This window comes from Priestia sp. TRN 1309 (assembly GCF_050846875.1).
Classification (GTDB): Bacteria; Bacillota; Bacilli; order Bacillales; family Bacillaceae_H; genus Priestia; species Priestia zanthoxyli.
Map to the genome: position 1 here is coordinate 57,672 of NZ_JBOZGM010000006.1, position 57,671 is coordinate 115,342.

Consider the following 57,671-nt stretch of genomic DNA (forward strand, 5'->3'; position numbering starts at 1 on the left):
TTCAATAGCTAGCTTTAGCATTTGTAAACGATGATATGGCTCAATAGGCTCTTTGATTGTTTTATGAGGTGGAATATATGACGGCATGAACCATATCTCATCTAATTTCAAGGCATGCAAAACCTCATTTGCCATCATTAAATGCCCCAAATGAGGCGGATTGAACGTTCCACCTAAAATTCCAATACTCTTCAACAATCCCCGACTCCTTTAATTTACTTCATTTTTAAATAGAGCGGGTTTCCCCGCTCTATTTCATTTCACTTTTGGAAGCATTAACTGCTTATTTTCACGTGATTCTTTATATAACACAATTGTATTTCCAATCACTTGTACAAGCTCTGCTTTTGTTCCTTTTGTTAATCGAGCAGCAACCGTGTCACGATCTTCATCACAGTTTTGCAGAATGCTTACTTTTAATAATTCTCTTGCTTCTAATGCATCAGCAATTTGACCAATCATATTTTCATTGACTCCACCTTTTCCTACTTGGAAAATTGGATTTAAATGATGTGCTTTTGAACGTAAAAAACGTTTTTGTTTACCTGTTAACATAAAAACCTCCGTTGTATCTTATCTCTTAGTTAGTGTTGAAAGAACAATGTGTTCCATTGCCTCTTCGTCAGGACGGACCTTCGTCCATTTTTCAAATGCAAGTGCACCTTGCAGTACAAACATACCGACACCGTTATGAGTGCCTGCCCCTTTTGCTTCAGCCTCTTTCAAAAGCTTTGTTTTTAAAGGGTTGTAAATAATATCGCTGACTACCGCTTCTTTTTGCAATAAAGTAAGTGCTAAAGGCAGCTCATCAACGTTAGGATACATCCCCACCGAAGTGGTATTAATAATAATATCGAATGTATCTAGTTGTTTTTCCGCATCAGAAATAGACATCGCCGCCGTTTTCGTCGAAAAAGGCAGCTCGTTAGCTAGTAAAGCTGCTTTTTCGACGGTACGATTGCATATCGCAATTACATCGGGAGCGTGCTGAGCTGCAATTGTATAAAAAATAGCTTTTGCAGCTCCTCCAGCTCCAATAATTAAAATTCTTTTTTGGGATAAGCCGCCTTCTACTGCTTTGAGTAAAGAAGTCACATACCCCTCTCCGTCGGTATTGTATCCAATATAACGGCCATCTTGATTAACAACTGTATTTACAGCGCCAATTGCCTTTGCTAATGAATCGACTTCATCCAAATGATTCATAATATCAACTTTATACGGAATCGTGACATTAAATCCTTGAATGTTTTTATCTTTTAGCTCTCCAATAGCTGACTCAAAATGAACAGGTTCAATTGGAAAAGCCTCATAATGCGCATCCATGTTCAGACGTTTAAAGGCATCATTTTGCATCAATGGCGATAGTGAATGCCCAAGCGGATAACCAACTAGCCCATATAATGTACTCAAGATTTTTTCCCCTTTTTGTTTAAATTAAAGAATCGCGCACAAATACGCCGACTCCTTTTGGTGCATGCGCCACAACTTTTGAACCTGACTCATTAACCGTCACCCAGCCAAGCCCTGAAAAAACAATATCCGTCTTTTCATTTTTGATTGTAAATTCATGTGCAACAAGTTCAGGAAACTCACTCATTTGCTCTGGGCGCGGCGGCTGAAGCAGTTCACCTGCTTGCTTTTCATACAACTCATCTGCTTTTTCAAGCTTTGTACGATGGATATGCAAATCATTCGATACATAACATGTTAACGACTTGCGGCCTCCCTGTACATAATCTAAGCGCGCCAGTCCTCCAAAGTATAACGTTTGCCCTTCGTTTAGCTGATAAACCTTCGGCTTTATTTCTTTTTTAGGAGAAATTAACTTTAAGTCTCGTTTATCTACATAGTGAGCCATTTGATGATGATTAATAATGCCAGGCGTATCATATAAAGACGCGCCGTTATCAAGCGGGATATCAATCATATCAAGCGTTGTGCCCGGATATTGAGACGTAGTAATAATATCTTTTTCTCCCGTTACTTCTTTAATAATGGCATTAATAAATGTCGATTTACCAACGTTTGTACATCCAACAACATATACATCTTTACCTTCGCGATAATGTTCAATGGCTTCGGCAATTTCTCGAATTCCTTGTCCTTTTTGCGCGCTCATGAGGAACACATCCACTGATTTTAGGCCAAGCTCTTTCGCTTCTCGCTTCATCCAATGAATTAGTTTATTTTTCTTTATAGACTTCGGCAGTAAATCTGCTTTATTTCCCACTAAAAGAACCTTATTATTTCCAACAAATCGATGCAAACCAGGTAACCAGCTGCCGTTAAAGTCAAAGATATCTACAACTTTTACAACCAAACCGTCCGTTTGACCAATTCCATTTAAGATTTTTAAAAAATCATCGTCTGTTAAGGAAACATCTTGTACTTCATTATAATGCTTCAAGCGAAAGCATCGCTGGCAAATAATAGCTTCTTTTTCTAATGCTGATTTTGGAGCGTAGCCAAGTTCATTCGGTCGTTCTGTTTGAATCTCCACTCCGCATCCTACGCACTGTATTTTTTCTTCACTCACGTTTTAATCCTCCCAGTTAATCATACCTTTTCGTTTCATCCAACCTAAAATTCTTCGTTCCATTTTACGGTTAAATTTCGTTACAAATCCATCTGTTTGCGCAACTGGTACAACCAAAACCGTATATACGCCTAGGCGATTTCCTCCTAATACATCCGTTAAAAGCTGGTCGCCAATGACCACAACCTCATCTTTTTGCAGCTCCATATCACGAAGAGCTCTTCTAAATGCTTTACGCATCGGTTTGCGTGCTTTATATACAAATGGAAGTCCAACTGGATCTGAAAACAGCTTGACTCGTTTCTCCACATTATTCGATACAATCGTAATTTTAATTCCACTATCTTTCATTAACTGAAACCACTCAATTAATTCCGGAGTGGCATCAGGGCGATCCCATTCCACCAACGTGTTATCTAAGTCGGTAATAATTCCTTTTATCCCGCGCTCTTTCAAATCGTCTGGCTTAATTTGAAACACGTTTTTCACATGTTCATTTGGTAAAAAAAGTTTCAACACGTATCATGCACCTCGAATATATAGTTACATACTAAAATTAACGCCGTCTATCATTATAACGACTTCTTGTTATTTTCCAACCTAAAATTTTATTCTCTTCAAAAACAGGTCTTTTCTTAGTATAAAGGATATGCCTTGTGAATGCTTTAACTTTATACAGAAAGTTATTGACAAAAGGCAGTAAACCTCCATTTGTTCGTGAGCTTACGATATATTTACCCACTGCAAACTTAAAATAAAAAATAGTGCAGAAAACGTTTATTACTTATCAAATAGGGTAAGTGGTAAACAAATTCTGTTAAAAGTTTTCGACAAAAAATGATAACCCCAACTATGTGGATAAGGTTATACACATTATCCTCTGTTATAGTTCAGCAATTAATGGTAATTATAAACAACATACCCACATTTTATCCACCGAAAGCTGTGGATAACAGAACGATTGTTCCTTTATTTGATTCATGTTAGATTATAAATAAGGAATTTATTAGCATTTAAATATAACTTTTTAGGATATTTATTTTAGTAGGAGGTGGCGGCAATCTTATGAGAAAATTATCAGATGAGCTGCTTATTGAGTCATACAGCAAAGCAACCGAACTGCAATTAAGCCCTGATTTTATAAAATTAATTGAAGAGGAAATTGAAAGAAGATCATTAAAGATTAGCATACAAATTCCTTCTTAACGAATAAAAGAGCCTTCTTAATAAAAGAAAGCTGCATCTTCATTTATCTATCTACTCTTTTATTATATAGGCTCTATTTTTTCAAATGAGCAATTGGTTCTCCACATTTTACGTAAGAACCTGAGTGGACGTTAGAATCAAAAGTGATTGAGTTCTTCTCAAATAATAAAATGACAGTCGAGCCAAACGTGAAGTAAGCCATTTCTTCCCCTTTTTCGACTACTTCTTTTTTAGAAACCGCTTCAATGCTGTTTATAAACATGGCTCCTACTTTTACCATCAGCATGTGACCATTTTCAAATGTTAACTCCGTGAGCTTCCGGAAATTTTTCACAAGCGGTTCTTTCCCATACTTGATTCCTAATGAATTTACTGGATAAGACTTTTGTCCAACGGTCCACGTATTCCCTACTTGTGCTTTAAGAGGACTGTGAATGCGATGATAGTCTTTTGGACTAAGATAGAGGATGATAAACTGTCCTTCTATATATTTTTCAAGAATGAGATCATTTGAAACCATTTCCTGTATAGAATAAGGTTTGTTTTTTACAATCATTTCTTTTTGAGGCGTAATGACTCCATATGCTTCTATCTTTGCATCTACAGGACTGACAACGCTGTCTTTCTGCTGATCGACCGGACGGGCAGAAGGCTTCAAACGACGAATAAATAGCTCGTGTAAGTTTTGATAATGATGCAGAGGCTTGTCCATTTCTTCTTTATTTACTTTAAAAACTTTTGTATAGGAGGGTATAATAAACCGACTCCATTTAGAGAAAGTGAATTTTCGAATGAGCTTCGATGATCCCTGGTGATTCGTAAGCTCAATAAACGTTCGATACAGGTGCTGCAACAATAATTTTACCTCCACATACTGAATAGTTCTTTACTAGAATAAGGTTTGCGTCTACAATGAAATTACCATTATTTTTTACCTTTAGTTCATTCCATCCTTTAAAGGAGTGAGGAAATTGTTTTTATTAGACTATCTAGATCATACAATTAAAAAGCTGAGATCCCAAGCGGCAAACTCCTTAACGATTGTTAATTTAAGTTTAGGAAGCTTTGCTATTTTATTTGTCATGAAAAATGAATTGAACTTAAGTTTATTACTAATTTTTTTAGCAGCGTTAGCAGACCGATTCGACGGCATGGTAGCCAGAAAGCTGCAAATTGAATCTGAACTTGGAAAACAACTGGACTCCATGTGCGATATTATATCATTTGGCATCGCTCCAGCTCTACTACTTTATCAAAGTATTTTATCTCACTTTGGTGCTGCAGGTTCAATTGTTACCATCTGTTACATTGCTTGCGGAGCACTTCGTCTTGCCCGCTTTAACATCACAGAAAATACTGGGTATTTTACAGGGCTCCCTATTACCGCAGCAGGTTGTTTATTAACTCTTAGCTACTTGGGCGTCCCTTATTTGCCTTCACACTTTTATATGTTTTTAATTATCGTACTCGCTTGCTTGATGATTAGTACGTTCAAGCTAAAAAAAGTATAGAGCTCCATTTACTTTTACAAAGGAATATTATCATCTTGCTTCTTTTCTTAATTATAGAATAAATCATCTTCTTTAAGAAACAAAGCGAAAATTCCTTAAGAATTCTTAAAAATGAATGGTTCTATTCGGTAGGATATGTCATCTAAAAAAACTCATGCACATGCATGAGTTTTTTTTAACACCAGCAGCTAAAAAACCAATAGAAGCTTCCGAAAATTAATAACAGAACAAATAGAACAATCAACAATCCAAGTCCCCAGCCGAACCCTCCTCCGCATGGGTAAGCTGGATAATTAGGATAACAGCAGTCTCCGTAACCGTACATGCTCTCCCTCCTTACACTATGAACTACTACTAGCGTATGTACATACTTTTTCTCTGTATAGGCTAGTAACTATCTCTAAAGAAAAATCTGTGGACTTTTTCAAACTCTCTTGTCCCTGGGGGGAATTTTAAACGTACAGGCAAAGACATCCTTCTTTTTACATATAGTGTAATGTTAGTCTCTCACAGGTTGATATCCCCTTATGGAGGTGAAGAGATGTCTGCATTATTTACCGCACTAGGCTATTTCTTTAAAGAATTGGTTTTCCTTGTTTCCTACGTAAAAAACAATGCGTTTCCTCAACCCTTGTCTGCTGCTGAAGAAAAGAGATATTTATCTTTAATGGAACAAGGAGATCAAGAAGCGCGAAACCTTCTTATTGAACACAATCTCCGACTCGTTGCGCATATTGTTAAAAAGTTTGAAAACACGGGAGAGGATGCGGAAGATTTAATTTCAATTGGGACAATCGGTTTAATTAAAGCAATCGAAAGTTATTCGCAAGGAAAAGGAACAAAATTAGCTACTTATGCCGCACGCTGTATTGAAAATGAAATATTGATGCACTTGCGAGCGCTCAAAAAAACAAAAAAAGATGTGTCGCTGCATGATCCAATTGGCCAGGATAAAGAAGGAAATGAAATCAGTTTGATTGATGTATTAAAATCAGAATCAGACGATGTAATTGATATGATTCAACTAAATATGGAATTAGAAAAAATAAAAGAATATATCGATATCCTCGATGATCGAGAAAAAGAAGTAATTGTTGGCCGCTTCGGTTTGGATTTGCAGGATGAAAAAACCCAGCGAGAAATTGCAAAGGAATTAAATATTTCAAGAAGTTATGTTTCGCGAATTGAAAAGCGAGCGCTGATGAAAATGTTTCACGAATTTTACAGAGCCGAAAAAGAGAAAAAAAAGAGCGGAAAGAAGGAGAATTAATCCTTCTTTCCGCTCTTTTTTTAAAATAATTTCCAAATGATAATCCGCAGCAAACACATCATTACTCCCCCTACTAGTCATTTAGGTGGAATCTTTCTCCACAAGCAGCCATACAACGATATATCCTTTTTGATTAATCATCATTCATCCACTCCTTTCCACTATTCAAATTAGAAATGACGATAAAATTCATACTTGCGGTCTTTTATTTCTTCTTCTAATTGTCTTACATACTGTTCATGCTTAATTTCTTCCTCTGAGTATTGACGGGACTTTATGGTAATAGTTAAAAAGAAAATATTCAGTGTCATTCCAATCACCTCCTTATACAAAAAAAACCACAGTTATGCATAAGCATCCTGTGGCTGAAAAACAATAAAAACCACAGGGCTACTATTCGCACCTGTGGTGAATTAACGTGTTTTAACGATCAAGGTAAGAAAGTTACTTGATACAGGAACACGGCCGAATAGTATACATATATAGACGATTTTTGAACATAGCCCAAACTGAATGATCCATACCTGATAAACGTCTTAACATATGACTCGACCTCCTTTTAATAAAGTATTTTCCTTACAATGGTAATTATATCCACGAACTTATAAAAAGTAAACTGTTTTTTTGAAAAATAGGGAATTTTTTTATTTTTTTAACCCTCATAAAAAAAAGACGATGGATCATCGCCTTTTTGTATCTATTATTCTTTTTCTTTCATTAATTCTTTTTTTAGTTTTTTAGTTTGATAACTAAAATAAAAAGCAAGGGCGGTAAAAAGAATAACGATCGCTTCCATTATTCCAAGCTGCATATCACTTTTTTCACCTTGGCCAATCATAACACCAATATACAAGAATGTACTTACGGCTAGAAGGACGTAAATAAAGCGGCTGTAATCTTCAATTTTTGCTTTGATGTGTTGAGCTTTCATACAATCACCTTCTCAGTAGAATGTTATAACTCTACTCTATCATAGATCTATAGGTCTATAAAAATCCTATTTTTACCACCTTTATTCCAATGCTCTTTCTAAGTCTTCAATTAAATCTTCTACATCTTCAAGACCTACAGAAATACGAATTAATCCATCTGTAATTCCTAGCTCTTTACGTCGGTCGCTCGGTATAGAAGCATGAGTCATTTTAGAAGGAATGGAAATGAGGCTTTCGATGGCTCCTAAACTTTCTGCTAATGTAAAATACTTCACTTTGCTCAGTACTTCTTCCGCTTTCTCTTCGCTTCCCACATCAAACGAAACCATTCCCCCAAAACCTCTTGCTTGCTTTTTAGCAATGAGGTGGTTTGGGTGGGTTTTTAATCCTGGATAATATACTTTTGCCACAGCAGGATGGGCAAGTAAAAATTCTACTATTTTCCCCGTGTTGAATTCGTGTTCTTCCATTCGTATTCCTAATGTTTTAATCCCTCTCATTAAAAGCCAAGAATCCTGAGGTCCTAAAATGCCTCCAGTCGCATTTTGGATAAAATGAAGGTCTTCAGCTAATTTAGGCGAATTCACCACTGCTAGCCCTGCTACAACGTCACTGTGTCCCCCTAAATACTTAGTTGCACTGTGCAGAACAATATCTGCGCCTTTTTCGATAGGATTTTGCCAATACGGCGTACTGAATGTGTTGTCAACGATGGTAAGTAAATGGTGTTGTTTAGCTACTGAAGAAGCATGCGGCAAGTCAGTAATTTTTAGAAGAGGATTCGTTGGAGTTTCAATAAAAATGGCTTTTGTGTTAGGGCGAATTTCTTTCTCGATATTTTGGATATCGCTTGTATCAATAAAAGTAGCCTCAATGCCGATACGGCTTAGTACCTTTGTGATCACTCGATACGTTCCTCCGTATACGTCATCTGTAATTAACACATGATCTCCGCTGTTAAACAGCATGAACACGGCAGTAGTAGCGGCCATACCAGATCCAAACGCAAACCCAGCATATCCTCCTTCAATTTCTTTGATAAGTTCTTCTAGGGCATGACGTGTAGGGTTACCGGTTCTCGAATACTCATATCCCGTATGTTTTCCCGCTCCCTCTTGTTTATAAGTACTCACTTGATAAATAGGAACAGAGACAGCACCCGTCTGTTCATCGCCAACAATTCCACCATGAATCAACTGTGTTTTACGTTTCATCTTATCTTCCTCCACTGTAAATATTTTTACTTAAGTACCGTTCACTGCTATCCGGAAAAATCGTGACGATATGAGCCCCTTTTTCTGCATTTTTTGCTTCGATCAGGGCTGCTTCAAAGGCTGCTCCTGAAGAGCTACCTACTAGTAACCCCTCTTTTAAAGCCAGCTCTTTCACTCTTTGAAAAGCATAAACATCTTCAACAGTATGAATAGCATTAAAATAAGATCGCTCCATATAATCAGGGATGAACTCCATTCCAATTCCTTCAGTTAAGTGAGGACCGGATTTCCCCCCGTTTAAAATTGAACCTTCTGGCTCCACGATGACTGTTTTTAGAGAAGGATTTTTTTCTTTCAAAAATTTCGCTGTACCCATAAATGTCCCCCCTGTACCTGCTCCAGCTACAAACACGTCAACTTTTCCATCAAGCTGTTCATATATTTCTGGCCCTAAGGTTTTATAATAAGTCATAGGGTTGGCCGGATTAGCAAACTGTTGAGGACAATAAGAACCAGGGATTTCACGCAGCAGCTCTTGAGCTTTGTTTATAGCACCTTTCATACCAGCTTCAGTAGGCGTTTGAACCACCGTTGCCCCCAAAGCCTTCATAAGCTGCTGTTTTTCAATACTGAATTTTTCTGGAACACATAGTATGACGTTTATTTCGTACTGAAGAGCAGCTAAAGCCAGCCCGATCCCCGTATTCCCAGCAGTAGGCTCAACCAGCGTTCCGCCTCGCTTCAGTCTTCCAGAGCCAAGAGCTTCTTGCAGCAGTTCTTTTCCTAAACGATCTTTTACACTTCCTCCTGGATTAACATATTCCAGCTTGGCAAATATCCTGATTTCCCTAGGTAAATCAAATTGTGTAATCTCAATCATAGGTGTGTTTCCAATCAATTCATGAACGTTTTTGACTACCTTCATAATCTTGAACACCTCGCTATCGAAATAATATAACTTAACCTATAAATAAAGTCGGAATTAAGATAAAAATATAGTCTACACCCCATGTTATGACAAACGATGCAGAGTGTAGACGAAAACAAACTCTATATTTTATGAACAGCTTATTTTAATTTTGTAATAAAATTCAATACTAATTTCGTTGAATTAACAGCTGCTTTTTCTAAAAATTGCTCAAAAGAAACATTTGATTCTTTGCCGGCGATGTCAGAAAGAGCACGAAGAATAACAAACGGTACGCCAAATTGATAGCATACTTGAGCAACAGCCGCTGCTTCCATTTCAGCTGCATAAAGGTCTGGAAACTTAGAGCGAACAAACTCTACGCGCACAGGATCGTTCATGAACGAATCTCCTGTAGCAATTAATCCTTTTACAATTTTCATATCCGTTACTTCAAGAGCGCTTTCTTCAGCAAGGCGAACTAGTTTTTCATCTGCTTTAAAAGCTGCAGGCAAGTTTGGCACTTGACCGTATTCATAGTTGAATACCGTTACATCTACATCATGATGACGAACTTCTGTTGAAATAACCGCGTCCCCTACGTTTAACTCTGGATGGAAACCGCCTGCTGATCCTGTGTTAATAACGTAATCAGGTTTGAACTTCTCTAGTAAGATGGCTGTAGATAACGCCGCATTTACTTTTCCAATACCTGATTTTAATAATACAACCTCCACGCCGCTGATTGTTCCTGTTGAGTATTCACATCCTGCGATTACTGTTTCTTGACGATTCTCAATTTTATCGCGTAAAATCGTCACTTCTTCTTCCATTGCTCCAATGATTGCTACTTTCATTTTAAAACCTCTTTCTACTATTGTTTCGTTGCCTCCAATACCCACACAAAGTGATTAAATTGTGTAAAGGTTATGTGAAAACCATTGCTTTCAAAGATTTGCTTTAAGACAGGGATCGTTGTATAGTATTCCCTCTCTAGATCTTCTGCTAGTTGCGTATACCCTTTTTGTTTTGCCTGAACAATGGTATCAGCAAATGAATCCGCTGTTTCAAACATTGTATCGGCAAACACTATTTTACCACCGGTTTGAAGTAACTTTCCATAGTTTATCACAGCTTCTTCTTTTTCTTTATCTGTTAAATGATGAAATGCATACGTACTAACTAAGCTCTCTGCTGGAAACAACGATGTATCAAACTGTAAAAAGTCTCCCGGTGTGACTAAAACATCTGCTCCTAATTTCTGGTGTGCCAATTGTCTCATTGGCACTGACGGCTCAATTCCTACTACCGTAAGTTCTTTTTCTAAAAGTTTTTTTGTTAAGTTTCCAGTGCCTGTTCCAAATTCTATCACATGCCCTATTGAACGGTCTGCTACATATTCTAAGATTTCATTATAATTGCGAAACACTTCTCTATACTGTTCATCTTTCCCGCTTACCGATGCATCATACTCATTCGCCCACTTTTCAAAGATATCTAAAAACTCTAGCCCCATAAAAAACGCCTCCTCATAACTAATAATTCCTATGGATATAGTATGTTTTTAGCTATCGTTTGTTCTTCATTTACAAATATTTTAAGCTTTTAACTTTCTATTTGCTATACTATAGTAATGAGGTAAGGAGGCCGTAAGATGAATTTTGAATTTGAAATGATTGAAGATAAAATAGAATTTTTTGAAGCGCCTGATGTTAAAATACTTGAAAAACAAATTGCTGAAAAAATTGATCAAAATAAGGCGATTTTACTTGAGGTACATAGCGTATCTCATCAAATGTCTGTGGACTATGAACAAGGTAAAAAACTGTACTCTGCAGTTGTTCATTTCAAAATAAAAAAGCAGCGCTAGCGCGCTGCTTTTTTTATTGAAGCTTATCCACTACTGCGGGCTTCCAGCCTTCTCCATCTACCCATTCAATTTGAACGCGGTATTTTGTTGATGAGTTGCCTTTAGGACTAACCGTAGCTACAGCTTTACCTACGCCACCGTTATTACCTAGACGCCATACGGTCATATTGCTTGGGCTAATGCCTGACCCTTCGCCTACAGCTTTTAGCATTTCGTTCCAATCCGTTGATCCTTTTTTATATGTTGCTGCAGGAGCATCTTGTGATGTACCTACTGAATCCCATGAAGGATCTACCTTGCGTTCTGCCACGCCAGGCTCTGGATTTTTCTCTACTTCAGCCTGTGAATCTGAGTCGTTTGATTCTTCATCTGTTGCTTGATCATCTTCAGAGCTTTGGTCATCTTCAGAGCTTTGATCGTCCGTTGCTTGATCCTCTGTTGCTTGATCATCTTTCGAAGAATCATCGTCTTTTTTAGCCGTCTTGTCCGTTTTTTGGTCATTTGTTTGCGGATTGTTTTGAGTTGTTTCCGCTTGGTTATCCGATTTATCCTTGTTTCCAAGAATCATCGTACCACCGACAAATACAATTAAAACCGCTACGACAGCAATTAACAGATTATATAATCGGTTTACTTTTTTTTCTTTGTTTTCGTGTCTTGAAGAACGATTGTTATTCATTGCTACAATTTCCTCCAACTTTTATAATGCTTTATTCTAACATGTGTTTTCTTATACATGAAGCATCAAAATTTATTTGAAGTATATTTGTAATATTTTTTACAAATTCTTCTTGTTTTAATGTGTATTTAAGTCATACATCCCTTTAACAATATCATAAAATACGCTGTTTGTGGGAGATATCGCACTTTTTGTATTTAAATCCACTACTACCATTGCGTATTTTGGATCATCTGCCGGAAAGTAACCCGCAAACCATTTATTGACGATATCGGCCTTCACATTGATTTCAGCAGTTCCTGACTTTCCTGCCACTTCATAAGGAAGCGTTTGAAATCTTCTTCCTGTTCCTTTTTCGCTCTGTACGACGCCTTTTAAAAGCTGCTGCATAGAAGCAGCTGTGGCTTCATTAATCGTATCTCCTTTTAGCTCATGCTCTTTAAACGTATACAGTGACGTATTGTTTTTATAGTCCAGCGCATCTACCGCTTTTACCTGCTTCTTTTCTCCTCCCCGTGCAATTGTCGCCATCATATTTGCTACTGCAAGCGGAGTCACTTTTACATCAAGCTGTCCAATTGCTGTTTGCGCTACAGCATTTGGTACTTTTTTTTCTCTATCATTTGTCCAAACTCTTCCCGATTTTTCTCCTAAAAACTGCTTAAAATGTTCAAAGTGAAACACATCACCCGTCCATCCTACAGGCTGAAGAAGCCCTAACTTATCAGCATATTGTTCAATGATATCCGGATTAGATATTATCATTTCTTTTGCTAGCTGGGCAAACGTTGCATTACAACTTTGCGCAAAGCTTTCTTCAAACGTCAGCTGCCCTTTTTGATGATCTTCTTCTACATTATTGCCATAAATACTTTTATCGCAGTTATAGGTAAAAGAAGGCTGAATTTTATTTTGTTCAAGCGCTGCAGCTGCTGTTACGGTTTTAAATATAGATCCAGGAGTTTGCGGCGTCAGCAAACGATTTTCTACGCTGTCTGAACCGTTTTGCTTTTTAAATGGATCTTTCTTATTAATTGAAGGCCTGCTGGCCATCGCAATTACTTTATTGTTTTTTATATCAATTAAGACGGCTCCTCCGTCTTTTAACTTATAATGATTCAATGTATTCTCCACTAGCTCCTGAGCAGACAAATCAAGCGTCGTACGCACACTGACTGGATAATAAGGGTTAGCTGTGCCCGTATATTTTACATCGATGCCAAACATAGGCCCACCTAGTCGATCAACATGATAAAGGAGCTTAGACTCTTGTTCAGGCAGCAAAAACTCGTCAAAAGCCCTCTGCATCCCTGAGATACCTACAGGCGTAGTTGATTTAATAGCTCCATTTTTCAATTTATCACTGTACTTCTCTTCAATTATTTGTTTGCTTTGTGCTTCTAGTCCGATTAAATGTTCAGCAAGAGGAACTGGACGCTCATCTTTTAGAGGAATTCCAAACACGCCAGGTACCTTTAATGCATTTATTTTTTCGACTTGTGCATGGGATAATTCTTTTGTAATAACAACCGGTGTTTTAGCATTCGCTAGTCTGTTCGTTAATTCCTGTGGTTGCATTCCCACAATTTCGCTTACTTGCTGAACGGGCCACTTCATTTTTTCTAAAAACGGAAATAGGACTAAGCGATTATGCGTGATAGATGTTAAAGACTGTCCATTTTTATCTTCGAATTTCCCTCGCCCGTCGTCTACCACCATTTCCTGCGTACGCTGTTTTACGCTTCCTTCAATTAAGTTAATATTTTTATCAGTAAAAGATTCCGTGCTGACAAGCTGGAGTTGAACAAGCCGTGCTCCCAGTCCACTAATTAATAATAAAATAAAAATAAGAGTAATATAAATTCGCTTGTGAATTATTTTCATGACTACACCTCACTCTTTACAAGTGTCGACGTTGCCATTACTTTTAAAACCATTATCTTAAGAAATATTCATTCTTTTTTTCATTCCATAAAAAAACTTGCTGATTCAGCAAGTTTTTATTATTCATTTTCCGTTAAAAATTGTTGAGTTGTTCGTAGCTTTCCTATTTTCGGAAAGATGTAAGAAAGAGTGGCTTCATGCTCTTCTTTTGTAAATGTCGCCATGGCATCCGTGATAAAAATTTGGTTATATCCATACTGAAATGCTTCACGAGCTGTGCTTTCCACACCAATATTTGTTGCAATTCCGCAAAGGACAATTGTATCAATTCCTCTTCGGCGAAGCTGAAGGTCTAAATCTGTCCCAAAAAAGGCTCCCCACTGACGTTTTGTCACAATGTAATCAGTCTCTTGAACATTAAGTCTTGGATCGAATTCTGCCCAGTCTGCAGGTCTTTCTTGAGGAGCAGATGGCTTTTGATCCGTTTCTGGCGTCAACGCATCTTTTCCATCTTGAAAATCTACTCGTACAAAGCTAATAAATCCATTTTGTTCGCGGAAACGATTCACAAGCTGAACAGATTTTTCTACGATTTCGTCTCCTCCAATTGGAACAATCCCTTTTTGTAAATCAATTAAAACAAGCGCTGTTTTAGTAAAATCGATATCTTTCATCTTCATCTTTCCTTTCCTACATATCTTTTCTATTCTCTCCGTTTTTTTAAATCATATAAAAAAAGCTGACGCGTGTCAGCTTTTTTACTTACGAGCATTCAGTAGAACGCTTCCAACCATATGTTTTACTTAACAGATACAATTTTCACTGACATATCTCCACCAGGAGTTTGAACAGTTACTTGATCTCCAATTTGTTTGCCCATTAGACTTTTAGCAATTGGCGAATCATTTGAAATTTTCCCTTCAAATGGATCTGCTTCTGCACTACCTACAATTGTATACGTTTCTTCGTCACCATCTGGCAACTCTACAAATGTTACAGATTTACCTAATGATACGATAGAAGAATTTTCTACATCTTCTTCAATAATTTTCGCATTGCGAATCATATTCTCAAGCGTCGTAATACGTCCTTCCACGAAAGCCTGCTCGTCTTTTGCAGAATCGTACTCAGAGTTCTCCGATAAATCTCCAAAACTGCGGGCGATCTTGATACGCTCTACAACTTCTTTACGTTTTACTGTTTTTAAATATTCTAGCTCTTGCTCTAGCTTTAGCTTTCCTTCTTCTGTCATTGGAAATACTTTTTCTTGTGCCATAATCCCTTCACTCCTTCTTGAACTCAAAATCTCTAGTGTATACAGTCGATTTCTGTATGTACAAAAAATTTTCCACTCTGTGGAAAAATCAGTTAATAGAGAAATGACAGCTTCAAAATAGAAGCTGCTCGTTTCTCTATTCTTTATAATGTTTGTGTTTAGTTAGCAGAATATGTCTGCATTGTCTTCAAAAAAATTCCTGCATCTATGCTATGTTATTATAAAATGGCATTTTGTTCAAGAATTGTTTGAATTTTAGTGACCATCAAGTCAATCGCTACGTGGTTTTGACCGCCTTCAGGAATGATAATATCTGCATAGCGTTTTGTTGGTTCAACAAACTGATTATGCATCGGGCGAACGACAGATACGTATTGATCAACAACTGACTCAAGCGTACGCTCTCGTTCTTTAATATCACGAAGCATACGACGAATGATACGAAGATCCGCATCTGTATCTACGTATAGCTTGATATCCATTAAATTACGCAAGCGCTGATCTTCTAGTACAAGAATACCTTCTAAGATAATAACATCTTTTGGTTCTTCTTTAATTACCTTCTCAGAGCGCGTATGAATTGCGTAATCATATACCGGTTTGTCAATGCTCTCATAATTTAATAAGTTTTGCAAGTGTTCAATCAGCAAATCATTATCAAATGCTAGAGGATGATCGTAATTTGTTTGCAAACGCTGTTCAAACGGTACATCGCTTTGATCTTTATAATAATAGTCTTGCTCAAGAAGCATAATAGAATGCCCTTTAAAATACTCATAAATAGCTTTGGTTACAGTTGTTTTACCAGAACCGGATCCACCAGCGATACCGATTACAACGGGCTTTTTCCCCATTTTATATTTAAATCCCCTTTCGCATCATGTTATATGAAAATAGAGGTTGGTCCACTTTAAATTTCACAATTTGCAGCGGATGACGCGCAGCATCTAGTTCATTGCCATCTTCGTCCCAAATTTTATCTATTTTTTGCGTAAAGTTTTTAATTTCCGGACCAAAAAATTCCACTTCTTCTCCCGGTTTAAAATAGTTACGCTGTTGCAATGTCACGATGCTTGTTTCTTCATCATAATTCAATACTAAACCAGCAAAATCAAATTTTGTTTTCTTGCCGTGTACGCCAAACATTTGTTCATCCACTCCAGGAACCCCTTCAAAAAAGGCGGGAGCCGTATCGCGGTTCGCACATTTGTCTAGCTCATCAAGCCATTCTTTTTGAATCACAAAATTCTCAGGATCTGCACAGTATGCGTCAATCACTTTGCGATATACGCTCACCACTGTTGCAATATAGTGGATCGACTTCATACGTCCTTCAATTTTCAAGCTATCAATACCCAGCTCAATCATTTGAGGGATAGATTGAATTAAATTTAAATCTTTTGGACTCATTGCAAACGGATCGTCTTGCTCATCAAATAAAGGCGTTTCCGTTTTACCGTCTTCTACTTTAAATAAATCATAGTCCCAACGGCATGATTGACAGCAGCCTCCACGGTTTGAATCACGCGCTGTCATGTGGTTACTTAGCACGCAGCGGCCTGAATAAGCAATACACATCGCTCCGTGAATAAAAGCTTCAATTTCAATATCCACTTTTTCTTTCATTTCGCGCATTTCTTCAGCACCCGTTTCACGAGCAAGTACAACACGTTCTAATCCTTCTTCTTTCCAGAATTGAACGGCTTTCCAGTTTGAAAGTGATTGTTGCGTACTTAAGTGTACTTCAAGCTTAGGTGCAACGCGTCGACAGGTTTCGATAATTAACGGATCAGCTACGATGATTCCAGAAACGCCAGCGCGCTCTAATCCCATTAAATAATCTTCAAGTCCGTCCATATTTTCATTGTGAGCAAAAATGTTTGTTGTAACATAAATACGTGCGCCGTATTTGTTTGCAAACTGAACACCTTCTGCCATTTCTTCAAATGTAAAGTTATCTGCATTTGAACGAAGGCCAAACTCTTTTCCTCCGATAAACACAGCATCTGCTCCATAGTGTACGGCAACTTTTAATTTTTCAAGGTTACCGGCTGGAGCTAACAACTCAGGCTTTTTCGTAATAACTCGTTTACCTTCTACTACAGTATCGATTTGAACAGCCATCGTTTGTACCTCCTTTGTTTATCTTTCTTTGCATGCTTTTTAATATACCGTTTCTTTAAAGAAAAACCCTGTGTCTAACGGGCGGTTAATTGGCTGCAAGCTTTCAATTTCTTCTAACAAATCGTCTTTAACGTTTTCGTATTCTTCACGGTCATCTACACATAAATCAATCGCTTGACGATATTTTTTTGTTACTTCTAAAATATATTGGGGTGACTTTAATACGCCGTCAATTTTAAATACATCTACTTCAGCGTCAATCATTTCGGAAAGCTCATCGATAATGCACATATCATTTGGACTCATAATGTGCGTTCCATTTTCATCTTCGAAAATTGGATACTTATTGTTTCGCTCATTATCAAGTAAAAACATATCTTTTTCTACTTTACGATTTTCAATTTCCATGACTTTTCCTTGATACTCAAAGTAGTTGCCAAGAAGTGAACGTTTCGATTGGAACATACACGTCATGCCATGCACCTGAACTTCAATTTCTACTTCGGCTTTTTCTTTGATATCAATGATGCTATCCATGCTTAGCTCACGAGCAAGAACTGCACGCTTAGCTCCTTTGCGGCCCCAGTAGTTACATGAATACCAGTTTGTTCCCGTTGTTTCAGTACTCCAGTGCATCTTCATTTCTGGAGCTGTTTCACGCACTGCCATTAATACAGCCGGATCTCCAAATACAATCGCATCCACGCTTGCTTCTTTTAAGAATAAAATATATTCATTTAATTCGGCGATTTTATCATTGTGAAATAATCCGTTCATCGCTACGTAGACTTTTGCATCATGCTGATGAGCAATATTTACAGCTTCTACGATATCTTCACGTTTGAATTCACCTGCTAAACGCAAACCGTAGCGCTGTTCACCAACCATAATAGCTGTTGCTCCAGCTTGTAGTAATGATTCGATTTCCGAAACTGCAGTTGGTGTCACTAATAGTTCTGGTTTTTTCATTCTTGGTCACCTCTTTTAATACTAATCGCGATTCCGTCTCCAATAGGAAGAATAGTTGTATAATAATCGGGATGATTCATCAGCCACGTATTGTATGCCTGAATTTTTTTAATTAAGCTACGGCGTCGACGTGTTTCTACTTCCGCCAAATCGGTCGCTACGTGACCTTTAAATAGTACGTTATCCGAAATAATCATTCCTTTAGAAGATAGCATCGGCTCATAATGTTCGAAAAAACGCTGATACTGACCTTTAGCTGCATCGATAAAGACTGCATCATAAGGACCATGACGTTCAATTTCATCTCTAAGCTCAAGTGCATCTCCAAACAACGACACAATTTTATCTTGTTTTCCCGCCCGTTCAATAAACTCTCGCGCTTTTTGGTAACGCTCTTCATTTCGTTCTACCGTAACCACTCGTGCCTCTGGAAGCGTATGGGTGATTCGAATAGACGAATATGCAATCGCTGTTCCAATTTCTAATATATGTTTTGGCTGATGAAGACGAAGAATTTGCAATAGCGTTTCAACACCAATCAATTCCATAATCGGAACGTGATGTTCTTCTGCATAAGCTTCCATTTCTTCAATAAGCTCCTGGCGCTTAGGAATAAGCTTTTCCACATACTGCTCTACGTTTTGTAAAAGCAAAACACTTCCTCCGTTCTCAGAAGTACATTTTACATTATGTTTTCATAACGTTTCATTACTGCAAAATAGTAAGACAACTAGTCTATTATAAGTTTTTTTCGTTTTTACGTAAACCCGATATATTTTAACATAAAAGATGGGGAATGCGAAGTATCGCGATTCCCCAATTTTAAATTTCCAATTATTTTTCGGTATTTTGCTTTTCTTTACCTGTAATATGCTTGGCTTTTTCTTTGTTATGTTCTTCTAACGTTTTGGTAAAAATAACTTTTCCTTCAGGTGTAGCCAAGAAGTATAAATAATCTGTATTGGCTGGATGTAACGCAGCTTTGATTGACATCAATCCAGAGCTGGCAATTGGTCCTGGAGGCAACCCCTTTACTTTATACGTATTGTAAGGAGAGTCCACTTCTAAATGCTTATAGAACACCCGGTCTTTATGCTCTCCTAAGGCATATAATACGGTTGGATCCGTTTGAAGAGGCATGTTTTTTTCAAGGCGATTATAAAAGACGCTGGCAATTTTTTCTCGGTCGACTTTCGCAGTCGCTTCCTCTTCAATTAGAGAAGACATGGTTAACAATTTATGTGCACTGAATTTTTTCTTTTCCATTTGCCCACTGTACTGACCTAATACATTATTTGTTTTCCCTACCATTTTATCCAATATTTCATCTAACGACACATTTTTATCATAAAAATCATACGTAACGGGATATAAATAACCTTCTAGCGGATGTTTAATATCTTTTTGCATCACTTCATCCGTTACTAAATCTGGATACTTTTCTTTCATTTTATTGATGAATGCCTTATCGTCTAGCTTTTTCATGACTTCGTCTTTTGTAAACTTTGTATTTTTAGCAATGATATCAGCAATTTCGACAAGCTGGCGTCCTTCTGGAATGGTGACACGAATATCAGGTTGTTTTGAAACCTCGCCTTTTTCCATTTTTTCAACCATTTCCCCTAAGCTCATGGAAGGAGAAAATAAATACGTTCCAGCTTGAAATCCAGATACATGGGTTAATTTTACGTAATAGCGAAAGGCACTTTTACTTTTAATTAAATCTTCTTTTTTCAATACCGTACCAATCGATTGAACGGAAGAACCTTGTGGAATGGTCACATTTACTTTTTTATTGCTGTTTCGATCCACGGGTGTTAAGCGGGATTGAGCATAGAAAAATGCACCGCCAACAAGTAAAAGAAGTACGATAATTGTAATAAAAATAACTCGTTTTTTCCTTGAACGATTAGGTGGTAAAAATGTTTGTTGCGACAAGCAGCTTCCTGGTTAAATCTACTTCTGTAAAAGAAGATACAACCAGTTTCACCTCTTTTCTTCTTGATTTTTTGTAAGTATGAACAGAGAGGATACATGAGATTGCGATTCATTCGTATCTCCTATAGGTGTGAGATGGTATCGCTTCCTTAAACTATCGCCTCTCCTAAATTTTTTCCATGATTTATGTTATTGTCTGCCCAAAGTCTAGTTTCATCCGTTCAAACAATGAATTCTTTTATTAAAATGCACTCTCACACGCAGGAATTATTATACTACAATTTATCTCATTTTTCGTCATTATCATACAATCTCCCCTAAGAATGCAAGGAAAAACCTTTTTATATCTAAAAAGAACGGCCGCTATGTAAAAAAAAGCTGATAACGATTGTCATCAGCTTTTTCACTATAATTATTCGCCTTCTTCGTCAAGGAATGTGTTAACCATTTCCTCAACCATGTCCCACTCTTCTTCTGTTTCAATCGGTTGAAGCTCGCCGTCTTGACCGTCTTCACTTGGTGTGAAAGCAGATGCATGAATTTCAATTTCTTCTTCATCATCTTGGTCTGCTCCGATTGGATAGTAAATTACATATGATTTGTTATATTGATCAGAATCAAATGTGAATAAAATTTCGCATAGCTGCTCATTTCCATTCTCATCGACGATTGTAATTTTATTTTCTTCTACGCTCATGTTTGCACCTCATTTTATATTGTAAGCTCTTAGCTTAACTTTTTCTTCAGCGAAAAGCAAGCTGTTCAGTTATTTCACTTCCCTTTTACGTACAAAAGAATATGTAAAAGGGAAAGTCATAACTTGTCAGCTTAAGCAAAGCCTGCTGCTTTTCTTATTGCTTGCTGTCTAAGTATCCTTGAAGAATCATAACAGCTGCCATTTTATCGATTACTTTTTTGCGTTTCTTGCGGCTTACGTCGGCAGACAGCAGTACTCGCTCTGCTGCCATCGTTGACAAGCGCTCGTCCCACATCATCGTTTCAATGTTAAGTTTTTCTTTGACGCTGTCAGCAAACTCGATGCACGCTTCGCCTCGAGGGCCAATCGTACCATTCATATTTTTAGGAAGACCCACTACGATTTTCTCTACGGAATATTCGTCAATTAACTGCTGTAAACGAGGATATGATTGCTCCATCTGCTCATCTGCAATTTTAATTGTTTCAATTCCTTGCGCTGTCCATCCCATTTCATCACTAACTGCCACACCAATTGTTTTGGTTCCTACATCTAATCCTAATACGCGCATTTATGAATCCTTTCGATGCTGTTGTAAATAAGATTTAACAAGTTCTTCAATGAGCTCGTCTCGCTCTAACTGGCGAATTGTGTTTCTCGCATCGTTATGACGAGGAATGTAAGCAGGGTCTCCTGATAACAAATACCCAACGATTTGGTTAATCGGGTTGTAGCCTTTTTCTTGCAGTGCGTCATAAACCGTAAACAATACTTCATGTACGTTTGTTTCAGCTGGCTCATCTTGAAAATTAAATTGCATGGTTTTATCAAATGAACTCACGGTCCCACCTCACTCTCTTAATTTGTGAACACATTGTGCACTATGCTAAGTCTTATTTATATTGTACACCAAGAAAGAGGAGAATTAAACGGATTTAACCCATTCTTCTACAGTGCCAAGTGCTTTTTCAATTTGGCTAGCGTCTTTTCCTCCAGCTTGCGCCATGTCAGGGCGTCCGCCTCCGCCTCCGCCGCAAATCGTTGCTACTTCTTTAACAAGTTTGCCAGCATGATGGCCTTTAGCAATTAAATCTTTTGTTACACCTGCAATAATATTTACCTTTTCACCTTGTGGAGAAGCTAATACGATCACAGCAGATTCTAATTTTTGTTTTAAATCATCAACCATTGCACGAAGGTTATTCATATCCGTTGCATTCACTTTTGCTGCTAGGACATTTACACCATTAATGTTTTGTACGCGGTCAACAAGATTGCCAGCTTCAATATTGCCAAGCTTTGTAGATAGTGAATCATTTTCACGCTGAAGATTACGAATTTCTTCTAGTAATCCTTCAACGCGCCCTACTAAATCGCGCGGGTTGGATTTTACTTTTGCCGCAGCTTCTTTTAGTAAACCTACTTGATCATTCATTAACTGATAGGCAGCTTTTCCAGTTACAGCTTCAATACGTCGAGTACCTGCACCGATTCCAGATTCTGATACAATTTTAAATAAACCGATAACAGATGTATTTGGTACGTGACATCCACCACATAATTCTAAGCTGTAGTCGCCTACTTGTACTACGCGCACGATATCTCCGTATTTCTCACCAAATAGTGCCATTGCACCCATCGCTTTTGCTTCGTCAATTGCTTTGTTTTCAATTTGTACAGAGATGCTGTCCCAAATCTTTTCATTAACGATTTGTTCAATTTTCTCAATCTCTTCTTGTGTCACTTGACCAAAGTGAGAGAAGTCAAAGCGCAAGCGATCCGCTGTTACTAAAGAACCCGCTTGATTAACATGCGTTCCTAACGTATCTTTTAATGCTTGATGCAATAAATGCGTTGCCGTATGGTTTTTCACAATCGCACTGCGGTTTTCTTCATCAAGCGTTGCCATGTATGTTTCACCTTTTACAAGCTCACCGCTTGTTACAGATACCGTTTGGACATTTTGACCATTTGGCGCTTTTTGAACGTCTTTTACTTCCGCTTTTCCTGAAGCACTTTGGATCGTACCTTGGTCCGCAATTTGACCGCCGCTTTCTGCGTAGAATGGCGTGTGGCTTAAGATGACTTGCGCTTCTGTTCCAGCTTCAGCACGGTCAACAAGCTCACCGTCTACAATAATTGCTTCAACAACTGTTTCTACTTCATTTTTATCATAGCCCACAAACTCACTTGCAACCGTTACTTCACCAAGTACGCCGCCTTGAACTTGCATAGAACTAGAATCTTGACGAGCAGCACGCGCACGCTCACGCTGTGCTTCCATTTCACGTTCAAAACCTGCATGATCGATTTTCATGTTCTCATCTTCTGCGTATTCTTCCGTTAATTCAACAGGGAAGCCATACGTATCATATAGACGGAAAACATCTTCGCCTTGTACCGTATCACTGTTTTGCGCTTTTTCTTTTTTAATAACAGTTGCCAAGATAGCTAGTCCGTCATTTAACGTTTCGTGAAAACGCTCTTCTTCATTTTTGACTACGCGCTGGATAAAATCCGTTTTTTCCTTTACTTCCGGATAGAAATCAACCATGATTTCACCTACTACCGGCACTAGGTCGTACATGAACGGACGATTAATGTTTAACTTTTTAGCATAGCGAACTGCTCGGCGTAACAAACGACGCAGCACATACCCGCGGCCTTCATTTGAAGGAAGAGCACCATCACCTACAGCAAATGTTACCGTACGAATATGGTCAGCAATGACTTTAAATGCCGTATCTTGCTCATCATTTGTACAATATTTAGCGCCTGAAATATTTTCTGTTGCTTCAATAATTGGCATAAACAAATCTGTATCAAAGTTTGTTTGCACATCTTGAATAACAGAAACCATACGCTCTAAGCCCATTCCTGTATCAATATTTTTCTTTGGAAGCGGCGTGTACGTATTATCAGGATTATGATTAAACTGAGAAAATACAAGGTTCCAAATTTCTAAATAACGCTCATTTTCTCCACCTGGATATAATTCGGGATCAGTTAGGTCATTTCCATATGCTTCTCCGCGATCATAAAAGATCTCTGTATTTGGACCACTCGGACCTTCTCCAATATCCCAGAAGTTACCTTCTAAACGAATGATACGCTCTTTAGGCACGCCCATTTTTTCATTCCAGATCTTAAATGCTTCTTCATCTTCAGGGTGAACTGTTACAGATAGCTTATCTGCGTCGAATCCAATCCATTTATCGCTCGTTAAGAATTCCCATGCCCATTGGATTGCTTCTTCTTTGAAATAATCACCGATAGAGAAGTTACCAAGCATTTCAAAAAACGTATGATGGCGAGCCGTTTTACCTACGTTTTCGATATCGTTTGTACGAATAGATTTTTGTGCGTTACAAATACGCGGATTTTGAGGAATAACACGACCATCAAAATATTTTTTTAATGTAGCTACTCCACTGTTAATCCATAATAAAGATGGATCTTCATGCGGAACTAAAGATGCGCTTGGTTCTACATCATGGCCTTTTTCTTTAAAGAAATCTAAATACATTTGACGAACTTGTGCTGACGTCAGTTTTTTCATGATTGGTCCTCCTTTAATACTCTTCTTATTTATAGACAAAAAAATGATGACATAAAAGCATCTATTTTCCCTGTGTCCAAAAGTAATTGCTAGTTATTTGCACACAAAAAAACTCTCATCCCTGTAGCAGGGACGAGAGTTGAACTCGCGGTACCACCCTGATTATAAATGCCAAAAGCATTTATCACCTTCATAGCGTTAACGTTGCTGACACGGCAGGTTTTAGCCTGCACTCTGGACTAGCGTTCAGCTGCTCTTTGTTTAGCGCTTCTTTCAGCCAAGGAAGCCCTTCTCTAAAAACCAGTGTGCAACGTACTCGATCCATCATTGTGTTCAAAATATGTAGCGTTTTCTTATGGCGATATTATGACAAATTAACCGCTCTTTGTCAATGTTTGAGCGTATAAGAGCGAATATGCAAAATAGATATTTTAACGACTGCTAAAATTGGCACAGCCAAAATGAGACCCAATACTCCTCCAAACTCTCCTCCTAAAAGGAGCGCAAGCATGATAAACAAAGGATGAATATGAAGGCTCTTTCCTACGATAAGCGGAGACAGCACATTTCCTTCTAGAAACTGCAGCACAAAGATAATAATGACAATGGTAATAACCAACTTTATCGAGATAGTTGCTGCAATAATAGCTGCTGGAACCGCACCAATAATCGGGCCAAAATACGGAATGATATTCGTTACGCCAATAATAAAGCCTAAAAGAAGTGCATAAGGTACATGAAAGAACCAAAGTGCTGCTGTGGCAATCACACCAATAATGAGACAAACAAAAAATTGTCCTCTAATATAATTGCCAAGCGATTCATTCACATCCGATAAAAAACGTTCGCCTGGTTTGTGCCACTTTTTAGGTGTGACATAAGCTGTTGCTTTCTTAATAGAGGAAAAATCCTTCAGCATATAAAAAACAATAAATGGAATAATGATTAAAATCAAAAAAGAGGTAATCAATGATTTTAATCCTTCCGCCACTTTTGTAAGCCACACGTTGAGCGTAGCCTCTACATCATCAATGCTGCCTTCAATTTTCTCATGTACACCGTTTGGAAGTGAAGTTGTACGATCATGAATCGATTCTACCCAATGTCTATATGTATTCGTAAAATGAGGCAGCTGTTCATTTAAATCTTTTACTTGTTCCACAAAAATAGGATACGACTTATAGGCTCCGAACCCGATTCCTCCAAAAAAGATAATGTAGATCAGTAAAATAGCTAGAGGACGAGGCACGCCTTTATCATGCGTTTTTTCAATAAGCGGATGAAGTAAATATGTAATGAATGCTGCAATAAAAAAAGGCAGCAGTGCTTTTAAAAACATGTAAATAACAGGCAGCCATAAAAACTGGACTTTAAAAAAGACTAATACGCACAGCAGTGCTAATAACAGCAGTCCGAATCTATAGAACCATTTGAATGAACTATCTTTCAACGTAAACTCCTCCTCCCTTCTATTTTTTGATAAAGAAAGGAGTTTATACATGCAGTTGTATCTTCTGCCTGCAAAAAAGCACTATTGCAGCTCAGTGCAATAGTGCTTTTTTATTAGTGAATAGCTTTCATCATACGTTTACGCATTTTTTTCATATTTCTTTTTGTAAACATCTCTCGATCATCTGCCATTTTAAATGCATAAGCTCCAAGACCGAAAGCGACTACTGACGGAATGATTCTGCCCATTGCTCTTCCTCCCGGTAAAAAAGAATTAGAAATTGATTGTGCGCTCGTCATCTGAGAACAAATCATCAAGCGAGCTCAATGTTCCATCTTCTTCTACTTGGTGAGTATTAATTTGTCCTTTTGAAATAGTCATTTCAATAAAACAATTCCAGCAGTAATACTGATTTACACCAATTTTGCCAACGTCAATACTTTTACAGTTTGGACATTTAAACAAAGTCGACACCTCTTTATACGTTCTACTTATATAAACGCATTATGTCCACTTTTTTTCACGCCCATACTTTATTTTCTGACAATTAGCAAAGAAGGATGGCAACAAAGGAGTTTATTTAACTCTTTGTTAGCATGCGAAAGGTTACATGAAATCATACGGCGTAACGTTTTCCATCCCAATATTTGCATCTTTCATAAATGGAATTTCGGGATCTTCTATGTCGTTATCCAAGCTTTCTCGAAGCAGGGGCTGTAAATTCGTTTGTCGAACGCTGTCTTCATTCCGGCTGACTCCAAGCTGAAACGCTTCGTCTTCGCCGCATAAAATTAAAAACTGTTTACTTCGCGTAACGGCGGTATAAAGTAAATTGCGTCGCAGCATTCGGTAATAGCTTTTGACAATTGGAAGCACAACAATGGGAAATTCACTTCCCTGCGATTTATGAATGGAACAGCAGTATGCATGAGTTATTTGATTAAAGTCTTGCTTTGTATAAGTTACTTCGTTTCCTTCATATGAAATAACCAGCATATCCTGTTTTTCCGTATTTTCTTTGGCAAAGAAAACTGAGACGATTTCTCCCATATCTCCGTTAAATACGTTGCTATCCGGCTGATTTACAAGCTGCAGCACTTTATCTCCGACTCGGTACGTAATATCTCCGTGCTTAAGCTCTCTTCTTTGCTCAGAAGCCGGGTTAAATAATTCCTGAAGAACTTCATTCAGTTTATCAATCCCTGCAGGACCTTTATACATAGGAGCTAGAACTTGAATATCTTTAGCCGTATAGCCTTTTTTTAACGCATTCCCGCAAACTTGTTGCACGACATTCGTGATGTGCTGTCCGTGACAGCGAATAAAGGAACGATCTCCTTGCTGCCTCGATAAGTCTTCCGGAAGCTTTCCTTTTTTTATTTCATGAGCCAAATCAATAATCGATGACCCTTCCGCTTGCCGGTATACATCTGTCAGACGGACGGTAGGAACTACTTCTGAACTCAGTAAATCTTTTAACACCTGTCCCGGACCTACTGAAGGAAGCTGGTCTTCGTCTCCAACTAAAATAACCTGTAAATTAGCAGGAAGAGACTTAAACAGCTGATGAGCAAGCCACAAATCTACCATCGATACTTCATCCACAATCAATAATTTTCCGTCAATTGGATTCTCCTCATTATGGTCAAATCCTTCTTGTCCGTTCCATTTTAATAATCTGTGAATCGTAACTGCCGGAAGTCCGGTCGCTTCGCTCATTCGTTTAGCAGCGCGTCCAGTAGGTGCCACAAGTAAAACAGGAAAAGCTTCATCTTTTTTATAATCCCCTGGATTTAACGAACATCCGTGAAGTTCTGCATAGAGTTCGACTATTCCTTTAATAACCGTTGTTTTCCCTGTACCTGGTCCACCTGTTAAAAGAAGCATTGGAGACATTAAAGCAGTTTGTATGCCCTTGCGCTGAGACGGTGCATATTGCACGTCTAATCGCTCTTCTAGTTCACCTAAAGCTAGTAAAAATTCTGATTCTGGAAACTGCTCTTCGTATTGCGTTTGGGCCATAATTTTTTGAATAGCTTTAACCAGCCCTTTTTCAGCATAGAAAAGGGGAGGAAAATAAATTTTTTCGTCTTGAATGATAAGCTTTTTGTCTGCTTTTAATGCGTCCACTTCTCTTGTAAGATCCATTTCAGACAGATTCTCATGCCTGCTTTTTCGAAGAAGCTCTGCTGTTTTTCCATACAGCTGATCTGCCGTGACGTATACATGTCCCATTTGATTACATTCTTGCTCAATGACGTATAAAATACCTGCACGCAAACGATCAGGATGGTTGGTTGCCATACCAAGCCTCTTTCCAAGTTCATCGGCCCTGCTAAAACCAATACCTTGAATATCTTCTACGAGCTGATAAGGATTATTTTGAACAATTTCAAGCGCTTCTTGTTTGTACGCTTGGAAAATCTTCATCGAAAGCTGCGGTCCAAACCCGAGGTCTGTCAGCTTTACCATTACTTCTTCTAACCCTTGATGTTCACGAAGCTGCGTTACTAAAGCCTCTGCCTTGTCGGCTGAAAGCCTCGGAACCTCTTTTAGCACGGACTCATTTTGCAAAATACGAAAAATAGCGCGTTCTCCTAGGGCGTCCACAATATTTTCAGCGGTTTTTTTACCGATTCCGTGAAATAAATCGCTTGATAGGTACTGAACAACCCCTTGCCTTGATTGCGGAAGTTCTTTTTTAAACTGCTCAACATGAAATTGCAGACCAAACTTTGGATGCTCTTTGAAGTCCCCGTAAAATGTGTATACTTCATCTTCATTAAGCTTAGGAAAATAGCCTGTAACGACCGTTTCTTTATCTTCAATCTCTAAATTTGTTTTTTTGATCCGTATCCGCGTAACGTTATATAAGTTTTCTTCGTTATGAAAAACCGTTACAATTGACGTGCCGCTTATATAATGACGTTCTGGCTGTGAAGGGTTCACTAGTTCTTCGTTCATGTTATCCTTCCTTTACCCGCTTTCTTAATGTTCTAATGTAGACAGAACTTGTTTAGCATTTGCTGCCATTACGTGATCTGGCTGCACGTTTAAAGCTTCATCTAACATCTCAATTGCTTTGTCCTTATCATCTTTCATGGCATACGCTACGCCCAAATTATAGAAAGCATCGGCATGTTCTGGCTCTTGATTTACTACCTTAAGAAATTCAGCAATCGCTTCATCTACCATTTCGAGCTGTGCTAAACAAAGACCGTACTGAAATTTTGCTTCTACATCATGTTCGTTTAGTTCTACCGCTCGCTGCAGATAAGGCATCGCAAAACGAATTTCTTCCATATGAAACAGCGTTAAACCAAGCATAAAGTAGGCATCGGATGAATCTAAGCCTTTTTTGATTGCTAAATCAAAGTAGTGCTTTGCCTGCTCAAGCTGCTCTGCATTAAAATAAATATTTCCTGCTCCGTAATACGCTGTTGCCGTTTCTTCATCTAATTCAATCGCACGTTCATAAAATTTCAAAGCACGATCCATCTCACTAACAGCCGCTAACAAATTGCCAAAATTCACATACACAATTGGATCTTTTGGATTATCTTCAATTGCTTCTGAAAATGTTTTAGCAGCCTCTTCAAATTTCCCTTCCTGCATATACTGAATTCCTAGCTGATTTTTATCTGTCATTTTTTCGTTCACTCCACTGTTTTAGTTATGATTTAAAAGATTTTCACATCATGAAAATCTAGAATATGTAAGTTATTAGTTTACCCAATAAGTAAAGTATATCATAGAAAAACCTCAGCTATATACAGCTGAGGTTTTTCGTTCTTGCTTATATAAATTATACGTACCAAATTTGCTCTTCTTCTTGAAATACTTTGTCAATAGTTGCTCCGCCAAGACATTCGTCATCTTTGTAAAACACAACTGCTTGACCTGGCGTAATTGCCCGCACGGGTTCAGCAAAAATAACTTTAATTGTATCATCATCGACTTTCTCAACGGTTACTGCTGAATCGGTTTGACGATAGCGGAATTTTGCTGTGCACGCCATTGGTGACGACCAGTCACGGTCGCTTACCCAGCTGACATTTGTTGCTGTAAGAGATGTAGAATAAAGCAGCTCATTGTGAAAGCCTTGATCGACGTATAAAACGTTTTTTTCTAAATCTTTTCCAACTACAAACCAAGGTTCGCCGCTGCCTCCGATACCCAAACCATGGCGTTGACCAATCGTGTAGTACATAAGGCCGTCATGCTTGCCTTTCACTTCGCCGTCAAGCGTTTGCATCACACCTGGCTGAGCAGGAAGATACTGACTTAAAAATTCCTTGAAGTTGCGTTCGCCAATAAAGCAAATACCTGTGCTGTCTTTTTTCGTTGCTGTAGCAAGGCCTGCTTCTTTTGCAATTTCACGCACTTTTGATTTCTCAATTTCTCCAATTGGGAACATTACTTTTGAAAGCTGATCTTGTCCTAATTGATTTAAGAAATACGTTTGATCTTTATTTCCATCTACGCCTCGAAGCATTTTATACTCCCCGTCACGATACGCAACGCGTGCATAATGTCCTGTCGCTAGATAGTCTGCTCCTAGCGTCATTGCATGCTCCAAAAAGGCTTTGAATTTAATTTCTTTATTACACATTACATCAGGATTCGGTGTACGACCTGCTTTATATTCATCTAAAAAGTAGGTAAATACTTTATCCCAATATTGTTTCTCAAAGTTGACTGCATAGTAGGGAATACCAATTTGATTACATACGCGAATAACATCGTTATAATCTTCAGTCGCAGTACAAACGCCGTTTTCATCCGTATCGTCCCAGTTTTTCATAAAGATTCCGATCACATCGTATCCTTGTTGTTTTAATAAAAGAGCTGCTACAGATGAATCAACGCCTCCGCTCATTCCGACTACTACACGTGTATCTTTAGGTGATTTTGTCAACTTCGCCACCTCCGTTTTCTTCATTTTAATTAAATTGTTCGCTAAAAAGCGAAAGAAACGACACAAACCATCAGTGAGGGATGAAGACCCTACTGATGGCTGCTATTTACATCGTTAGTCGCTTAACGATGTTTGCTGTTTGACGTGCGGTTTTTTCAATTTGCTCAGCAGAGTTTCCTAGGCCAAAGCTAAATCGAATAGAAGTTGTTAAACGCTCAGACCCTTTTCCAAACATAGCAACAAGCACATGAGAAGGATCGATTGCTCCCGCTGTGCAAGCTGAACCGCTCGATGCCGCAATTCCTGCTAAGTCTAAATTTACGAGCATCGATTCAACATTTGTTTTTGGAAATGATAAATTTAACACATGTGGCAGAGCATTTTCAAGATGTCCGTTAATTTCAAATGAAATACCTTCTTCTTTCAACACAGCTACCATTATTTCTTTGTATCTTCTATATTCATCTGCACGTGTTTGCAGCGTTTGTTGCGAAATTTTCACAGCTTCTTCAAACCCGACGATACTTGTCATGTTCTCAGTTCCAGCTCGTCGTTTGCGCTCTTGTTCTCCTCCAAATAGCAAAGGAGACAGTGAAACGTGAGCAGCTGCATATAAAAAGCCCATCCCTTTTGGTCCGTTAATTTTATGAGCCGAAACGGATAAAAGATCGACACCTAATTGTTGCACATTTAACGGAATTAATCCATAAGCTTGCACTGCATCCGTGTGGAAATATGCTCCATGCTCTTTTAATAGAACTCCAATTTCTCCAATTGGCTGAATAGCACCTACTTCATTATTTCCAAACATCACCGACACAAGAATTGTTTGATCCGTTAGGGCTGATTTTATTTCATCCACAGATACTTGTCCGTACTCATTAACTGGTAGGTAAGTCACTTCAAAGCCCTGTGTTTCTAAATATTCACACGTATGAAGCACAGCGTGGTGTTCAATTTGCGTGGTAATAATATGATTTCCTTTATGGCGGTTTGCAAGAGCGACTCCGATCAGTGCCATATTATCTGCTTCTGTCCCACCACTTGTAAAAATCAGTTCATTTTCGTGTGCTCCAATACTTGCTGCAATCGTTTGGCGAGCTTCGTCTAAATAGCGTCGACTTTCCCGCCCGTAGTGATGAATACTAGACGGATTTCCAAAGTACTCATGCATAAAAGTCGTCATTTTCTCAACGACTGCTGGATGTATTGGAGACGTTGCTGCATGATCAACATAAATACGTTCCAAAATAAACGCCTCCTAGCTCATTATTAAATATAAAACATATAAGACGCTTGATCATCATCAGAATGATTTGCTAAATCTTCAAGCGTTGTACTATCTAGCACTTCTTTAACTGCATCTCGAATACGAATCCACAGCTCGCGTTTTGCAGGCTCTTCATCTTCAATTCCTTCTACAGGACTAATAGGACCTTCTAAAACGGAAATAATATCGCCAGAAGTAATGTTAGCAGGTTCATGTGCCAAGATGTAACCTCCATAAGCTCCGCGCACGCTTTTTACAAGCCCAGCGTTACGCAGTGGTGAAATAAGTTGTTCTAAATAATGTTCAGATAAATCATGCGTTTGAGCAATAGTTTTAAGCGAGATAGGACCTTCTCCAAAGCGCTTCGCAAGCTCAATCATAATCGTTAAACCGTAGCGTCCTTTTGTTGAAATTTTCATACCATACACTCCTTCAATACACTTTTTTTATTTATGAAAAAAATAAGACCCTCACGTTGTCACTGAATGCTGTGATGAGTCGTTTTTTACTAAGCTATATGAACTTCTCTATACGCGTTTCTTGCAAATGTAACTGTTGATATTATAACATACTATGCCTATAAGATAAATTTCCACCACCTATTCACCTCTTGTGATACAGTGAAAGAAAAGAAAGGAGAAAAACATGTCTACAAAACCTCTCGCATTTCGAATGCGTCCGACTCATTTAGATGACGTTATCGGACAGCAGCATTTAGTTGGCAAAGATAAAATGATTTATCGAATGGTAAAAGCAAATCACTTAAGCTCGATGATTTTATATGGGCCTCCAGGCGTCGGGAAAACAACAATTGCGACAGCTATCGCAAAAACAACCAACACGGCGTTTCGTCAGTTAAATGCCGTTGTAAACAATAAAAAAGATATGGAAATTGTCGCCGAAGAGGCCAAAATGTCAGGCAAAGTAATTCTTCTGCTAGATGAAGTTCATCGCCTTGACAAAGCCAAGCAAGACTTTTTGCTTCCTTATTTAGAAAACGGCATGATCATTCTAATCGGAGCGACAACAAGCAATCCTTATCACGCGATTAATCCTGCTATTCGAAGCAGATGCCAAATCTTCGAATTAAAATCTCTTACGCCAGATGATATCAAAATGGCGCTAACAAGAGCACTCAACGACTCATCCAACGGATTTGGGGATAGAAAAATTGCCGTAGAAGATGACGCCATGAACCACTTTGCCAACAGCTGTAACGGTGACGTGCGCTCGGCTTTGAATGCTCTGGAACTAGCTGTTTTATCAACAAGTGAAAGCGATGGTAAAATCGTTATTACCTTACAAACGGCAGAAGAATGTCTGCAGCAAAAGTATTTTTCACATGATAAAAATGGTGACGCTCACTATGATGTATTATCGGCTTTTCAAAAATCGATTCGCGGCAGCGACGTAAATGCCGCTCTTCATTATTTGGGACGGCTAATTGAAGCAGGAGACTTGATCAGCATCAATCGTCGCCTTTTAGTCATTGCCTATGAAGACATTGGACTAGCTGATCCGGATGCCGGCATGAGGACACTAGCAGCTATTCAAGCAACTGAGCGATTAGGACTTCCAGAAGCACGCATCCCGCTTGCAAACGCCGTTATTGAGCTTTGCCTATCACCGAAGTCCAACGCTGCTTACAAAGCATTAGATGAAGCGATAAGTGATATTAAAAAAGGGTTGTCCGGCGACGTTCCCATTCATTTGAAGGATGCTCATTACAAAGGAGCAGAGAACCTTGGACGAGGCGTTGAATATCAATACCCGCATGATTTTGATAACGGATGGGTCCTTCAACAGTATTTACCGGATCGCATCAAAAACAAACAATATTTTCATCCTAAACAAAATGGACAAGAAAAATACTTTTCAAAAGTTTTCAATCGTTTAGAGACATTAAAAAAAGAAAATGGCTGAAACTGTTGCTCAGTTTCAAAGCCATTTTCTTTTTTGTCTTTATCTATTAAGCTGCACTTTTAACGTCTTTTCGTTTTTTCGTTTTTGTTGAACCTTTAAAGTAGCTGTCTAAAAGTTTTGCTACTAAACGAGCGATGATATTAAACAACAGAACCATAATGATTAGAATAGCAGCTGACTTTGTTGCAATCAATCTCGCATCAGGTACAATTCCTTCAGAGTTTAATTTCCAAATGTGGACGGCAAGCGTCTCCGCTGGTCGAAAAATATTAAACGGGTTTACAGGACTCGTTAAGTCGGCATTTGAATTTAACATCGGCGTCGTTAAGCCAGCTGTATAAATCAGCGCAGCTGCCTCTCCAAAGATTCGTCCCGCTGTTAAAATAACGCCCGTGATAATTTGTTGAATCGCTGATGGAATCACTACTTTAACAATTGTTTGCCATTTAGTCGCACCCAAGCCTAAACTCGCTTCTTTTACACTCGCAGGAACAGATGCAATCGCACTTTCACATACGCGCGTTAAACCTGGTAAATTTAAAATTGTAATCACAAGTGCTCCGCCGATAAGCGTATAGCCCCAGCCTGAAAATGTGACAAAAATTAATAATCCAAATAAACCAACTACAATGGACGGTAATGACGCCATTGTCTCAATACATAAGCGGACGAAATTTAGGAAACGACCTTGCTTCGCGTACTCCGCTAAGTAAATTCCGGCTCCTAAACCAAGAGGAATAGAAATGATCAGCGTTAAAACAAGCATGTAAAATGAGTTAAACAGCTGCGGTCCAATACCACCACCTGCCATCGTATTGCTTGGCTTTCCAAATAAAAAGTTCGGATCCCAAAATCCCCAGCCCTTGGCGATAATTTCAACAACTAAATACACTAATAGCGCCACAACTAGAGCGGCAATGCCATAAAAAATACCTGTCCATATATTATTTACTGTGCGTGCATTTTTGTTTCTCATTGATGAGCACCTCGTTTCCCAATTGCTCGGATAATTAAAATGAACACGAAAGAAATAAGCAGTAAAATCATGGCTAACGTCCACAATGCGTTATTCCATGCCGTTCCGTTTAACGTATTAGACATATCCATTGTTAAAATACCTGTTAATGTTGCCGTTGGGCTGTATAAGCTTTCAGGAAGCTTAACCGTATTTCCGATAACCATTTGCACAGCTAGCGCTTCTCCGAATGCACGGGCAAGCCCTAACACGATACCTGTTAAAATACCTGTTTTAGCAGATGGAATAATAACTCGGCTAATTGCCTGCCATCTTGTTGAACCTAGTCCATAAGAAGCTTCTAAATATTCAGGTGCTACGCTTCGAATTGCATCGTCAGCAATACTTGCAATTGTCGGAAGAATCATGACGCTTAAGACAATAATTCCGGCAATCAAACTAAAGCCCACTCCGCCGAAGTTATCGCGAAGAAGCGGCACTAAAATGGTAACCCCTAAAAGACCGTATACCACTGAAGGAACTCCGACTAAAAGTTCTAAAACCGGTCGTAAAACCGTTGAACCAAATTTAGGCGAAATATAGTTGTTAAAAATGGCAATAGCAATTCCAATTGGAGCACTTATAATAACGGCTCCGATTGATACAAGCATGGAACCTAGTATAAATACAAGTGCCCCGTATTCTTTATTGTTTGGGCTCCATTTTGTTGAAGTCAACATTTCACCGATTGATATATTGCTTTGTAAAAATGACTGTATGCCTTTTTCACAAATAAACACGATAATAGCTAACGTAACAAGTACAATTAAAATACCGCAAAATGTAGAAAGCGTACGGCCAATGTATTCGCTTTTTACATAATTAATGGATTTTTTCCCCTTCATCGCTCTGTCTCCTTACATATTCAGTATATATTCGCTTTTCTTTTTATTTGCTATATACTTTATTAACATTCAAATAGAATAAGACTGACTGTGTTAGTCAGCCCTATTCTTTTTAAAAACACTTTTATTTTTTGAATTCAGTCATTGGGATATACCCCATATCTTCTACTTGCTTAGCAAAGTCTTTACCAGATACATAATCAATGTACTCTTTTGCACCATCTTTTGGCTCACCGTTTGTAATCATGTACTCATAAGCCCAGAACGGATATTTTTCAGAAACAATATTTTCTGTTGTTGGCTCTACACCATCAATATTAAGCATTTTTAAACTTTCTTTTTTATCGCCAATTAAATACGACATAGCAAGGTAACTCACTGCTCCTGGCGTTGAGTTTACTGATTGCTCAACCGCTCCGTTTGAATCTTGAGCTGTACCAACGCTGTCATTTACTTTCGCGTCACCCATTAATGTTTTCTCGAATGTAGCACGTGTACCAGAAGATGCTGGACGGTTGATTACGTTGATTTTTTCGTCGTTTCCGCCAACTTCTTTCCAGTTTTTAATTTCGCCAGAGAAAATCTTTTGAATTTGCTCTTTTGTTAACGATTCTACTTTTACATCTTTATTTACAACAAGTGCGAACCCGATGCCCGCTACTTTCGTATCGACAAGTTTATCTGCTTTTGATTTATCTTCGATTTTATCGGCTGCTGGAACGTCAGAGTTTCCAATGTCAACTGCTCCTGATGCTACTTGGTTAACACCAGTTCCACTACCTCCACCTTGTACCGTTACTGAAAGGTTTGGATATTTTTCCGTAATTCCATTCGCTGCTTCTTCTGCAAGTGGTTGTAAAGCTGTAGATCCCGCCGCTGTTAACGTACCTGACACTTCTTCTTTGCTGCCCGAACCACTGTCGTTGCTTGCTCCGTCTTTACCACATGCTGCTAGTGCTCCTACCATTAAAAAAGCTGCTAATGTTACTTTAAAACCCTTTGTTTTCATTACATTACCCTCCAATAAATATATGTGTAATTAGTACTAGTCCTTTGTACTCGAACAACAGGTACAAGACACATTATACGAGTAGATTGTTGTCTTTATATGAAGTGAATTTTAAGTTACTGTAAACTTACTTATTTGGGGTTTATTTTTTCTTATTTCTATCCAAACCCTTGATATATAAGACTTTCTGAATATTACTGTAGAAGATACAACAGAAAGAAAGCCAAAACGTAAATTTTATGTAAATAAAGCGTTAAATAAATTTACATAAATCTCTTTTTTTACTACAGTGTAAATTCACCATCAAGCCATATTTTTCAATTTATTAGTACTTTTTATACATATCAAACAGAAGATTCCATCCAAAGCATAAATAGAACAGATATTTCCATAAAAAAAAGAAGGCTGCGATAGCCTTCTTTTTATTGATCACCTACGCGGCGAATCTTAATATTACTTAATAATTCATTGATAACATGACCGCCCATAATTAATCCCGCTACAGATGGAACAAAAGCATTAGAAGATGGGGGCATTTTCGCTTTTCGAATTTGCGCTTGATCGTTTCCTACTTCTTTGCGAACTTCTTCGCGAATAACGATTGGACGTTCATCAGAAAAAACGACGTTAATTCCTTTGCGAATTCCTTCTTTACGCAGACGAGTACGAACCACTTTTGCAATCGGATCTGTATGCGTCTTTGAAATGTCTGCAATTTTAAAACGTGTTGGATCCATTTTATTCGCAGCACCCATACTTGAAATAATCGGAATATCACGTTTTAAACATTCTTTCATTAAATGAATTTTATACGAAATCGTATCGGATGCATCCACTACAAAGTCCGGTTTGTAACTAAAGAACTCTTCATACGTTTCTTCCGTATAAAACATTTGAAGAGAAACGACGTCACAGTCTGGGTTAATATCCAAAATACGCTGTTTCATTAATTCTGTCTTGGGCTGACCTACCGTCGAAAGCAGCGCATGAATTTGACGATTTACGTTTGTAATATCAACATCGTCTTTATCTACAAGAATTAAACGACCTACTCCTGATCGAGCCAAAGCCTCAGCAGAAAACGACCCTACTCCTCCTATCCCTAAAATAGCAACCGTGCTGCCTTTTAAAGTAGCTAACCCTTCTTTTCCTATCGCCAGTTCATTACGCGAAAACTGATGCAACATGTTAAAACACTCCTCTATTAAATACACCAACGTGTATGATTAATTCAAATAAACAACGAAATTGACTATACCATATTTTTAGCAAAACGAACATGAGCATTCGATATTTCTCCATAAAAAAACTCTATGCAAATCATTACATAGAGGATTTCTTATATGTATGCTAGTCCCGATCGTGCCGTCTCGAGTGCCTTCGTTTTGAACCCGCTCTCGGCAGGTGGGTGCTCTGCTTTAACCATTGTAAGTCCTCGAGATGAGGCATGTACGCTCGTTAAAAACTCCGAGCTCCCAAGCAAAAAATTGTTCGGTCAAAACTGGATTAAGGACGAACACATCAGGACTATTTAGTTCTTGAAAGTATCTTATCACAGAAAAAATCACTTTGCAATTAATAAGTAAAACAAAAAAATCGAGCCTGTCGTGCTCCAGTGACAGGCTCGATTTAACAGATGGTTTAATCGATTACGCTTCTGTTTTTTGCCTTTTTACCTGCAAATGCAGCTCATCTAATTGCGCTTCACTTACTTCACCAGGTGCGTTTGTTAATAGACAGCTTGCACTTGCTGTTTTAGGGAAGGCAATTGTATCGCGCAAGTTTGTGCGTCCTGCTAAAAGCATAACCAAACGGTCAAGACCTAACGCAATTCCGCCGTGAGGAGGAGTACCGTATTCAAATGCTTCAAGTAAGAAACCGAACTGCTCATATGCTTCTTCTAATGTAAATCCAAGCGTTTTAAACATTTTTTCTTGAATATCACGCTCATAAATACGTAAAGATCCTCCGCCAAGTTCGTAACCATTCAACACTAAGTCATATGCTTGTGCACGGACTTGTCCAGGATCGCTTTCTAACATTGGTAAATCTTCACGAACTGGCATTGTGAATGGATGATGAGCCGCGTAGTAACGGTTGTCTTCTTCGTCATGCTCAAGAAGAGGCCAATCTGTTACCCATAGGAAGTTAAATTTCGTTTCATCAATAATCCCTTGTTCTTTTGCAAGCTTTAGACGAAGAGCGCCAAGTGCATCTGCTACAACTGACTTTTTATCAGCTACAAATAAAAGTAAATCTCCTTCTTCCGTTTGAAGAGCTTCAGCAAATTGCTTTTGCTCATCTTCGTTGAAGAATTTTGCAATCGGTCCTTTTAAGCCGTCTGCTTCAACTTTCAGCCATGCTAACCCTTTAGCACCGTAAATTTTCACGAACTCTGTTAAAGCATCGATATCTTTACGTGAATAGCTAGAAGCGGCACCTTTTACGTTAATCGCTTTTACTTCTCCGCCGTTTTCAACTGCTGCGCTAAATACTTTAAACCCGCAGTCTTTCACAAGCTCTGATAAGTTGACTAGCTCCATTTCAAAACGTGTATCCGGCTTATCTGAACCGTAGCGGCTCATCGCTTCATCATATGACATGCGCGGGAAAGGCGTCGTTACATCTAAATCTTTTACGTGCTTCATTACTTTAGACATCATTTCTTCCGTCATTGTCATGATGTCCTCTTGAGATAAAAATGATGTTTCAATATCGATTTGAGTAAATTCAGGCTGACGATCTGCACGCAAGTCCTCATCGCGGAAGCAGCGAGCAATTTGATAATAACGCTCAACTCCGCTTACCATTAACAGCTGCTTAAAGATTTGCGGTGATTGAGGAAGAGCATAAAACTCACCTTCGTGTACGCGGCTCGGCACAAGATAATCACGTGCACCTTCTGGCGTGCTTTTTGTTAAAATAGGTGTTTCAACATCTAAAAAGTCATTTTGATCTAAGAAGTCGCGAATTGTTTTTGTAATGTCATTGCGCATTTTAAGCGTGTTAAACATTTCAGAACGTCGAAGATCTAAATAACGATATTTTAATCGAACATCTTCTGATACTTCGGTTTGATCCGCAATGGCAAAAGGAGGTGTTTTGGCTTTATTCAACACCGTAATTTGCTCAGCGTGAACTTCAATTTTACCTGTTTTTAAGTTCGGGTTAACAGTTCCCTCTTCACGAGCTACAACAGTTCCCTGCACTTCCAGTACGAATTCATTACGTACATCTTCAGCAATTTTTAGCGCTTCAGCAGATTTTTCAGGATTAAATACAACTTGCACAACTCCGCCGCGGTCGCGTAAATCAATAAAAATTAATCCGCCTAAATCACGGCGCTTTTGAACCCATCCTTTTAATAGAACTGTTTCGCCAGTTGCTTGTTCTGTTACATCTCCACAGTAGTATGAACGTTTTGTCATCATGGTTCCCCCTTATACTTGTTCCTGCAAATAGCTAACCAATTGATCAATTGATACTTCTTGCTGTTCGCCAGATTCCATATTCTTTACGTTTACAACTTGTTTTGCTAGCTCATCTTCACCTAGAACAACAACAAATTTTGCTTGTACACGATCAGCTGCTTTGAACTGAGCTTTCATTTTTTTATCTTGATAATCTTTATCTGCTACAAAACCTGCACGTCGAAGCGTATTTACAATTGAAACAGATTTTTCTTTCGCCTCATCGCCCATTGTCACTACATAGCAATCTACGCCAGTTTCTACCGGAAGCTCAATTCCTTCTGCTTCCAATGCAGATAATAAGCGTTCAATGCTTAAAGCGAATCCGATACCTGGTGTTTCAGGTCCGCCGATTTCTTGAATCAGCCCATTATAACGGCCTCCGCCGCAAAGAGTTGTAATGGCGCCAAATCCTTCTGCTTCACTCATTAGTTCAAATGCTGTGTGATTATAATAATCTAACCCGCGTACTAGCGTCGGATCTACAACATAGTCAATGTCTAAATCGGTTAAGTACTGCTGTACTTTTTCAAAATATTCTTTTGAATAGTCGTTTAAATAATCAAGAATAGACGGCGCTGTAGCCATCAGTTCGTGGTCACGATCTTTTTTACAATCTAAAATACGAAGAGGATTTTTCTCCAATCGGCTTTGACAGTCGCTGCAAAACTCTCCGATGCGAGGTGCAAAGTGATCGATAAGTGCTTGACGGTGAGCTTGACGACTTTCTGTATCTCCTAAACTGTTAACAACCAGCTTTAATTTTTTTAATCCAAGCGATTGGTAAAAGCTCATTAACAGGGCAAGAACTTCAGCGTCGATAGCTGGATCATTTACCCCTAATGCTTCTACGCCAAACTGAACGAATTGACGGAAACGTCCCGCTTGAGGTCGTTCATAACGAAACATAGGACCGATATAAAACAGCTTTGTTGGCTGCGTTGGATTTCCAAACATTTTATTTGAAACAAATGATCGTCCAACTGCAGCTGTTCCTTCTGGACGAAGTGTTAAGCTGCGGTCGCCTCGATCCTTAAATGTGTACATTTCTTTTTGCACGATATCCGTTGTTTCTCCCACTCCGCGCAAAAATAATTCAGTGTGTTCAAACATTGGTGTACGAATTTCTTGGTAGTTGAACGCACGGCAGATTTCTCTTGCTCGCTGTTCAACAAACTGCCAATACTCTACTTTGCCCGGTAAAATATCTTGTGTGCCTCTAGGTATTTGAACTGACATAACGTGATATGCCTCCTATATTTAAAATTTACAATACAAAAAAACTCTCGCCTCTACTATTTTTCCATAGTAGGGACGAGAGTTAATCTCACGTGGTACCACCCTAATTGAAACATATGACATGTTTCCACTCATTTCGTTAACGCACGAACACGTTCATCTCCTACTAAGTTTCCCTTTTCAGAGTGAAGCCTCCTGAGTGTTCTTTCATAAAGTCATCATGTAGAAATGCTTTCAGCCTAAGACATTTCCTCTCTAGCCATGTGTCATCTTTACTACTTTTCTCGATCTTTGGCTTATCAATATAAAAATGTTATACATTCATTTTAATTTAGCAATTGCTTTCTATATTACGAATGAAATGAGCAGTTGTCAAGCACCTTTCATGTTAAGAGCGGTCTAATTGTTTTCTTAGTTTCTGAATATCTCGAAGCGTTAAACCAAATTCAGAAGCCAATTCAAGGGATGAAGCTTCACTTTCTCTATCAATAAAATCATGAAAATGAATGCCAAATACCGGATTTACCTGCTGAAATGATTGTTCACCTTTTTCACTAAACTTCATCGTTTCTTCCTCCCTGCCTACACTTACTTATCCTTTTATTAGCATTGCCCAAAAAAGATGTTTTTACATAAGAGAAAGGATTTTTTTTCTTTTCATCGAATACTCTATTTTGTTATAAAAAGGAGGTCTATCTATTCGCCATCTTAACATGAAGTCTGTATCTGTTTTGGCTGCAAGTATCCTTTTGTTACTGTGCTCTTCCTCATTTGAGCGCCCAAATGTACCGGTGCATCAACCCATTGTTGTAACAGCTGACTCTCTTCATGTACGCAGCGGTCCAGGACGTTCATTTTCAATTACAAATAAATTGACGAAGAATACAAGACTATCCGTTTCAGACCGTCAAGGAGATTGGTATTATGTAGAAAGCTCGGGTATTCAAGGCTGGGTGTTTAAAAAATTCACGAAAACCGTAGCGCTCCGCAGCGTTCAGCCCAGCATGCAGGTAGCGCAGCGCCAGCCTGTTTATACGCTGAGTAAAAGCTTGCAGCACCTAAAGGGCAAAACCATTATTATTGATGCAGGCCATGGAGGAAAAGACAAAGGAGCCATCGGCACACAGGGCACATATGAAAAAGATCTCACTCTCCGAACAGCGCTGATTTTACAAAACAAACTTCAAAAAGAAGGCGCACACGTCATTTTAACCCGCACCCGTGATGAGTACGTTCTACTTTCACAGCGCACGCTGCAATCGACTAAAGCAGATGCTTTTATAAGCGTTCACTACAACAGTACGAACAGCTCACAGCTAACTGGCCTTATGACGTATTATTATCATCAGCATCAGGACAGTCCACTCACACATTCTATTCATCAGTCACTCATTGAACATGCAAAATTGAAAGACAAAGGAGAACGATTTGGAAACTATTATGTTCTTCGCGAAAATACACGTCCGAGTACATTAATTGAACTGGGCTTTTTAAGCAACGAACGGGAAGAAACGTATATTAATTCCATCAGTTATCAGCAAATGATTACATCCGCTATCGCTGAAGGATTAAATCACTACTTTCAAAACAAAGAAAAAACGCAGACTCATCTGTGAGCCTGCGTTTTTTCTTTGCTTTCTACAATAAGTGTGACCGGTCCGTCATTCGTAAATGATACGTCCATCATTTCGCCAAATGCGCCGGTTTCTACTCGAATATTTTTCCCTGATAATACTTTATTAAAATAGTTGTAAATCGTTACAGCATGATCTGGCCTAGCAGCTTCCATAAAGTTTGGTCTTCTGCCTTTTCGGCAATCTCCGTAAAGCGTAAATTGAGATACCGATAAAATTTCTCCTTCTACATCTAGAAGCGACAAATTCATTTTGCCAGACTCATCTTCAAACACTCGCAAATTTACAATTTTGTCTGCTACATACTCTGCATCGGCTTCAGTATCCTCGTGGGTAATACCGACTAAAAGCATATATCCGTGCTCAATCTCGCCGACCGTCTCGCCTGCAACAGTTACTTTTGCATTCTTTGCTCTTTGTACGACTACTCTCATGTATAACGACCTTTCTTAATGCATAATTCGGCGAACTGAATAAATGTCTCGAAGCTGCTTAATGCGCTCGACCACTTTATGAAGATGACTGATGTTATGAATAGAAATTGACATATGAATCGTAGCCATTTTGTTTCGGTCCGATTTTCCTGAAACGGCTGAAATATTCGTTTTAGTCTCGTTTACAACCTGCAGAACTTCATTTAGTAAGCCTCGACGGTCGTAGCCCGAAATTTCAATTTCCACATTAAACTCTTTGCCCTCTTTAATATGTGTTTCCCACTCTACAGGAATAAGACGGCTTTCAGCATCATCTGTGTGAACGTTTAAACAATCTGCTCTATGAACAGATACTCCCCGCCCCTTTGTAATAAAACCAACAATCTCATCTCCGGGAACTGGATTACAGCATTTAGACAAGCGAATCAGCATGTTCTCTACACCCGGTACGATAACACCGGAATCTTTTCGTTTATGCTGGCGAACACGTTTAGCCGCAGTGTCGCGTGCAATGTCATCAATTTGGATCTCTTGTTCTTGATCGCGCTGCTTTCTCCACTTCTCGGTTAAACGATTAGCTACTTGAGCCGCAGTTAATCCGTTATATCCAATAGCTGCATACATATCATCTTCATTTGAGAAATTAAACTTCTCCGCTACTCGTTTGATATTATCAGCTGTTAATACTTCTTTTAAGTCAAACTCCATTTGACGAATTTCTTTTTCAACCAGCTCTTTGCCTTTTTCAATATTTTCATCGCGGCTTTGCTTTTTAAAGAATTGGCGAATTTTATTTTTGGCTTGAGACGTTTGAGCAAGCTTTAACCAGTCCTTGCTTGGACCATATGAATGCTTAGACGTCAAAATTTCGATAATGTCCCCCGTTTTCAAACGGTAATCAAGCGTAACCATCTTGCCGTTGACTTTTGCTCCAATGGTTTTATTTCCGATTTCAGAATGAATACGATAGGAAAAATCAATTGGAACAGAACCCGAAGGAAGCTCAATGACGTCGCCTTTTGGCGTAAAAATATAAACCATGTCAGAAAACAAATCAACTTTTAGAGATTCCATAAACTCTTCTGCATCGTTTGCATCATTTTGAAATTCTAAAATTTCTCTAAACCACGTTAACTTTTCTTCAAATGAAGCATGCTCAGCTGTTTTTCCCTCTTTGTAAGCCCAGTGAGCAGCAATTCCATACTCAGCAATTTGGTGCATGTCAAATGTTCGAATTTGAACTTCTAACGGATCACCTTTTGGTCCGATAACCGTCGTATGAAGAGACTGGTACATATTTTGTTTTGGCATCGCAATATAATCTTTGAAACGTCCTGGCATTGGTTTCCAGCACGTGTGAATAATCCCTAACACCGCATAGCAGTCTTTAATGCTATTTACAATAATGCGCACAGCTAGTAAATCGTAAATTTCATTAAACTGCTTGTTTTGCAGTGCCATTTTACGATAAATGGAATAAATATGTTTTGGACGTCCTGAAATTTCAACTTTAATCGACACTTCATCTACTTGCTCACGAACTTCATCAATAACTTCAGCCAAATATTGCTCGCGTTCCGCACGCTTTTTCTTCATCAAATTGACAATGCGATAATATTGCTGAGGATTTAAGTAACGTAAAGCTGTATCTTCAAGCTCCCACTTAATTTTTGAAATACCAAGACGATGAGCAAGAGGAGCAAAAATTTCAAGCGTTTCATTTGAAATGCGTCGCTGCTTTTCCTGCGGTAAATGCTTCAGCGTACGCATGTTATGAAGACGATCCGCAAGTTTGATCAGTATGACTCGAATATCTTGAGCCATTGCCACAAACATCTTGCGGTGATTTTCAGCCTGCTGCTCTTCTTTAGACTTATATTTAATTTTTCCAAGTTTCGTTACGCCGTCTACTAGCATTGCTACTTCTTCGTTAAAAGCTTTTTCTAAATCCTTTAGTGTTATCTCTGTATCTTCGACCACATCATGTAGAAATCCAGCTGCAATTGTTGCTGGATCCATATCTAGATCAACTAAAATTCCTGCGACTTGAATCGGGTGGATAATATATGGTTCACCCGACTTGCGATATTGTTCTTTGTGAGCTTCTTTTGCAAAATCATATGCTTTTTGTACAAAAGCCACGTCTTCTTCATTTAAATATCGCTTCGTATTGTCAATGACCTGTTCCGCTGTTAGGACTTGCTCATTTGCCATGAAATCACCTTTTATCAACTAGCATTTTTAATTCATATTGTAACTATTATCTTGAAAAAATCCAAGGATGTAAAGCCTTTGCGTCTAATTTATGAAATTTACATCATTTCCATTTTACGTATTCACGTTTTTTAACGAAAAAAGAGCACCTGTATCAGGTACTCTTTTTTATGTGATCGTTCTTCTTAATACGTCATTAATGTGAATACATCGTAACCTTCTAGTTTGTCACGGCCGTCAAGGTAAGAAAGTTCAATTAAGAACGCAGCTCCAACAACAATTCCGCCTAATTCTTCAACAAGCTTAATTGTCGCTTCAATTGTACCGCCTGTTGCTAATAAATCATCTGTAATCAACACGCGCTGACCTGGCTTAATTGCATCTTTGTGAATCGTTAATACGTCTTTACCGTATTCTAAACCGTAATCTACTTTAATTACTTCACGCGGTAATTTTCCTTCTTTACGAACAGGTGCAAAGCCGATACCTAACGCATATGCTACCGGACAACCAACGATAAATCCGCGAGCTTCCGGTCCTACGATAATATCAACTTGTTTATCATTGGCATATTTTACAATCTCATCCGTTGCGGCACGGTATGCGTCACCGTTATCCATTAATGTTGAGATATCTTTAAATGTAATACCTGGTTTTGGCCAGTCAGGTACAATTGTAATATAATCTTTAAAATTCATTCTAATGTTGCCTCCTCATTCAATCGAACGCTTAAAAATATCTTGAAATTGATTTTTAAGCTGTACATATGACGTATAAATAAAGTTTTTTTCTATTTCAATCTGCTGCTGCTTTTGGCGATAAGTCGCAGATTCTATTAAATCACGTTTCGTAGAATTTTTCACTAACGAAATTAAGCCATTGTTTATTGTAACAAATTCTAACTCAAAAAACACCTTTGCCATAAAATCAATCGTTTCTTTCGACCAGCCCTTATGAATTGCTAAATCTTCTTTGTAGCGTTTTAAATCAAAAGGACCCTTTTTCGCTAAAAAGCCGTAGAACCACTTAAAGTGATCGCGAGTTGGGATTGTATCAAAATAATGGTCTTCTTCCGTTAAGAAAATAGCGTATATCCTAGAAGGAATACCTTGGACAAACAAAGCTTCAAGCCACTTCTGTGACGGAGGCAAATCTAATAAAACGATCTGTTCTCCTGCAAACATGCATGCTTTTGCCTGTTCTTCATTTTGAATAAGAACAACATGTTCCATCGGCAGCATCGACTTGTATTTATCAATTGTTGAATCGTGAAAAGCAACAACTTTCATTTGATCTGTGAATACCTGTTCAAAGAAACGTTTGACATCAACCGCGCTGCGATAATCAAACATCTGCCACTCATCTACAGAGATATCTTCTACCATCAGCTGCGGTTTGCGCATATTGTTCCACTCATTAATGGATAGTTCACCTACTAATGATACCTTAGCTATAGGAGATACTTCATCTAATATATAGCCTAACCCAAATCCTACTGCATCAACCGATACACCGCTGTCTTCAAATACGAGTTTTAAATGATTTTTATTCGCACCAATTTTCCGCATAGATGTTGTATGAACATCTTTAATGAGAACTTTTGGCTTCGGATTATGCATACCAAATGGAGCAAGCGCACTCATTTGTTCAATGTTTTCCAGCGTAATTTCCTCTGTTTTGCATACTGTATCAACTGATGTAATTGGAATAAAGTCCTGTTGAGTTAACACGTTGCTTGCTTGTTCATTAAGGCGTCTGCGCAGTTCTTCTACATCCTCGCTGTTTAACGTCATGCCGGCTGCCATTGGATGCCCTCCAAAATGCGGCAAAATGTCACGGCATTTAGATAAGTTCGCGAATAAGTCAAAGCCTTGGATACTTCTTGCTGAACCTTTAGCAATACGGTTTTCAGAGTCAACACTTAATACAATTGTTGGTCTGTAGAACTTTTCTACGAGCCTAGAAGCAACAATTCCAACAACGCCTGCATTCCATCCTTCTCCCTCTACAATAAGAACGCTATTTTCATCCGGAGGATACATACTTTCAACAAATTCAACGGCTTCTTCCGTAATATCGTTTACGATTTGCTGCCTTTCCTTGTTTAACGCATCAATTTCTTTAGCTAAACCTTTTGCTTCTTCAGCATTTGTTGTCATAAGCAAATGAACAGCTGGATCAGCATCTTGAAGACGTCCTACTGCATTAATGCGAGGAGCCATGGCAAATCCAATTGTATCCTCAGTAATTTCTTCGCGTTTTACTCCACATACGCTCAGCAGCGCTTCAATTCCAGTACGCTTCGTGAGCTTGAGATAGTCAAGACCTTTGCGAGCAATTAAGCGGTTTTCGTCGACTAAAGGAACTAAGTCAGCAATCGTCCCAATCACTGCTAGTTCTAACAAATGTTCCGGAAGCTCCCCTAACAGCGCATGAGCAAGTTTAAAAGCAACTCCTACACCTGCCAGTTCTTTAAATGGATATGTACTGCCCGGCAGCTTTGGATGAATAATTGCATAGGCATCGGGTAAAACCGGACCCGGCTCGTGGTGATCAGTAATAATTAAATCAAAATCTAATTCACGTGCATACGCCGTTTCTTCGACTGCCGAAATACCTGTGTCTACCGTAATCACCAGCTGATAGCCGCCTGCGTTTATTTTATCAAATGCTGCCTTATTCGGCCCATAACCTTCTGTAAAGCGATTAGGAATATAAAAATCAGTATCAGCGCCGAGCTGCTGTAAAGCAGATAACATAACTGAAGTACTGCTGACGCCGTCCGCATCGTAATCTCCATAGATCATAATTTTTTCATTATGATCAATTGCTTGCTGAATACGAGCTACTGCTTTGTCCATATCGTGCAATAAAAACGGATCGTGGAACGTTTGTGCATCAACGTGTAAAAACTCACGTGCCGCTTCTACTGTTGTCATGCCTCTATTAAGTAATAACGAAGCTACTAGAGGTGTAATATTGAGGTTTTCTACAAATTCATTAACAAGTTGTTCATCACATTCTTGAACATTCCAACGTTTTTTTGACTGTAACATGTCTCTTCACCCCTTAACCCACATTATTATACTAGAGTGGATGAAATGGAGCAACGAAAGAAAATAAGCATATTTTTCTGACAGTGCGCCTTAAATTTTCACGTACAAAAAAACGTGCGAACACTTCGCACGTTTTTGAATTACTTGCTTTCTACTTCTTTTTGTTCCTCACGCTTCAACTGTTTACCTTTCCACACAAGCCATAGCTGCGCAGCAATAAACACAGATGAATATGCACCAAGAATTAAACCTACTAACAGGGCAATTGAGAAGTTTTGAATGGACTCACTTCCGAATACAAGAAGTGCTACAACTGCAATCACAACTGTTAACACGGTATTCATCGAACGAGTAAACGTTTCGCGTAAACTTAGATTTACGATAAATGCTAAATCGTCAAACGTTTTGGATTTAAATTTCTGCATATTTTCACGAATGCGGTCAAACGTAACGATTGTATCGTTAATTGAGTAACCAACAATCGTCAAGACAGCGGCGATAAACGTTAAATCTACTTCTAACTTTGTTAAGCTAAAGACCGTAACGATAAAGAACGCATCATGCAGCAGAGCAAGCACGGCTGCAAGCGCCATGTAAAACTCGAATCGAATCGTTACATAGATGATAATTCCAATTGAAGCAATCACGATCGCCATCATTGCATTTTTCGCCAGTTCTTTTCCAACTGTCGGCGAAACGGTGCTTACGTTTGGTTCAGAACCGTATTTGTCTTTAAAGTGGTCTTTTAAATTAGCAATTTCTTTTTTATTCAAGACCCCAACTACACGTACGACACCCGTATCATTACTTTTTCCTGTAATAACTATGTCATCCGTTTTGATATCAAGAGACTTCATTTCACGCTGTATCTCAGCCTGCGTAACGGTATGATTTGCGGGAATCTCTATGCGAGTTCCGCTCGTAAAGTCAATACCGAGGTTCAGCCTAAACACAGCAACCGAGATAATACCGATAATCACGAGCACGCTTGAGAATGTGAAGAACGCTTTACGGTATTTAACAAAGTCAATTTTATCCCACGCTGTAGGTAAAACGGTTGTGCCGTCATCTTTGCTTAAATCGTGAATTTGCTCTTTCTTCACGCCAAAGTAGCCTGGTTTTTTATCAAACCAGCGGCTGTTTACTAAAAGGCTCATTAATAAACGCGTACCGTATACGGCCGTAATAAAACTTAGCACAATCCCAATCATTAATGTTGTTGCAAATCCCTTTACTGAACTTTGACCATAAAAGAACAGTACAAGAGCCGCTAACATTGTTGTAATATTGGCATCAAAAATGGTCGCAAGTGAGCGACGATTTCCTGCCCGGTAAGCCGATATAACAGACCTTCCTGTTTTCAGTTCATCTTTAATCCGCTCGTAGGTAATAATATTCGCATCTACTGCCATACCTACGCCGAGAATAAGAGCCGCAATCCCTGGAAGCGTCATAACCACGTGCATCCAGTCAAATACAACTAAGTTTAAGTAGATATAAAAACTGAGTGTAATAATGGCAACAAGCCCCGGTAAACGGTAGAAAAACAGCATGTAAAGGAAGATAATTCCGATGCCGATAATACCCGCTAATATAGTCGTATGAAGAGCTTCTTCTCCAAACTGAGCTCCAACGGATGTAGAGTATAGCTCATCTAATTTAACTGGCAGCGACCCGGCATTTAACAATTCCGCCAGCTGCGTTGCACTTTTCACTGTGAAGTTTCCACCTGAAATTTCAACATCTGGCTGTGTTAACACGCTGCTAACAGAAGCTGCAGACAGGTACTTCGGATTTTGTTTTGCTGATTCTTTTTGGTACGAGTCTTTTCCTTCTTCATAATCCAGCCAAATGACAATTAAATTGTTAGGTGCTGGTTTTTGAGAAAGCTCTCGCGTAATCTTTTCAAATTTTTTCGCATTTTTTAACTTTAGTGAGACGCTAGGCTGATTGCTTTGGTCAAACGATTGCTTTGCTCCGCCTTGCGCTAAGTCTGTACCATCCATCAGCACCTTATCGTTCACGTCACGGAACGTTAAGTTTGCTTGAGTTGATAACAGATCCCTGGCTTGCTTTTGATTCGTGACACCAGCTAGCTGAACACGGATGCGGTCGTTTCCTTCAATTTGAATGCTGGGCTCACTAACTCCCAGTACATCGACACGTTGACGCAGCGCTTCAACCGTGCTGTTAAGTGCCTTTTTGTCAATGACATCGCCTTTTTTAGCTGGACTGACTTTATATAAAATTTCAAATCCACCTTGAAGGTCGAGGCCAAGTTTAATATCTTTTGTAATTCCAGTCATCGTTGTTCCGATTGTACTAAACACAAGCAGTACTAAGAGGAAAAAGGCAACGATACGTCCTCTTTTAACCATCGACAGAAAATCCTCCTTCTTATGTAAAAAACATGAAATGATAACAATAGATAAATGACCAATCTAATTATCATTCATAACCTAATGTCTGTCAAATAAAGACCTTATCAAATTTTAATACATGTATTTTACAAACTCTACTTTAATAATTCTTTCCAGTCTTCTCCATTATTAACACTTGAGAACATATCAGATTTATAAGATTCAATGGTTACATAGCTCATCACCTGCGTGATCTTAACAGATAAAATATCATTTACAACTTGATGGAGAGATAGCTCCTTTTCTTTTTTCCATTTTTTCATTTCCAAATAACTCAATAAATCGTTCTCCGTTACTTCTTCATATCCGAGCATATGAAATTCTTCCATTTTGCTGGATACGACAGGCTGTATAAGTTCTTTCGAAGCTGAAATAAATGGATGTGTCATATTGATCCTCCTTTCCGTTTGACATTTTGCGTAAAATTTCTTTCTCGTATGAGGAATACTTGTCATGCTTGGACACCGACGGCGCATATATTCACTGTATAAACCTCAAGAAAGCAGTGAGTATATGTCTAAATTTTTACAGGGAACTATTATTTTAATAATTGCTGGCTTAATTACACGTGTACTCGGGTTTGTCAATCGAATTGTGGTGGCTCGAATGATTGGAGACGAAGGTGTGGGACTTTATATGATGGCGGTCCCCACGCTGGTATTAGTAATCACCTTAACACAGCTTGGGCTACCGGTTGCCATTTCAAAGTTAGTGGCAGAAGCAGAAGCTTTAGGTGACAGGCATAAAATAAAAAAAATACTTGTCGTCTCTTTAAGTATTACGTGTACGCTGAGCGTTTTATTTACGCTCGGACTAATATTATTCGCTCCCGTTGTAGCAAAAACCTTCTTTACAGATTCACGTACGATCTATCCGCTGCTTGCGATTATTCCTGTTATTCCGATCATCGCCGTGTCGTCTGTCATTCGCGGATATTTTCAAGGAAAGCAGCAAATGAAGCCCGCTGCTTATTCTCAAATTATTGAACAAGTGGTGCGAATTACGTTAATTGCTGTCTGTACAAAAGCATTTTTACCTTATGGAATTGAGTACGCCGCGGCTGGCGCTATGCTCTCTTCGGTATTTGGAGAGCTCGCTTCCCTGTTTTACATGGTGTTTATGTTCAAGCGAAAGAAGAAAATAACGGTAAGACGAAAATTTTTTGCTTCTTTACATGCGGGCAAAGATACGTTCCTTGACTTAATGCGAATCGCTCTTCCCACGACAGGAAGCCGCATGATTGGGTCAATTTCTTGGTTTTTAGAACCTATTGTAGTAGCTCAAAGTTTAGCAATTGCAGGAGTAGCGACAGCGGTAGCAACGAAGCAGTACGGAGAATTAACAGGCTTTGCACTCCCTCTCCTGATGCTGCCTTCTTTTGTAACGGTGTCTCTATCCACTTCTTTGGTTCCCGCAATCAGTGAATCTCTTGCACAGAATCAAATGAAACAAATCGAATATCGGCTTCATCAAGCTCTCCGCTTGTCGTTTGTAACAGGCGGACTGGCCGTTGTTGTTCTTTATGTATTTGCTAATCCGGTAATGGAATTGATGTATGGTTCTGACAAAGCTGCTATTTTTGTCAAAGTCATGGCGCCTTTTTTTATCTTTTATTACTTTCAAGGGCCGCTTCAAGCTGTTCTGCAGGCGCTAGACCTTGCAAAAGCCGCCATGATTAACAGTTTTATAGGAGCAGCGGTCAAAACGTCTCTTATCTTCTTACTCGCAACTCAGCCCAATCTAGGCATTATGGGAGCTGGCCTTGCAATTGTTGTGGGAATGATGCTTGTCACTCTTTTACATCTGTCTACGGTCATGAAAAAAATCACGTATAAGCTTCATGTGTTTGAGTATCTTCGCAGCTTTGCTGTAATGGGCATATCAGGCTTTATTGGACACTTTGCTTATATGAACCTTTTCACTTCCATCCCGTTAAGCTTACGAACCATTTTATCAATTGCACTGACAAGCTTTGTATATGTACTGTTTTTGCTGCTTTTTAGACTGATAACAAAAGAAGAATTAAATCGCTTTTCTGTTTTACGTTATTTTAAACGAAAATAAAACGCGGAGCACTCCGCGTTTTATTGTTTCACATCTATTAAATCTATAAAAAATTTTCCGTTGTCGTAGCTGCAATATGAAATCTTGTCTAAGTTTGAATGCCCCAGTTTCTCTAACTCCTGCCTTAACCATTCCGTTGTTTTATGTTCATGCAACAGATGCTCTTCTTGAATAACGCCGTCAATGATAAAAGGCAAATTCAAATTGCCTTTTTTACCTGATTGCTGATCTTTTTCAAACACGGATAGCCTTCCTGAAGATTCTAAAATAGCAAATTCAACATCAGCTACATTTTTTATATTTTTATCTCGTAGCTGCACAAGCAAATCATTGAAGTTATATCGCTGCCTTTTCATTTCATGTTCATTTATTTTTCCATTTTCAATGATAATACTAGGTTTACCATCAATAAAATTTCGCATTCGATTGCTTTTAAGAGACCATATAGCTAAACCAATTTGAATAATAAGAAGCGTTAACATCGGAAGAATTGAATACAGCAAAGGATCTTTTGGGTTTTCAATAGCCATTACTGCCATTTCAGCAATCATAATAAAGACAACTAAATCCAAAATGCTCAGCTCTCCTATTTCCCTTTTGCCCATAACGCGAAAAATAATTAAAACTACTACATACAAAAGCACGGTTCGCGCAACCATGATTAATAGTTCCACTGCAAAGACCTCCTTTATGTATTCCCTTGTAGTTTGTACCATTTATTTTAAAATAGCCTTACTTTTATGCGTCTATTTTGAAGTCATCCCGAATATGCTCGTACTAAGGGTTCACCTATCTTTTTATTTCATGAGGGGGAAACAAGTTGGGTGCAAAACGAATGAGCAACGCTGTATTTGCAGGGGTAGCAACAATCTTAGTGATGGCTTTAGCGATTAGCATTATCTTTTCGCTTATTTTAAAATTCACATCGCTTGAAGAACAGTCCGTACGTTTATTTTTACTTATTCTCTCATTTATTACACTGTTTATCGGAGGATTTATCGCGGGAGGACGAAACGGTTCAAAGGGACTGCTTGTTGGAGGAGCCACTGGTATTTCTTATTCTTTTTTAATGTTTTTGCTGCAATTCCTCGGCTATAGTCACCTGTTTTCTGCACAGCAGCTTTTATTTCACGCTGGGTTTATTGGAGTCGCTATTCTCGGGGGAATTGTTGGCGTAAACATTTCCGGTTCACGAGAAGCATAAAAAAACGTCACGTACATGTACGTGACGTTTTTTTATTAATCTACGCTTCTTACTTCACGAATAGCATTGCGGTCAAATGTTAATTTTGAACCGTCAGTGCTGCGAACCACAACTTGTGACTCATCGATTGCTTCTACCAAACCGTGCATACCGCCAATTGTAACAATCTTATCACCTTTTTTAAGTGCTGATTGCATTTGCTGTACGTTTTTTTGACGTTTTTGCTGTGGACGGATTAACAAGAAATAGAAAATGACAAACATTAAAAGTAATGGCCAAATATTTTGTAAAACACCCATGAAAACTCCTCCTTTTATTTATATTATCAACAGGTACTCATTCATAAATTTGATGAAAATTCCTGTAGTGACCTAGAAATTCTTTGCGTCTGGGCCGTTAAACCCATATTTTTCAAAGAACTCATCGCGGAAATCGCCAAGTCGGTCTTCGCGAATGGCTTCACGGACTTGCTCCATTAAGTTTAGCAGAAAATATAAGTTATGGTAAGATGTTAAACGAATTCCAAACGTTTCATTACAGCGAATTAAGTGGCGAATATACGCTCTTGAATAATTTTGACATGTGTAGCAGTCACAGTTTGGATCAATCGGACCGAAGTCTTCTGCATATTTGGCATTTTTAACAACAAGACGACCTTCACTTGTCATAAGCGTTCCGTTACGTGCAATACGCGTTGGTAATACGCAGTCAAACATGTCAATCCCGCGAATTGCCCCATCAATTAACGAGTCAGGTGATCCTACTCCCATTAAATAACGAGGTTTGTCAGTTGGCAAGTATGGCGTCGTAAACTCTAGCACACGATTCATCACATCTTTTGGCTCTCCAACTGACAGGCCTCCCACAGCATAACCTGGGAAGTCCATTGATACTAAATCAGCTGCACTTTGACGGCGTAAATCTTCAAACTCTCCGCCTTGAACAATTCCAAAAAGACCTTGGTCTTGAGGGCGGCTGTGAGCCTCAAGGCATCGCTCTGCCCATCGGCTAGTACGCTCTACTGAACGTTTTAAGTAGTCATACTCTGCTGGATAAGGAGGGCATTCATCAAATGCCATCATAATATCAGACCCAAGCGCATTTTGAATGTCCATCGCTTTTTCTGGAGATAGGAAAAGCTTGTCTCCATTCAAATGGTTGCGGAAATGAACGCCTTCTTCTTCAATACGGCGCAAATCGCTTAAACTAAAAACTTGGAAGCCGCCTGAATCTGTTAAGATAGGACGATCCCAGTTCATAAATTTATGCAGACCACCTGCTTTTTTAACAATTTCATGACCTGGACGAAGCCATAAATGGTACGTATTACTTAAAATAATGCCTGCCCCCATTGCTTTTAAATCTTCCGGAGACATTGTTTTTACTGTAGCTAATGTGCCTACTGGCATAAAAATAGGCGTTTCAAATGAACCATGAGGCGTGTGGACAATACCTAAACGCGCTCCTGTTTGTTTACAAGTTTTTATATGTTCGTAACGAATTGCTGTCATTGATGTATTCCTTTCATGTTAAATTACACGATTAGCATCGCGTCGCCGAAGCTGAAAAAGCGATACTTCTCTGCTACAGCTTGTTCATAGGCAGAAATGACGTTTTCTCTTCCTGCTAAGGCACTTACAAGCATAATGAGCGTAGATTTTGGAAGATGGAAGTTTGTAATCATTCCATCAATTGCTTTAAATTCATACCCTGGGAAAATAAAAATATTGGTCCAGCCTGAAGAAGCAACAAATTTTCCGTTATGCTCAGTTGCAATTGTTTCAAGAGTACGGGTAGAAGTTGTACCTACTGAAATAATGCGTCCGCCTTTTTCGCGTACGCTGTTTAGTAAAGCCGCGGTTCCTTCACTCACTTGATAAAACTCTGCGTGCATATCGTGCTCTTCTAAGTCGTCAACGCTGACTGGACGGAACGTACCTAATCCGACATGAAGCGTTAAAAATGCAATATGCACACCTTTTGTTTTTAACTGTTCAAGCATCTCTTCTGTAAAGTGAAGACCTGCTGTTGGCGCTGCTGCAGAACCTTGCTCACGGGCAAAAACCGTTTGATAGCGCTCTTGATCATCCAAACGTTCTTTAATATAAGGCGGCAGCGGCATTTCTCCTAACTGTTCAAGCACCTCATAAAAGATGCCTTCATAGTTGAATTCTAGCAAACGTCCGCCTTGATCGCTCGTTTCTTTGCATACAGCAGTCAGACGTCCGTCACCAAACGAAATAACCGTTCCTTCTTTTACTCTCTTAGCCGGTTTTACAAGCGTCTCCCACGTATCGCCTTGTGTTTGTTTTAAAAGCAATACTTCAATATTAGCACCTGTATCTTCTTTTGTGCCAAATAAACGTGCAGGAAGAACACGCGTATCGTTTAACACTAAACAATCTCCTTCTTGCACATAATCAAGAAGGTCATGAAACATATGATGTTTCACATTTCCTGTTTCTTTGTTTAATACCATGAGTCTTGATGCATCTCGCTGCTCAAGTGGTGTTTGCGCAATCAATTCTTCTGGTAAATGAAAATCAAATAAATCTACTTTCAAAATGTTCACCTGTTTCTACTTAATTATTTAAACCTGCCAATTACATAAAAAATAAGTGATAACACAACGCTTACTAGGATACATGTCACAATTGGGAAATAAAAGGTTGTATTTCCTTTTTTAATAAAAATATCGCCAGGAAGCTTGCCAACGAACTGCCATAACAGCCCAATGACTACTAAAATGCCTCCTAATGTGATCAGCATCTTAGGCATATCATTCACTGATCAGGCACCTCCAGCTGAAAATGATCATAAACCAAAGGAGTCACAATTCGTCCTCGAGGCGTTCGCTGCAAAAAGCCAATTTGTAGTAAATAAGGCTCGTATACATCTTCAATCGTGTGAGATTCTTCACCAATAGTAGCT

General features: G+C 38.7%; 62 protein-coding genes, 1 other RNA gene and 1 other annotated feature (2 of these 64 cut by a window edge). Of the genes, 8 read left to right on the forward strand and 55 right to left on the reverse strand.

Going from position 1 to position 57,671, the window contains the following annotated elements; all coding sequences use genetic code 11:
- The 5 genes in view from ACRPLQ_RS21775 to ACRPLQ_RS21795 are tightly spaced (at most 60 nt apart) and all read right to left on the reverse strand, a layout consistent with a single transcriptional unit that may run on beyond the window.
- Positions 1–195: the beginning of a nicotinate-nucleotide adenylyltransferase gene (locus ACRPLQ_RS21775; RefSeq protein WP_025750563.1), read on the reverse strand. It extends 378 nt beyond the left edge of the window; only the first 195 of its 573 coding nucleotides appear in the window; it begins with the start codon at positions 193–195; its stop codon lies beyond the left edge, outside the window.
- A 60-nt stretch (positions 196–255) separates the two neighbouring features.
- Positions 256–555 (reverse strand): ribosome assembly RNA-binding protein YhbY, encoded by a 300-nt coding sequence (yhbY, locus tag ACRPLQ_RS21780; protein ID WP_013059260.1) that lies wholly within the window; start codon positions 553–555, stop codon positions 256–258.
- Positions 556–573: 18 nt separating this feature from the next.
- Positions 574–1,413 (reverse strand): shikimate dehydrogenase, encoded by an 840-nt coding sequence (aroE, locus tag ACRPLQ_RS21785; RefSeq protein ID WP_028411665.1) that lies wholly within the window; start codon positions 1,411–1,413, stop codon positions 574–576.
- Positions 1,414–1,432: 19 nt separating this feature from the next.
- A complete protein-coding gene (gene yqeH, locus ACRPLQ_RS21790) occupies positions 1,433–2,539 on the reverse strand; it encodes a ribosome biogenesis GTPase YqeH (RefSeq protein WP_028411666.1) in 1,107 nt (368 codons plus the stop codon).
- Positions 2,540–2,542: 3 nt separating this feature from the next.
- Entirely contained in the window at positions 2,543–3,055 is a 513-nt protein-coding gene (locus tag ACRPLQ_RS21795) for a YqeG family HAD IIIA-type phosphatase (protein ID WP_013059263.1), read from the reverse strand.
- Between the two features lie 549 nt (positions 3,056–3,604).
- On the opposite strand from ACRPLQ_RS21795, the gene ACRPLQ_RS21800 reads away from it, so the two are divergent.
- Positions 3,605–3,745, forward strand: a complete 141-nt coding sequence (locus ACRPLQ_RS21800) for a sporulation histidine kinase inhibitor Sda (RefSeq protein ID WP_013059264.1) — start codon at positions 3,605–3,607, stop codon at positions 3,743–3,745.
- 73 nt (positions 3,746–3,818) lie between these two features.
- On the opposite strand, the gene ACRPLQ_RS21805 is transcribed toward ACRPLQ_RS21800, so the two are convergent.
- Positions 3,819–4,601 carry a phosphatidylserine decarboxylase gene (locus ACRPLQ_RS21805; RefSeq protein WP_028411667.1) on the reverse strand — a complete coding sequence of 261 codons (783 nt, stop codon included), beginning with the start codon at positions 4,599–4,601 and terminating at the stop codon, positions 3,819–3,821.
- 115 nt (positions 4,602–4,716) lie between these two features.
- Here ACRPLQ_RS21805 and pssA point away from each other — a divergent pair, with 115 nt between their 5' ends.
- A complete protein-coding gene (pssA, locus tag ACRPLQ_RS21810) occupies positions 4,717–5,256 on the forward strand; it encodes a CDP-diacylglycerol--serine O-phosphatidyltransferase (protein ID WP_013059266.1) in 540 nt (179 codons plus the stop codon).
- 175 nt (positions 5,257–5,431) lie between these two features.
- On the opposite strand, the gene ACRPLQ_RS21815 is transcribed toward pssA, so the two are convergent.
- The gene (locus ACRPLQ_RS21815) at positions 5,432–5,581 is read right to left on the reverse strand and encodes a hypothetical protein (protein ID WP_432236274.1); all 150 of its coding nucleotides are present in this window, start codon (positions 5,579–5,581) and stop codon (positions 5,432–5,434) included.
- Positions 5,582–5,797: 216 nt separating this feature from the next.
- Here ACRPLQ_RS21815 and sigK point away from each other — a divergent pair, with 216 nt between their 5' ends.
- Positions 5,798–6,526, forward strand: a complete 729-nt coding sequence (gene sigK, locus ACRPLQ_RS21820) for an RNA polymerase sporulation sigma factor SigK (protein ID WP_013059268.1) — start codon at positions 5,798–5,800, stop codon at positions 6,524–6,526.
- A 170-nt stretch (positions 6,527–6,696) separates the two neighbouring features.
- On the opposite strand, the gene ACRPLQ_RS21825 is transcribed toward sigK, so the two are convergent.
- The 6 genes from ACRPLQ_RS21825 to ACRPLQ_RS21850 all read right to left on the reverse strand — a co-directional run bounded on the left by ACRPLQ_RS21825 (position 6,697) and on the right by ACRPLQ_RS21850 (position 11,095).
- Complete coding sequence (locus tag ACRPLQ_RS21825; RefSeq protein WP_014458165.1) at positions 6,697–6,837, reverse strand: YrzI family small protein; 141 nt, start codon at positions 6,835–6,837, stop codon at positions 6,697–6,699.
- A 389-nt stretch (positions 6,838–7,226) separates the two neighbouring features.
- Positions 7,227–7,457 carry a YrhC family protein gene (locus ACRPLQ_RS21830; RefSeq protein ID WP_028411668.1) on the reverse strand — a complete coding sequence of 77 codons (231 nt, stop codon included), beginning with the start codon at positions 7,455–7,457 and terminating at the stop codon, positions 7,227–7,229.
- 81 nt (positions 7,458–7,538) lie between these two features.
- Positions 7,539–8,672, reverse strand: a complete 1,134-nt coding sequence (locus ACRPLQ_RS21835) for a bifunctional cystathionine gamma-lyase/homocysteine desulfhydrase (protein ID WP_432236275.1) — start codon at positions 8,670–8,672, stop codon at positions 7,539–7,541.
- Between the two features lies 1 nt (position 8,673).
- Entirely contained in the window at positions 8,674–9,597 is a 924-nt protein-coding gene (locus ACRPLQ_RS21840; RefSeq protein ID WP_028411670.1) for a PLP-dependent cysteine synthase family protein, read from the reverse strand.
- A 143-nt stretch (positions 9,598–9,740) separates the two neighbouring features.
- Positions 9,741–10,436 (reverse strand): 5'-methylthioadenosine/S-adenosylhomocysteine nucleosidase, encoded by a 696-nt coding sequence (gene mtnN, locus ACRPLQ_RS21845; RefSeq protein WP_028411671.1) that lies wholly within the window; start codon positions 10,434–10,436, stop codon positions 9,741–9,743.
- Positions 10,437–10,453: 17 nt separating this feature from the next.
- The gene (locus ACRPLQ_RS21850) at positions 10,454–11,095 is read right to left on the reverse strand and encodes a class I SAM-dependent methyltransferase (protein WP_013059274.1); all 642 of its coding nucleotides are present in this window, start codon (positions 11,093–11,095) and stop codon (positions 10,454–10,456) included.
- A gap of 138 nt (positions 11,096–11,233) precedes the next feature.
- On the opposite strand from ACRPLQ_RS21850, the gene ACRPLQ_RS21855 reads away from it, so the two are divergent.
- On the forward strand, positions 11,234–11,449 hold the full coding sequence (locus ACRPLQ_RS21855; RefSeq protein WP_050688532.1) for a YrzA family protein: 216 nt from the start codon (positions 11,234–11,236) through the stop codon (positions 11,447–11,449).
- A gap of 13 nt (positions 11,450–11,462) precedes the next feature.
- Here the strand turns inward: ACRPLQ_RS21855 and ACRPLQ_RS21860 are convergent, their stop codons facing one another.
- The 22 genes from ACRPLQ_RS21860 to cymR form a co-directional block, all read right to left on the reverse strand.
- Positions 11,463–12,128 carry a YrrS family protein gene (locus tag ACRPLQ_RS21860; RefSeq protein WP_045292102.1) on the reverse strand — a complete coding sequence of 222 codons (666 nt, stop codon included), beginning with the start codon at positions 12,126–12,128 and terminating at the stop codon, positions 11,463–11,465.
- A gap of 117 nt (positions 12,129–12,245) precedes the next feature.
- Positions 12,246–14,012 carry a peptidoglycan D,D-transpeptidase FtsI family protein gene (locus tag ACRPLQ_RS21865; protein WP_432236276.1) on the reverse strand — a complete coding sequence of 589 codons (1,767 nt, stop codon included), beginning with the start codon at positions 14,010–14,012 and terminating at the stop codon, positions 12,246–12,248.
- A gap of 119 nt (positions 14,013–14,131) precedes the next feature.
- Positions 14,132–14,692 (reverse strand): isochorismatase family protein, encoded by a 561-nt coding sequence (locus tag ACRPLQ_RS21870; RefSeq protein WP_372456109.1) that lies wholly within the window; start codon positions 14,690–14,692, stop codon positions 14,132–14,134.
- Positions 14,693–14,811: 119 nt separating this feature from the next.
- Positions 14,812–15,288: a transcription elongation factor GreA gene (greA, locus tag ACRPLQ_RS21875; protein WP_013059279.1), complete on the reverse strand. Its 477-nt coding sequence runs from the start codon at positions 15,286–15,288 to the stop codon at positions 14,812–14,814.
- A gap of 218 nt (positions 15,289–15,506) precedes the next feature.
- A complete protein-coding gene (gene udk, locus ACRPLQ_RS21880) occupies positions 15,507–16,142 on the reverse strand; it encodes a uridine kinase (RefSeq protein ID WP_028411675.1) in 636 nt (211 codons plus the stop codon).
- Positions 16,143–16,149: 7 nt separating this feature from the next.
- Complete coding sequence (locus ACRPLQ_RS21885) at positions 16,150–17,412, reverse strand: peptidase U32 family protein (RefSeq protein ID WP_028411676.1); 1,263 nt, start codon at positions 17,410–17,412, stop codon at positions 16,150–16,152.
- A gap of 39 nt (positions 17,413–17,451) precedes the next feature.
- The gene (locus tag ACRPLQ_RS21890) at positions 17,452–18,381 is read right to left on the reverse strand and encodes a peptidase U32 family protein (RefSeq protein ID WP_028411677.1); all 930 of its coding nucleotides are present in this window, start codon (positions 18,379–18,381) and stop codon (positions 17,452–17,454) included.
- On the reverse strand, positions 18,378–19,034 hold the full coding sequence (locus ACRPLQ_RS21895) for an O-methyltransferase (RefSeq protein WP_432236277.1): 657 nt from the start codon (positions 19,032–19,034) through the stop codon (positions 18,378–18,380). Before ACRPLQ_RS21895 ends, ACRPLQ_RS21890 begins: the two co-directional genes overlap by 4 nt.
- Before the next feature lie 181 nt (positions 19,035–19,215).
- On the reverse strand, positions 19,216–20,319 hold the full coding sequence (gene mltG, locus ACRPLQ_RS21900) for an endolytic transglycosylase MltG (RefSeq protein ID WP_028411679.1): 1,104 nt from the start codon (positions 20,317–20,319) through the stop codon (positions 19,216–19,218).
- A 412-nt stretch (positions 20,320–20,731) separates the two neighbouring features.
- Positions 20,732–21,016 carry a DUF1292 domain-containing protein gene (locus tag ACRPLQ_RS21905; RefSeq protein WP_013059285.1) on the reverse strand — a complete coding sequence of 95 codons (285 nt, stop codon included), beginning with the start codon at positions 21,014–21,016 and terminating at the stop codon, positions 20,732–20,734.
- A gap of 154 nt (positions 21,017–21,170) precedes the next feature.
- Positions 21,171–21,587, reverse strand: coding sequence for a Holliday junction resolvase RuvX (gene ruvX / locus ACRPLQ_RS21910; protein WP_182028481.1), 417 nt, complete (start codon positions 21,585–21,587; stop codon positions 21,171–21,173).
- On the reverse strand, positions 21,588–21,857 hold the full coding sequence (locus ACRPLQ_RS21915; protein WP_013059287.1) for an IreB family regulatory phosphoprotein: 270 nt from the start codon (positions 21,855–21,857) through the stop codon (positions 21,588–21,590).
- Between the two features lie 84 nt (positions 21,858–21,941).
- Positions 21,942–24,575, reverse strand: coding sequence for an alanine--tRNA ligase (gene alaS / locus ACRPLQ_RS21920; protein ID WP_154973091.1), 2,634 nt, complete (start codon positions 24,573–24,575; stop codon positions 21,942–21,944).
- Positions 24,576–24,765: 190 nt separating this feature from the next.
- A complete protein-coding gene (locus tag ACRPLQ_RS21925; protein ID WP_255219740.1) occupies positions 24,766–24,900 on the reverse strand; it encodes a hypothetical protein in 135 nt (44 codons plus the stop codon).
- Between the two features lie 63 nt (positions 24,901–24,963).
- On the reverse strand, positions 24,964–26,025 hold the full coding sequence (locus tag ACRPLQ_RS21930) for an AI-2E family transporter (RefSeq protein WP_028411681.1): 1,062 nt from the start codon (positions 26,023–26,025) through the stop codon (positions 24,964–24,966).
- A 113-nt stretch (positions 26,026–26,138) separates the two neighbouring features.
- Entirely contained in the window at positions 26,139–26,273 is a 135-nt protein-coding gene (locus tag ACRPLQ_RS21935) for a YrzQ family protein (RefSeq protein ID WP_013059291.1), read from the reverse strand.
- Between the two features lie 25 nt (positions 26,274–26,298).
- The gene (locus ACRPLQ_RS21940; protein ID WP_013059292.1) at positions 26,299–26,490 is read right to left on the reverse strand and encodes a hypothetical protein; all 192 of its coding nucleotides are present in this window, start codon (positions 26,488–26,490) and stop codon (positions 26,299–26,301) included.
- Between the two features lie 141 nt (positions 26,491–26,631).
- Positions 26,632–28,989, reverse strand: a complete 2,358-nt coding sequence (gene recD2, locus ACRPLQ_RS21945) for an SF1B family DNA helicase RecD2 (protein WP_047749816.1) — start codon at positions 28,987–28,989, stop codon at positions 26,632–26,634.
- 24 nt (positions 28,990–29,013) lie between these two features.
- Positions 29,014–29,673, reverse strand: coding sequence for a tetratricopeptide repeat protein (locus ACRPLQ_RS21950; RefSeq protein WP_013085089.1), 660 nt, complete (start codon positions 29,671–29,673; stop codon positions 29,014–29,016).
- Positions 29,674–29,830: 157 nt separating this feature from the next.
- Positions 29,831–30,943 carry a tRNA 2-thiouridine(34) synthase MnmA gene (gene mnmA, locus ACRPLQ_RS21955; protein WP_432236278.1) on the reverse strand — a complete coding sequence of 371 codons (1,113 nt, stop codon included), beginning with the start codon at positions 30,941–30,943 and terminating at the stop codon, positions 29,831–29,833.
- 106 nt (positions 30,944–31,049) lie between these two features.
- Complete coding sequence (locus ACRPLQ_RS21960) at positions 31,050–32,192, reverse strand: cysteine desulfurase family protein (RefSeq protein WP_028411684.1); 1,143 nt, start codon at positions 32,190–32,192, stop codon at positions 31,050–31,052.
- Positions 32,193–32,215: 23 nt separating this feature from the next.
- A complete protein-coding gene (cymR, locus tag ACRPLQ_RS21965) occupies positions 32,216–32,632 on the reverse strand; it encodes a cysteine metabolism transcriptional regulator CymR (protein ID WP_013059297.1) in 417 nt (138 codons plus the stop codon).
- Between the two features lie 226 nt (positions 32,633–32,858).
- On the opposite strand from cymR, the gene ACRPLQ_RS21970 reads away from it, so the two are divergent.
- Positions 32,859–34,136 carry a replication-associated recombination protein A gene (locus tag ACRPLQ_RS21970; protein WP_028411685.1) on the forward strand — a complete coding sequence of 426 codons (1,278 nt, stop codon included), beginning with the start codon at positions 32,859–32,861 and terminating at the stop codon, positions 34,134–34,136.
- Positions 34,137–34,182: 46 nt separating this feature from the next.
- Here the strand turns inward: ACRPLQ_RS21970 and pstA are convergent, their stop codons facing one another.
- From pstA to ACRPLQ_RS22010, 8 genes are all read right to left on the reverse strand, one after another.
- Positions 34,183–35,112, reverse strand: coding sequence for a phosphate ABC transporter permease PstA (gene pstA, locus ACRPLQ_RS21975; RefSeq protein WP_025750576.1), 930 nt, complete (start codon positions 35,110–35,112; stop codon positions 34,183–34,185).
- The gene (gene pstC / locus ACRPLQ_RS21980; protein ID WP_013059300.1) at positions 35,109–35,996 is read right to left on the reverse strand and encodes a phosphate ABC transporter permease subunit PstC; all 888 of its coding nucleotides are present in this window, start codon (positions 35,994–35,996) and stop codon (positions 35,109–35,111) included. Before pstC ends, pstA begins: the two co-directional genes overlap by 4 nt.
- A gap of 124 nt (positions 35,997–36,120) precedes the next feature.
- A complete protein-coding gene (locus ACRPLQ_RS21985; protein WP_028411686.1) occupies positions 36,121–37,005 on the reverse strand; it encodes a phosphate ABC transporter substrate-binding protein PstS family protein in 885 nt (294 codons plus the stop codon).
- Positions 37,006–37,427: 422 nt separating this feature from the next.
- The gene (locus ACRPLQ_RS21990) at positions 37,428–38,192 is read right to left on the reverse strand and encodes a tRNA threonylcarbamoyladenosine dehydratase (protein ID WP_028411687.1); all 765 of its coding nucleotides are present in this window, start codon (positions 38,190–38,192) and stop codon (positions 37,428–37,430) included.
- Between the two features lie 162 nt (positions 38,193–38,354).
- Positions 38,355–38,536, reverse strand: a non-coding RNA gene (gene ssrS / locus ACRPLQ_RS21995) — 6S RNA.
- A 118-nt stretch (positions 38,537–38,654) separates the two neighbouring features.
- On the reverse strand, positions 38,655–40,433 hold the full coding sequence (aspS, locus tag ACRPLQ_RS22000; RefSeq protein ID WP_165635129.1) for an aspartate--tRNA ligase: 1,779 nt from the start codon (positions 40,431–40,433) through the stop codon (positions 38,655–38,657).
- 12 nt (positions 40,434–40,445) lie between these two features.
- Complete coding sequence (hisS, locus tag ACRPLQ_RS22005) at positions 40,446–41,714, reverse strand: histidine--tRNA ligase (protein ID WP_028410586.1); 1,269 nt, start codon at positions 41,712–41,714, stop codon at positions 40,446–40,448.
- Positions 41,715–41,782: 68 nt separating this feature from the next.
- Positions 41,783–42,015 (reverse strand) — a binding site (T-box leader).
- Between the two features lie 87 nt (positions 42,016–42,102).
- Positions 42,103–42,279, reverse strand: coding sequence for a hypothetical protein (locus tag ACRPLQ_RS22010; protein ID WP_013059305.1), 177 nt, complete (start codon positions 42,277–42,279; stop codon positions 42,103–42,105).
- Between the two features lie 166 nt (positions 42,280–42,445).
- Here ACRPLQ_RS22010 and ACRPLQ_RS22015 point away from each other — a divergent pair, with 166 nt between their 5' ends.
- On the forward strand, positions 42,446–43,330 hold the full coding sequence (locus ACRPLQ_RS22015) for an N-acetylmuramoyl-L-alanine amidase (protein ID WP_223546263.1): 885 nt from the start codon (positions 42,446–42,448) through the stop codon (positions 43,328–43,330).
- On the opposite strand, the gene dtd is transcribed toward ACRPLQ_RS22015, so the two are convergent.
- The 6 genes from dtd to ACRPLQ_RS22045 all read right to left on the reverse strand — a co-directional run bounded on the left by dtd (position 43,321) and on the right by ACRPLQ_RS22045 (position 51,861).
- Positions 43,321–43,782, reverse strand: a complete 462-nt coding sequence (dtd, locus tag ACRPLQ_RS22020; protein ID WP_028411689.1) for a D-aminoacyl-tRNA deacylase — start codon at positions 43,780–43,782, stop codon at positions 43,321–43,323. The genes ACRPLQ_RS22015 and dtd overlap by 10 nt on opposite strands.
- A 15-nt stretch (positions 43,783–43,797) precedes the next feature.
- The gene (locus tag ACRPLQ_RS22025) at positions 43,798–45,996 is read right to left on the reverse strand and encodes a RelA/SpoT family protein (RefSeq protein WP_013059308.1); all 2,199 of its coding nucleotides are present in this window, start codon (positions 45,994–45,996) and stop codon (positions 43,798–43,800) included.
- 185 nt (positions 45,997–46,181) lie between these two features.
- Entirely contained in the window at positions 46,182–46,694 is a 513-nt protein-coding gene (locus tag ACRPLQ_RS22030; protein ID WP_165635128.1) for an adenine phosphoribosyltransferase, read from the reverse strand.
- Between the two features lie 15 nt (positions 46,695–46,709).
- The gene (gene recJ / locus ACRPLQ_RS22035; protein ID WP_028411690.1) at positions 46,710–49,052 is read right to left on the reverse strand and encodes a single-stranded-DNA-specific exonuclease RecJ; all 2,343 of its coding nucleotides are present in this window, start codon (positions 49,050–49,052) and stop codon (positions 46,710–46,712) included.
- 140 nt (positions 49,053–49,192) lie between these two features.
- Complete coding sequence (gene secDF, locus ACRPLQ_RS22040) at positions 49,193–51,430, reverse strand: protein translocase subunit SecDF (RefSeq protein WP_328170660.1); 2,238 nt, start codon at positions 51,428–51,430, stop codon at positions 49,193–49,195.
- 137 nt (positions 51,431–51,567) lie between these two features.
- On the reverse strand, positions 51,568–51,861 hold the full coding sequence (locus ACRPLQ_RS22045) for a post-transcriptional regulator (RefSeq protein ID WP_028411692.1): 294 nt from the start codon (positions 51,859–51,861) through the stop codon (positions 51,568–51,570).
- A gap of 64 nt (positions 51,862–51,925) precedes the next feature.
- Between ACRPLQ_RS22045 and spoVB the strand changes: the two genes are divergently transcribed.
- Positions 51,926–53,536, forward strand: a complete 1,611-nt coding sequence (spoVB, locus tag ACRPLQ_RS22050; protein WP_028411693.1) for a stage V sporulation protein B — start codon at positions 51,926–51,928, stop codon at positions 53,534–53,536.
- Between the two features lie 20 nt (positions 53,537–53,556).
- Here the strand turns inward: spoVB and ACRPLQ_RS22055 are convergent, their stop codons facing one another.
- Positions 53,557–54,210 carry a DUF421 domain-containing protein gene (locus ACRPLQ_RS22055; RefSeq protein WP_028411694.1) on the reverse strand — a complete coding sequence of 218 codons (654 nt, stop codon included), beginning with the start codon at positions 54,208–54,210 and terminating at the stop codon, positions 53,557–53,559.
- Positions 54,211–54,356: 146 nt separating this feature from the next.
- On the opposite strand from ACRPLQ_RS22055, the gene ACRPLQ_RS22060 reads away from it, so the two are divergent.
- A complete protein-coding gene (locus ACRPLQ_RS22060; protein WP_034265495.1) occupies positions 54,357–54,740 on the forward strand; it encodes a TIGR04086 family membrane protein in 384 nt (127 codons plus the stop codon).
- A 35-nt stretch (positions 54,741–54,775) separates the two neighbouring features.
- Here ACRPLQ_RS22060 and yajC read toward each other — a convergent pair whose 3' ends face one another.
- The 5 genes from yajC to ruvB form a co-directional block, all read right to left on the reverse strand.
- Positions 54,776–55,039 (reverse strand): preprotein translocase subunit YajC, encoded by a 264-nt coding sequence (yajC, locus tag ACRPLQ_RS22065; RefSeq protein ID WP_028411695.1) that lies wholly within the window; start codon positions 55,037–55,039, stop codon positions 54,776–54,778.
- A gap of 72 nt (positions 55,040–55,111) precedes the next feature.
- Positions 55,112–56,251: a tRNA guanosine(34) transglycosylase Tgt gene (gene tgt / locus ACRPLQ_RS22070; protein ID WP_013059317.1), complete on the reverse strand. Its 1,140-nt coding sequence runs from the start codon at positions 56,249–56,251 to the stop codon at positions 55,112–55,114.
- Between the two features lie 23 nt (positions 56,252–56,274).
- On the reverse strand, positions 56,275–57,303 hold the full coding sequence (queA, locus tag ACRPLQ_RS22075) for a tRNA preQ1(34) S-adenosylmethionine ribosyltransferase-isomerase QueA (RefSeq protein ID WP_028411696.1): 1,029 nt from the start codon (positions 57,301–57,303) through the stop codon (positions 56,275–56,277).
- A 23-nt stretch (positions 57,304–57,326) separates the two neighbouring features.
- The gene (locus ACRPLQ_RS22080) at positions 57,327–57,527 is read right to left on the reverse strand and encodes a DUF2905 domain-containing protein (protein ID WP_028411697.1); all 201 of its coding nucleotides are present in this window, start codon (positions 57,525–57,527) and stop codon (positions 57,327–57,329) included.
- Positions 57,524–57,671 carry the 3' end of a Holliday junction branch migration DNA helicase RuvB gene (ruvB, locus tag ACRPLQ_RS22085; RefSeq protein ID WP_028411698.1) on the reverse strand. The gene runs 854 nt beyond the window's last position, so only the last 148 of its 1,002 coding nucleotides appear in the window; its start codon lies off the right edge, out of view; the stop codon is at positions 57,524–57,526. The genes ACRPLQ_RS22080 and ruvB overlap by 4 nt, the downstream gene beginning before the upstream one ends.

Coding starts and splice junctions, on each gene's coding strand:
- sigK (WP_013059268.1), top strand. CDS start 5,798: ATGTCTGCATTATTTACCGCACTAGGCTATTTCTTTAAAGAATTGGTT.
- recD2 (WP_047749816.1), bottom strand. CDS start 28,989: ATGAACGAAGAACTAGTGAACCCTTCACAGCCAGAACGTCATTATATA.
- hisS (WP_028410586.1), bottom strand. CDS start 41,714: ATGTCAGTTCAAATACCTAGAGGCACACAAGATATTTTACCGGGCAAA.
- recJ (WP_028411690.1), bottom strand. CDS start 49,052: ATGTTACAGTCAAAAAAACGTTGGAATGTTCAAGAATGTGATGAACAA.
- ACRPLQ_RS21870 (WP_372456109.1), bottom strand. CDS start 14,692: ATGAAGATGAAAGATATCGATTTTACTAAAACAGCGCTTGTTTTAATT.
- secDF (WP_328170660.1), bottom strand. CDS start 51,430: ATGGTTAAAAGAGGACGTATCGTTGCCTTTTTCCTCTTAGTACTGCTT.
- ACRPLQ_RS21970 (WP_028411685.1), top strand. CDS start 32,859: ATGTCTACAAAACCTCTCGCATTTCGAATGCGTCCGACTCATTTAGAT.
- aspS (WP_165635129.1), bottom strand. CDS start 40,433: ATGACAAAACGTTCATACTACTGTGGAGATGTAACAGAACAAGCAACT.
- yhbY (WP_013059260.1), bottom strand. CDS start 555: ATGTTAACAGGTAAACAAAAACGTTTTTTACGTTCAAAAGCACATCAT.
- ACRPLQ_RS21935 (WP_013059291.1), bottom strand. CDS start 26,273: ATGGGCAGAATCATTCCGTCAGTAGTCGCTTTCGGTCTTGGAGCTTAT.
- ACRPLQ_RS21860 (WP_045292102.1), bottom strand. CDS start 12,128: ATGAATAACAATCGTTCTTCAAGACACGAAAACAAAGAAAAAAAAGTA.
- ACRPLQ_RS21840 (WP_028411670.1), bottom strand. CDS start 9,597: ATGAAGGTAGTCAAAAACGTTCATGAATTGATTGGAAACACACCTATG.
- ACRPLQ_RS21985 (WP_028411686.1), bottom strand. CDS start 37,005: ATGAAAACAAAGGGTTTTAAAGTAACATTAGCAGCTTTTTTAATGGTA.
- ACRPLQ_RS21850 (WP_013059274.1), bottom strand. CDS start 11,095: ATGGGGCTAGAGTTTTTAGATATCTTTGAAAAGTGGGCGAATGAGTAT.
- yajC (WP_028411695.1), bottom strand. CDS start 55,039: ATGGGTGTTTTACAAAATATTTGGCCATTACTTTTAATGTTTGTCATT.
- pstA (WP_025750576.1), bottom strand. CDS start 35,112: ATGAGAAACAAAAATGCACGCACAGTAAATAATATATGGACAGGTATT.
- ACRPLQ_RS21905 (WP_013059285.1), bottom strand. CDS start 21,016: ATGAGCGTAGAAGAAAATAAAATTACAATCGTCGATGAGAATGGAAAT.
- ACRPLQ_RS21835 (WP_432236275.1), bottom strand. CDS start 8,672: ATGAAACGTAAAACACAGTTGATTCATGGTGGAATTGTTGGCGATGAA.
- ACRPLQ_RS21825 (WP_014458165.1), bottom strand. CDS start 6,837: ATGACACTGAATATTTTCTTTTTAACTATTACCATAAAGTCCCGTCAA.
- ACRPLQ_RS22045 (WP_028411692.1), bottom strand. CDS start 51,861: ATGACACATCCATTTATTTCAGCTTCGAAAGAACTTATACAGCCTGTC.
- ACRPLQ_RS22030 (WP_165635128.1), bottom strand. CDS start 46,694: ATGAATTTTAAAGATTATATTACAATTGTACCTGACTGGCCAAAACCA.
- ACRPLQ_RS21800 (WP_013059264.1), top strand. CDS start 3,605: ATGAGAAAATTATCAGATGAGCTGCTTATTGAGTCATACAGCAAAGCA.
- tgt (WP_013059317.1), bottom strand. CDS start 56,251: ATGACAGCAATTCGTTACGAACATATAAAAACTTGTAAACAAACAGGA.
- spoVB (WP_028411693.1), top strand. CDS start 51,926: ATGCTTGGACACCGACGGCGCATATATTCACTGTATAAACCTCAAGAA.
- ACRPLQ_RS21830 (WP_028411668.1), bottom strand. CDS start 7,457: ATGAAAGCTCAACACATCAAAGCAAAAATTGAAGATTACAGCCGCTTT.
- ACRPLQ_RS21865 (WP_432236276.1), bottom strand. CDS start 14,012: ATGAAAATAATTCACAAGCGAATTTATATTACTCTTATTTTTATTTTA.
- dtd (WP_028411689.1), bottom strand. CDS start 43,782: ATGAGAGTAGTCGTACAAAGAGCAAAGAATGCAAAAGTAACTGTTGCA.
- ACRPLQ_RS21890 (WP_028411677.1), bottom strand. CDS start 18,381: ATGAAAAAACCAGAACTATTAGTGACACCAACTGCAGTTTCGGAAATC.
- mtnN (WP_028411671.1), bottom strand. CDS start 10,436: ATGAAAGTAGCAATCATTGGAGCAATGGAAGAAGAAGTGACGATTTTA.
- ACRPLQ_RS22025 (WP_013059308.1), bottom strand. CDS start 45,996: ATGGCAAATGAGCAAGTCCTAACAGCGGAACAGGTCATTGACAATACG.
- ACRPLQ_RS21990 (WP_028411687.1), bottom strand. CDS start 38,192: ATGTTGCATCAGTTTTCGCGTAATGAACTGGCGATAGGAAAAGAAGGG.
- ACRPLQ_RS21855 (WP_050688532.1), top strand. CDS start 11,234: ATGAATTTTGAATTTGAAATGATTGAAGATAAAATAGAATTTTTTGAA.
- cymR (WP_013059297.1), bottom strand. CDS start 32,632: ATGAAAATTTCAACAAAAGGACGCTACGGTTTAACGATTATGATTGAG.
- ACRPLQ_RS21815 (WP_432236274.1), bottom strand. CDS start 5,581: ATGTACGGTTACGGAGACTGCTGTTATCCTAATTATCCAGCTTACCCA.
- ACRPLQ_RS22010 (WP_013059305.1), bottom strand. CDS start 42,279: ATGAAGTTTAGTGAAAAAGGTGAACAATCATTTCAGCAGGTAAATCCG.
- ACRPLQ_RS21925 (WP_255219740.1), bottom strand. CDS start 24,900: ATGGATCGAGTACGTTGCACACTGGTTTTTAGAGAAGGGCTTCCTTGG.
- pstC (WP_013059300.1), bottom strand. CDS start 35,996: ATGAAGGGGAAAAAATCCATTAATTATGTAAAAAGCGAATACATTGGC.
- udk (WP_028411675.1), bottom strand. CDS start 16,142: ATGGGGAAAAAGCCCGTTGTAATCGGTATCGCTGGTGGATCCGGTTCT.
- ACRPLQ_RS21950 (WP_013085089.1), bottom strand. CDS start 29,673: ATGACAGATAAAAATCAGCTAGGAATTCAGTATATGCAGGAAGGGAAA.
- ruvX (WP_182028481.1), bottom strand. CDS start 21,587: ATGCGCGTATTAGGATTAGATGTAGGAACCAAAACAATTGGTGTGGCA.
- ACRPLQ_RS21885 (WP_028411676.1), bottom strand. CDS start 17,412: ATGGCTGTTCAAATCGATACTGTAGTAGAAGGTAAACGAGTTATTACG.
- greA (WP_013059279.1), bottom strand. CDS start 15,288: ATGGCACAAGAAAAAGTATTTCCAATGACAGAAGAAGGAAAGCTAAAG.
- alaS (WP_154973091.1), bottom strand. CDS start 24,575: ATGAAAAAACTGACGTCAGCACAAGTTCGTCAAATGTATTTAGATTTC.